The 48,133-nt window shown below is 34.6% G+C and carries 60 protein-coding genes, 3 tRNA genes and 4 pseudogenes; 24 read left to right on the top strand and 43 right to left on the bottom strand.

The annotated features are described in order from the left end of the window. The 8 genes and pseudogenes from H1X92_RS03685 to H1X92_RS03650 form a co-directional block, all read right to left on the bottom strand. The coding region (locus tag H1X92_RS03685; RefSeq protein WP_180558907.1) for a phage tail length tape measure family protein at window positions 1-1,109 on the bottom strand (1,109 nt) is incomplete at its 3' end. Window positions 1,110-1,253: 144 nt separating this feature from the next. After that, window positions 1,254-1,544 carry a type II toxin-antitoxin system HicA family toxin gene (locus tag H1X92_RS03680; protein ID WP_180558906.1) on the bottom strand — a complete coding sequence of 97 codons (291 nt, stop codon included), beginning with the start codon at window positions 1,542-1,544 and terminating at the stop codon, window positions 1,254-1,256. A gap of 22 nt (window positions 1,545-1,566) precedes the next feature. Beyond that, entirely contained in the window at window positions 1,567-1,872 is a 306-nt protein-coding gene (locus H1X92_RS03675) for a DUF1902 domain-containing protein (RefSeq protein ID WP_180558905.1), read from the bottom strand. A 308-nt stretch (window positions 1,873-2,180) separates the two neighbouring features. Then, window positions 2,181-2,345 (bottom strand): hypothetical protein, encoded by a 165-nt coding sequence (locus H1X92_RS03670; RefSeq protein ID WP_180558904.1) that lies wholly within the window; start codon window positions 2,343-2,345, stop codon window positions 2,181-2,183. A 428-nt stretch (window positions 2,346-2,773) separates the two neighbouring features. After that, on the bottom strand, window positions 2,774-3,040 hold the full coding sequence (locus H1X92_RS03665) for a DUF1799 domain-containing protein (protein ID WP_370520648.1): 267 nt from the start codon (window positions 3,038-3,040) through the stop codon (window positions 2,774-2,776). A 35-nt stretch (window positions 3,041-3,075) separates the two neighbouring features. Next, window positions 3,076-3,357, bottom strand: a complete 282-nt coding sequence (locus H1X92_RS03660) for a phage tail assembly chaperone (protein WP_225507350.1) — start codon at window positions 3,355-3,357, stop codon at window positions 3,076-3,078. Next, window positions 3,330-3,701 (bottom strand): annotated as a pseudogene (locus H1X92_RS03655) (terminase); the annotation flags it as partial. The pseudogene H1X92_RS03655 and the gene H1X92_RS03660, both read right to left, overlap by 28 nt. Then, on the bottom strand, window positions 3,698-4,264 hold the full coding sequence (locus H1X92_RS03650; RefSeq protein WP_180558902.1) for a terminase small subunit: 567 nt from the start codon (window positions 4,262-4,264) through the stop codon (window positions 3,698-3,700). The gene H1X92_RS03650 and the pseudogene H1X92_RS03655, both read right to left, overlap by 4 nt. Before the next feature lie 171 nt (window positions 4,265-4,435). On the opposite strand from H1X92_RS03650, the gene H1X92_RS03645 reads away from it, so the two are divergent. From H1X92_RS03645 to H1X92_RS03635, 3 genes are all read left to right on the top strand, one after another. Then, entirely contained in the window at window positions 4,436-4,684 is a 249-nt protein-coding gene (locus H1X92_RS03645) for a hypothetical protein (protein ID WP_180558901.1), read from the top strand. 358 nt (window positions 4,685-5,042) lie between these two features. Beyond that, on the top strand, window positions 5,043-5,258 hold the full coding sequence (locus tag H1X92_RS03640) for a hypothetical protein (protein ID WP_180558900.1): 216 nt from the start codon (window positions 5,043-5,045) through the stop codon (window positions 5,256-5,258). A 401-nt stretch (window positions 5,259-5,659) separates the two neighbouring features. After that, window positions 5,660-5,881: a hypothetical protein gene (locus H1X92_RS03635; protein ID WP_180558899.1), complete on the top strand. Its 222-nt coding sequence runs from the start codon at window positions 5,660-5,662 to the stop codon at window positions 5,879-5,881. Window positions 5,882-5,968: 87 nt separating this feature from the next. On the opposite strand, the gene H1X92_RS03630 is transcribed toward H1X92_RS03635, so the two are convergent. Genes H1X92_RS03630 through H1X92_RS03620 form a run of 3 tightly spaced genes read right to left on the bottom strand, consistent with a single transcriptional unit; the run spans window position 5,969 to window position 7,078 of the window. Next, the gene (locus tag H1X92_RS03630; RefSeq protein ID WP_180558898.1) at window positions 5,969-6,427 is read right to left on the bottom strand and encodes a lysis system i-spanin subunit Rz; all 459 of its coding nucleotides are present in this window, start codon (window positions 6,425-6,427) and stop codon (window positions 5,969-5,971) included. Beyond that, window positions 6,424-6,894 carry a lysozyme gene (locus H1X92_RS03625; protein WP_180558897.1) on the bottom strand — a complete coding sequence of 157 codons (471 nt, stop codon included), beginning with the start codon at window positions 6,892-6,894 and terminating at the stop codon, window positions 6,424-6,426. Before H1X92_RS03625 ends, H1X92_RS03630 begins: the two co-directional genes overlap by 4 nt. Next, window positions 6,881-7,078, bottom strand: coding sequence for a phage holin family protein (locus H1X92_RS03620; RefSeq protein ID WP_180558896.1), 198 nt, complete (start codon window positions 7,076-7,078; stop codon window positions 6,881-6,883). Before H1X92_RS03620 ends, H1X92_RS03625 begins: the two co-directional genes overlap by 14 nt. A gap of 186 nt (window positions 7,079-7,264) precedes the next feature. Between H1X92_RS03620 and H1X92_RS03615 the strand changes: the two genes are divergently transcribed. Then, window positions 7,265-7,804: a DUF2441 domain-containing protein gene (locus H1X92_RS03615; RefSeq protein WP_180558895.1), complete on the top strand. Its 540-nt coding sequence runs from the start codon at window positions 7,265-7,267 to the stop codon at window positions 7,802-7,804. A 2-nt stretch (window positions 7,805-7,806) separates the two neighbouring features. Here H1X92_RS03615 and H1X92_RS03610 read toward each other — a convergent pair. The 12 genes and pseudogenes from H1X92_RS03610 to H1X92_RS03560 form a co-directional block, all read right to left on the bottom strand. Beyond that, window positions 7,807-8,848, bottom strand: a pseudogene (locus H1X92_RS03610) (DNA-methyltransferase). A 138-nt stretch (window positions 8,849-8,986) separates the two neighbouring features. Next, a complete protein-coding gene (locus H1X92_RS03605; RefSeq protein WP_180558894.1) occupies window positions 8,987-9,184 on the bottom strand; it encodes a hypothetical protein in 198 nt (65 codons plus the stop codon). 154 nt (window positions 9,185-9,338) lie between these two features. Further along, complete coding sequence (locus H1X92_RS03600) at window positions 9,339-9,872, bottom strand: antiterminator Q family protein (protein ID WP_180558893.1); 534 nt, start codon at window positions 9,870-9,872, stop codon at window positions 9,339-9,341. Continuing rightward, window positions 9,860-10,171, bottom strand: coding sequence for a Ref family recombination enhancement nuclease (locus H1X92_RS03595; RefSeq protein ID WP_180558892.1), 312 nt, complete (start codon window positions 10,169-10,171; stop codon window positions 9,860-9,862). The genes H1X92_RS03600 and H1X92_RS03595 overlap by 13 nt, the downstream gene beginning before the upstream one ends. Window positions 10,172-10,184: 13 nt before the next feature. Beyond that, on the bottom strand, window positions 10,185-10,778 hold the full coding sequence (locus H1X92_RS03590; RefSeq protein WP_180558891.1) for a DUF1367 family protein: 594 nt from the start codon (window positions 10,776-10,778) through the stop codon (window positions 10,185-10,187). Between the two features lie 227 nt (window positions 10,779-11,005). Then, a complete protein-coding gene (locus H1X92_RS03585) occupies window positions 11,006-12,226 on the bottom strand; it encodes a PIN-like domain-containing protein (protein ID WP_180558890.1) in 1,221 nt (406 codons plus the stop codon). A 128-nt stretch (window positions 12,227-12,354) separates the two neighbouring features. Next, entirely contained in the window at window positions 12,355-13,047 is a 693-nt protein-coding gene (locus H1X92_RS15770) for a DnaB helicase C-terminal domain-containing protein (protein ID WP_233458122.1), read from the bottom strand. A gap of 35 nt (window positions 13,048-13,082) precedes the next feature. Beyond that, a complete protein-coding gene (locus H1X92_RS15765; RefSeq protein WP_225507345.1) occupies window positions 13,083-13,784 on the bottom strand; it encodes a replicative DNA helicase in 702 nt (233 codons plus the stop codon). A 34-nt stretch (window positions 13,785-13,818) separates the two neighbouring features. Beyond that, entirely contained in the window at window positions 13,819-14,712 is an 894-nt protein-coding gene (locus tag H1X92_RS03575) for a hypothetical protein (RefSeq protein WP_180558889.1), read from the bottom strand. Between the two features lies 1 nt (window position 14,713). Next, entirely contained in the window at window positions 14,714-14,938 is a 225-nt protein-coding gene (locus tag H1X92_RS03570) for a hypothetical protein (RefSeq protein ID WP_180558888.1), read from the bottom strand. Between the two features lie 31 nt (window positions 14,939-14,969). Beyond that, window positions 14,970-15,413, bottom strand: coding sequence for a toxin YdaT family protein (locus tag H1X92_RS03565; RefSeq protein WP_180558887.1), 444 nt, complete (start codon window positions 15,411-15,413; stop codon window positions 14,970-14,972). A gap of 59 nt (window positions 15,414-15,472) precedes the next feature. Beyond that, window positions 15,473-15,700 carry a transcriptional regulator gene (locus H1X92_RS03560; RefSeq protein ID WP_180558886.1) on the bottom strand — a complete coding sequence of 76 codons (228 nt, stop codon included), beginning with the start codon at window positions 15,698-15,700 and terminating at the stop codon, window positions 15,473-15,475. A gap of 141 nt (window positions 15,701-15,841) precedes the next feature. Between H1X92_RS03560 and H1X92_RS03555 the strand changes: the two genes are divergently transcribed. From H1X92_RS03555 to H1X92_RS03510, 11 genes are all read left to right on the top strand, one after another. Beyond that, entirely contained in the window at window positions 15,842-16,210 is a 369-nt protein-coding gene (locus tag H1X92_RS03555) for a hypothetical protein (RefSeq protein ID WP_180558885.1), read from the top strand. Window positions 16,211-16,972: 762 nt separating this feature from the next. Further along, on the top strand, window positions 16,973-17,122 hold the full coding sequence (locus tag H1X92_RS03550; RefSeq protein WP_180558884.1) for a hypothetical protein: 150 nt from the start codon (window positions 16,973-16,975) through the stop codon (window positions 17,120-17,122). A gap of 18 nt (window positions 17,123-17,140) precedes the next feature. Further along, entirely contained in the window at window positions 17,141-18,307 is a 1,167-nt protein-coding gene (locus H1X92_RS15760) for a hypothetical protein (RefSeq protein WP_225507339.1), read from the top strand. Continuing rightward, the gene (locus H1X92_RS15755) at window positions 18,253-19,047 is read left to right on the top strand and encodes a hypothetical protein (RefSeq protein WP_225507337.1); all 795 of its coding nucleotides are present in this window, start codon (window positions 18,253-18,255) and stop codon (window positions 19,045-19,047) included. The genes H1X92_RS15760 and H1X92_RS15755 overlap by 55 nt, the downstream gene beginning before the upstream one ends. Beyond that, window positions 19,044-19,544 (top strand): siphovirus Gp157 family protein, encoded by a 501-nt coding sequence (locus H1X92_RS03540; RefSeq protein ID WP_180558883.1) that lies wholly within the window; start codon window positions 19,044-19,046, stop codon window positions 19,542-19,544. Before H1X92_RS15755 ends, H1X92_RS03540 begins: the two co-directional genes overlap by 4 nt. 45 nt (window positions 19,545-19,589) lie before the next feature. Continuing rightward, window positions 19,590-19,769 (top strand): hypothetical protein, encoded by a 180-nt coding sequence (locus H1X92_RS03535; protein ID WP_180558882.1) that lies wholly within the window; start codon window positions 19,590-19,592, stop codon window positions 19,767-19,769. A 59-nt stretch (window positions 19,770-19,828) separates the two neighbouring features. Then, entirely contained in the window at window positions 19,829-19,999 is a 171-nt protein-coding gene (locus H1X92_RS03530; protein ID WP_180558881.1) for a hypothetical protein, read from the top strand. Then, window positions 19,999-20,172, top strand: coding sequence for a DUF1482 family protein (locus tag H1X92_RS03525; RefSeq protein WP_180558880.1), 174 nt, complete (start codon window positions 19,999-20,001; stop codon window positions 20,170-20,172). The genes H1X92_RS03530 and H1X92_RS03525 overlap by 1 nt, the downstream gene beginning before the upstream one ends. A 69-nt stretch (window positions 20,173-20,241) precedes the next feature. Further along, on the top strand, window positions 20,242-20,427 hold the full coding sequence (locus tag H1X92_RS03520; RefSeq protein ID WP_180558879.1) for a hypothetical protein: 186 nt from the start codon (window positions 20,242-20,244) through the stop codon (window positions 20,425-20,427). Continuing rightward, window positions 20,411-20,629, top strand: a complete 219-nt coding sequence (locus H1X92_RS03515; RefSeq protein ID WP_180558878.1) for a DUF4224 domain-containing protein — start codon at window positions 20,411-20,413, stop codon at window positions 20,627-20,629. Before H1X92_RS03520 ends, H1X92_RS03515 begins: the two co-directional genes overlap by 17 nt. A gap of 2 nt (window positions 20,630-20,631) precedes the next feature. After that, on the top strand, window positions 20,632-21,765 hold the full coding sequence (locus tag H1X92_RS03510) for a tyrosine-type recombinase/integrase (RefSeq protein ID WP_225507335.1): 1,134 nt from the start codon (window positions 20,632-20,634) through the stop codon (window positions 21,763-21,765). A gap of 20 nt (window positions 21,766-21,785) precedes the next feature. On the opposite strand, the gene H1X92_RS03505 is transcribed toward H1X92_RS03510, so the two are convergent. The 12 genes and pseudogenes from H1X92_RS03505 to H1X92_RS03450 form a co-directional block, all read right to left on the bottom strand. Continuing rightward, window positions 21,786-21,872, bottom strand: a tRNA-Leu gene (locus H1X92_RS03505). 7 nt (window positions 21,873-21,879) lie between these two features. Next, window positions 21,880-21,953 (bottom strand) — tRNA-Cys (locus H1X92_RS03500). A 33-nt stretch (window positions 21,954-21,986) separates the two neighbouring features. Then, a tRNA-Gly gene (locus tag H1X92_RS03495) sits at window positions 21,987-22,062 on the bottom strand. A 131-nt stretch (window positions 22,063-22,193) separates the two neighbouring features. Further along, window positions 22,194-22,742, bottom strand: coding sequence for a CDP-diacylglycerol--glycerol-3-phosphate 3-phosphatidyltransferase (gene pgsA / locus H1X92_RS03490; protein ID WP_180558908.1), 549 nt, complete (start codon window positions 22,740-22,742; stop codon window positions 22,194-22,196). Between the two features lie 53 nt (window positions 22,743-22,795). Then, complete coding sequence (gene uvrC / locus H1X92_RS03485) at window positions 22,796-24,628, bottom strand: excinuclease ABC subunit UvrC (RefSeq protein WP_180558877.1); 1,833 nt, start codon at window positions 24,626-24,628, stop codon at window positions 22,796-22,798. Continuing rightward, entirely contained in the window at window positions 24,621-25,277 is a 657-nt protein-coding gene (locus tag H1X92_RS03480; RefSeq protein WP_180558876.1) for a LuxR C-terminal-related transcriptional regulator, read from the bottom strand. Before H1X92_RS03480 ends, uvrC begins: the two co-directional genes overlap by 8 nt. Window positions 25,278-25,462: 185 nt before the next feature. Then, on the bottom strand, window positions 25,463-25,867 hold the full coding sequence (locus H1X92_RS03475) for a phosphate-starvation-inducible PsiE family protein (RefSeq protein WP_180558875.1): 405 nt from the start codon (window positions 25,865-25,867) through the stop codon (window positions 25,463-25,465). Window positions 25,868-25,957: 90 nt separating this feature from the next. Further along, window positions 25,958-26,356, bottom strand: a complete 399-nt coding sequence (locus tag H1X92_RS03470; protein ID WP_180558874.1) for a GFA family protein — start codon at window positions 26,354-26,356, stop codon at window positions 25,958-25,960. Window positions 26,357-26,661: 305 nt separating this feature from the next. After that, a pseudogene (gene dtpA, locus H1X92_RS03465) lies at window positions 26,662-28,124 on the bottom strand (dipeptide/tripeptide permease DtpA). A gap of 1,085 nt (window positions 28,125-29,209) precedes the next feature. Beyond that, window positions 29,210-29,413, bottom strand: a complete 204-nt coding sequence (locus H1X92_RS03460; RefSeq protein ID WP_180558873.1) for a hypothetical protein — start codon at window positions 29,411-29,413, stop codon at window positions 29,210-29,212. Between the two features lie 339 nt (window positions 29,414-29,752). Continuing rightward, complete coding sequence (locus H1X92_RS03455; protein WP_180558872.1) at window positions 29,753-30,079, bottom strand: hypothetical protein; 327 nt, start codon at window positions 30,077-30,079, stop codon at window positions 29,753-29,755. 499 nt (window positions 30,080-30,578) lie between these two features. After that, the gene (locus H1X92_RS03450) at window positions 30,579-30,788 is read right to left on the bottom strand and encodes a cold-shock protein (protein ID WP_180558871.1); all 210 of its coding nucleotides are present in this window, start codon (window positions 30,786-30,788) and stop codon (window positions 30,579-30,581) included. Between the two features lie 508 nt (window positions 30,789-31,296). Here H1X92_RS03450 and pagP point away from each other — a divergent pair. Continuing rightward, window positions 31,297-31,902: a lipid IV(A) palmitoyltransferase PagP gene (pagP, locus tag H1X92_RS03445; RefSeq protein ID WP_180558870.1), complete on the top strand. Its 606-nt coding sequence runs from the start codon at window positions 31,297-31,299 to the stop codon at window positions 31,900-31,902. A gap of 56 nt (window positions 31,903-31,958) precedes the next feature. Here pagP and H1X92_RS03440 read toward each other — a convergent pair whose 3' ends face one another. Together H1X92_RS03440 and mgrB are read right to left on the bottom strand one after the other, a co-directional pair. Next, a complete protein-coding gene (locus H1X92_RS03440) occupies window positions 31,959-33,323 on the bottom strand; it encodes an amino acid permease (RefSeq protein WP_180558869.1) in 1,365 nt (454 codons plus the stop codon). Between the two features lie 152 nt (window positions 33,324-33,475). Continuing rightward, window positions 33,476-33,628, bottom strand: coding sequence for a PhoP/PhoQ regulator MgrB (gene mgrB / locus H1X92_RS03435; RefSeq protein WP_180558868.1), 153 nt, complete (start codon window positions 33,626-33,628; stop codon window positions 33,476-33,478). Window positions 33,629-33,979: 351 nt separating this feature from the next. On the opposite strand from mgrB, the gene H1X92_RS03430 reads away from it, so the two are divergent. Next, window positions 33,980-34,372: a helix-turn-helix domain-containing protein gene (locus tag H1X92_RS03430; protein WP_180558867.1), complete on the top strand. Its 393-nt coding sequence runs from the start codon at window positions 33,980-33,982 to the stop codon at window positions 34,370-34,372. A gap of 586 nt (window positions 34,373-34,958) precedes the next feature. Beyond that, the gene (locus H1X92_RS03425; protein WP_180558866.1) at window positions 34,959-35,618 is read left to right on the top strand and encodes a lytic polysaccharide monooxygenase auxiliary activity family 9 protein; all 660 of its coding nucleotides are present in this window, start codon (window positions 34,959-34,961) and stop codon (window positions 35,616-35,618) included. Between the two features lie 218 nt (window positions 35,619-35,836). On the opposite strand, the gene H1X92_RS03420 is transcribed toward H1X92_RS03425, so the two are convergent. Then, on the bottom strand, window positions 35,837-37,297 hold the full coding sequence (locus H1X92_RS03420) for an alanine/glycine:cation symporter family protein (RefSeq protein ID WP_180558865.1): 1,461 nt from the start codon (window positions 37,295-37,297) through the stop codon (window positions 35,837-35,839). Window positions 37,298-38,415: 1,118 nt separating this feature from the next. Between H1X92_RS03420 and mgtS the strand changes: the two genes are divergently transcribed. After that, entirely contained in the window at window positions 38,416-38,547 is a 132-nt protein-coding gene (mgtS, locus tag H1X92_RS16185) for a protein MgtS (protein ID WP_180558864.1), read from the top strand. 214 nt (window positions 38,548-38,761) lie between these two features. Here the strand turns inward: mgtS and H1X92_RS03410 are convergent, their stop codons facing one another. Then, entirely contained in the window at window positions 38,762-39,148 is a 387-nt protein-coding gene (locus H1X92_RS03410) for a pyrimidine dimer DNA glycosylase/endonuclease V (protein WP_180558863.1), read from the bottom strand. 402 nt (window positions 39,149-39,550) lie between these two features. On the opposite strand from H1X92_RS03410, the gene H1X92_RS03405 reads away from it, so the two are divergent. The 4 genes from H1X92_RS03405 (at window position 39,551) to H1X92_RS03390 (ending at window position 41,930) form a co-directional block, all read left to right on the top strand. Then, entirely contained in the window at window positions 39,551-39,760 is a 210-nt protein-coding gene (locus H1X92_RS03405; protein ID WP_180558862.1) for a hypothetical protein, read from the top strand. Window positions 39,761-39,973: 213 nt separating this feature from the next. Beyond that, on the top strand, window positions 39,974-40,189 hold the full coding sequence (locus tag H1X92_RS03400; RefSeq protein WP_180558861.1) for a hypothetical protein: 216 nt from the start codon (window positions 39,974-39,976) through the stop codon (window positions 40,187-40,189). Then, window positions 40,190-40,936: a hypothetical protein gene (locus H1X92_RS03395; protein ID WP_180558860.1), complete on the top strand. Its 747-nt coding sequence runs from the start codon at window positions 40,190-40,192 to the stop codon at window positions 40,934-40,936. 514 nt (window positions 40,937-41,450) lie between these two features. Beyond that, complete coding sequence (locus tag H1X92_RS03390; RefSeq protein ID WP_180558859.1) at window positions 41,451-41,930, top strand: hypothetical protein; 480 nt, start codon at window positions 41,451-41,453, stop codon at window positions 41,928-41,930. Window positions 41,931-42,537: 607 nt separating this feature from the next. On the opposite strand, the gene H1X92_RS03385 is transcribed toward H1X92_RS03390, so the two are convergent. The 4 genes and pseudogenes from H1X92_RS03385 to H1X92_RS03370 all read right to left on the bottom strand — a co-directional run. After that, window positions 42,538-43,302, bottom strand: coding sequence for an N-acetylmuramoyl-L-alanine amidase (locus H1X92_RS03385; protein ID WP_180558858.1), 765 nt, complete (start codon window positions 43,300-43,302; stop codon window positions 42,538-42,540). Between the two features lie 141 nt (window positions 43,303-43,443). Beyond that, entirely contained in the window at window positions 43,444-43,899 is a 456-nt protein-coding gene (locus H1X92_RS03380; RefSeq protein WP_180558857.1) for a lysis system i-spanin subunit Rz, read from the bottom strand. A 342-nt stretch (window positions 43,900-44,241) separates the two neighbouring features. Further along, the gene (locus H1X92_RS03375) at window positions 44,242-46,077 is read right to left on the bottom strand and encodes a hypothetical protein (protein WP_180558856.1); all 1,836 of its coding nucleotides are present in this window, start codon (window positions 46,075-46,077) and stop codon (window positions 44,242-44,244) included. Between the two features lie 745 nt (window positions 46,078-46,822). Next, window positions 46,823-46,990, bottom strand: a pseudogene (locus H1X92_RS03370) (isocitrate/isopropylmalate family dehydrogenase); the annotation flags it as partial. Between the two features lie 409 nt (window positions 46,991-47,399). Between H1X92_RS03370 and H1X92_RS03365 the strand changes: the two are divergent. Continuing rightward, on the top strand, window positions 47,400-48,133 hold a 734-nt coding region (locus H1X92_RS03365; RefSeq protein WP_180558854.1), incomplete at its 3' end, for a BRO-N domain-containing protein.

Genomic DNA, 48,133 nt, shown 5'->3' with positions numbered 1-48,133 from the left:
TTAAGTTTTTCAAACTCCTTAATGGTTTCATCAACTTCTTTGCCTACCGCATACTTCATTTTTGCTGCAGCGCTAGCAACTATTTCCAGTTCATTGCCTTTAAATGTTCCGCTACCAACTACCTTGGCCAAAGAATCAGCCATAGCATGTTGCGTAATACCGTTTGCTGATAATCTTTTGGCTAAATCCTGTAACTGGCCTGCCGTTTTTCCGGCGTAGCCGCCCGTGAGCGAAAGCTGTTTATTAAACTGATCAAATTCATTCGCTCCCTGATAGGCGGCAATAGCAGCGGCCACTGTAGAGCCAGCCAATCCACCCATTAACAAACGGGTTGGCGTTAATATTGAACCCATCGCTTTTAAGGCATTACTTACACCACCAAACGAGTCTTTAATCTGTCCACCCTGTTGCACCAATACCATCCAGGCTGGCATACCTGAAGCCAAGGAGGTCACCACATCGGTCATCTGCATAGGTAACATGCGCATGGCGTAGCGATACTGCCCCACTGTCAGAGCACCGCTCATAAACGCTTTTTCTTGTTGTTTTAACCTGGCAATCATCGGCGCTGCCTGTTGCGAAACGCCCATTTGGGCCGCTTGCAGTTCCAGCATTTCCGTTCGGGTTTTACCTACCGTCTCTGACTGCTGTTTCAGTGATACCAGAAAACTATCCGCCGCGACCTTTGCCCGCTTTGATGTCGCTTCTTGAGCCAGTAACGCTTGACCTTCCGCCGTTAACGCCATACTTATTTTGGTTAATTTATCTCTCGATTGCTCCAATATAGTGTTGTAATCGATATACTGGTCAAGTGACAGTAAGCCTTTTTTATGGGAAGCGGCCAATTTACTGCTGATCTTATCCAGTTCAGCAAAGGCTTTATTGGTAGGATTAATTTTATTCAGTAGGTCATTAAGTTCATTTTTTTGCGCTTTAAAGGTTTGCCCATTTCTCAGTGACGCCAGACTGACTTTTTGTAATCCGCTGCCCAGATTTGACGACGCCCTATCAACGTTTTCTGCCGTTTGCTGAAAAGACTTTAATTTCTGTTGACCTCTTTCCAGATCAGCGGTGTTCACTTTTAATGAAATGGTCGCGATATCAGTCATTGCGCTTTCCTTTGGGCAGAAAAAACCCGCCTAAGCAACGGGTTATTTATAATTTTATTTTAATCAGTTTAAAATACAAAAAGCCACGCTGGGTGGCTTAGTAGTTAACTTTTAATGATAATTGATTTCAAATTAAATTTTCTCTTATTCGCTAGACAAATCATCATTAAGAACATCTTTATGTTCAATGTTTCCCTTGCATAATGAATGAAATTTTCTAGGTTTCATCCCAGCCTGCTTTGCCATCGATTTTATTAAATCTTTTGAAAATGGCGCATGATGCTTATCAACTGTAACAACCCATTTATATTCCGTTTCTTTCTTTATCCATTGCTCATGTGATGTTGCCTTTTTGGGTTTTAACTCAAAACCTAAAATTTTTAAAGCTGTTACAACTTCTTTATATTTCAGTGGTGTTAATTTATAAAAAACCATATTTAGCCATTCTATTTTATAATTATGCTGGCTTACTTTCCGCCTTAAATATAATAAAACTATCACCTTTTCCTGTAATAATCCGATTAAATATACACTTCATATAAATACTTATATATCTTAACCACATAGATAATGATGCTTTTCTTTTTAGTAGTTCTTCGGTATATTCAAGCTCAGAATGCGCTTCTAAAAGATAACTATCAATTTGTTCTTCAAGTTTTTTTCTTGCTTCATCCAGAGAATCAGCCTGTGCTGCTAACGACAAATCAAGGCAAGCAGCCACATATACATTACCTTGAGGATAAATCATACAATGTAATCTCATTTTTAGCCTCCTATCCTATACGTACCTTTATTAGCTAAAAACTCATTTTATTCATACAAAAATAGTAAATCTTTTAAACCAAAATCACAACACCAATTGTGCCATTATTTTTTATAAAACAATAATTTTTAGTATGTGAATATTTAATTTTCTTCCAATCGATGACAGTAAGCCTTCCTGGCTTACTGTATCTGTTACTTACCAGTCATTAGCTATAGAAAAAAGTATAAATAAGCCCCCAGATGGGGCTTATCAATAAAATTTAGGTTATCGATTAATTGTAGATCCTATGGTAAAATACAACGCATTTAATACACTCTTTCGTAATCACCACTAATATCAAATCTATCGGCTAGATCATCTAAAATTATTTTTCCCAATTTAAGAAGTTGTTTATTCCTTTCTATATCATCAACCTCTCTATCACCATGTTTACCACTATGAAATAAATTATTTCTTAACGTTCTTAACATAGCTACAACTTTACATAAATCATTATTGCAGTGAGCGATTCCTGTTGGTTTCCAAGCAAACTCATCACCACGAGAAACAACTTGTTTTTTAGGATGTAAATTAATTAATTTATTAGCCTCATCAGTAATATGATATTTATCCTTATATTTATTTACAAATTTATCCCAATCTGGCTCAGCTATATCACCAATTTTTTCACTTTTAAGTAATCTCTGAGCTTTGATAAGATATTCAAACCTGGAAAACCAGTAAAAAAAATCAAAAGAAACTTTTTTTTACTCTTCAGTGATTTGAGCATAATGCATTAATATTACCTCTGATTGTATATTTACAAAACAGAATTCTAAACACTAAAAACATAAGCATATGTGATCACTTTCCCAAAAGTATAATCTTTCAAAAACGATTATATTTTGAAATTACAACCTCACCGATACATCATCACTAAAGCCCTCGCCTCCATCACCCGTATATCATTAAACAAAGTCGTTTTATCGCTAGTCAGGTTTAATAAATCAATAACCTGTGACAGAACGCCATAATCTAAACCTGTTGGGCCATTGATGCCTGTTCGCCATTGGGTACGCATGGCATTAAAGGTGAGATAGGCAGGCCAGACATCTGGCCAAACTTCAATATCACAACTTTCCGGGGTAAAGCCGAATGCGGTTTCAAAATTGCAGATTTCGGTCACGGTCATGCCACCATACATGGCCTCAACGACCGCGATTAGTTTTTTTCCCGTTGTCCTAATAATTCCTGATAATAGGTGGTCGTGATCGCACTGGCCGCCGCGGGATAATTATCAAACAGTAATTTTAGATTGTCGGCGTTATAGGGCTGTTCTATCGCCCAGTCAGCAATAATCTGGCAATAAAACTCTTCAATCGGCATCTCGCGCATTGCTTCCAGTTCACTCATCGCTTTATGATTAAAAGTGAAAGTTACAATTTCAGCCGCTTTTTGACCTGCTACGGGAATAAGGGGAATTCTTGCCCATGGTAATCCCAATAGTCATCGGCTTCTTTGCCAAAGCGAAAAAGTAACTCCTCACCTGTTGGCCATACCCATCTTAATTCTGAAGCTGAGGCCAGAAACCGTGCACCATCTTTAAACAGGCGATAGATACGCTTTGACTGAGTAATGATATCGGCCAGGTTTTTGTATTCAGTATCGAATATAATACCTCGCCAGAATGTACCGTAACCGATACCAACATTACGCCTGAATCGCGCTAACTGGGCAGCGGTTTTACCTGGGCCGCGAGTGCCTTCATACAGTATTTCATTGCAAGGACAACTTAGCGATAACGATTGAGAGCCCGGCAAAGGTTTCCACACTACCTTGTAATTCATCCACTTAGTGCCTCACTTTGTTGTTGCTGAGCGACTTTTTCCCAATCATCGACACTGTCACAGGCAGGAACTGGCATAATGTTACAGGTCGCTTCTATTTTTTGCGTAATCTGCTCTTTAAATGCCATGACTGAGATATGCTTACCAAGTAACTCAAGGTTTTTAATTTTGTCTGGCCACTTAATTTTCTTTAGTAGCGCCTCAGTTGTATCTTCCGCCGATGAAATGGCCATAATATCTAAACCATTTAAGCTAGTGCGCCAGACTTTTGGCCACGCTTTGACAGGTTTTAAATCACCTTCATCCGTCAAAATATCGAGAATGTCCATTTGATCAATACTAACAAGACGTTTCAGAACATAGTCCGCATCAACATCCAGACGTTCATTGCGGCTATTTATTAATTGCTGAATTCGATTTTGAATGTTGGGTTTTGCTAGGTTCTCAGCGGCAATATCTTTGGCTGTTTTTTCACTGTAACCAGCTCTGATAGCAGCTTGTGTGCCATTAAGATCGATGAGGTACTCGCGACAAAATGCGGCTTGTTTGTCTGTGAGTGCCATATTTTTACCTTATTTGTTTTAATTTATTGATTGTGCGTGCATTGCGCAACGAAATTGAACGACATCGGTATTCCGCTATCGGAAATACTCATTAATTTATTTTTTGTTGCAAAATTGTTAAATGTGACTAACTTTTAATAGCTTTTGTTTTATCAATAATAAGGAGAACTTATGAAAAACTACTTTAAAATATTACCTATTGCATTTTTATTTGGTTTTAGTATTACTGCTATTTCTTATGCAAAACAGACTGATTTTATGGGAGGAGAATTAGATACCACGTCTGACTTTGACGATGCAGGATGCCCTAAGGTATGCTGGAACGTTCCCAATGGAGACAGATTTTGCAAACAGCAAGATTTGAATGGTTGCAAGATTGTTCCAGATAGGGATTCAGTGCCTAACAGATCTAACCAATAGATTTCTATCTTTTGATTTATTTGTAAAAAATTATTCTTAAGAAATTTATGTCTTTTACTATTTTTACTTATAAATCTCTTTAACCCTTTCCCAAAGCCCCAAATACTGCGCTTGTAAGGTTTCGAGCTGACGTCTGAGACGGAGATAATTTCGCTCAGCGTCAGGTGCAATTAGGTCTTACATCATCCACATTGATATTTATTGATAACGTATAAGTCCAATTAGTGTAAAAACTTATATAAAAAATTAAAAAAATTTTATTTGTGAGATTTTGTTGCATTTACATTAATGTTGTTGAGTTGTTAATAATAAGCATGAATACTGATAATGATTATTATTTATTTCCGGAGGATTAATTATGACATTATTATTCAAAATATTAACACTTGTATCGCTTTTGGGATTTAGTTACTTCTCATTGGCTAATGACAACCCAATTAATAGTCAGTGGAAATTGCTTTGCGGGACGGATCAATTTGGGAAAGATGTTTGCTTAAATCAAAATGGACAGTTTGTTCCAGTTCCAAAATCTATGCCAAAATCAATTCCAGAATCCATACAAAAATCACAATAACAAGTAGAAAACAAAAGAAACCAAATTTCATACCTCTTCTTAATCTGAAGAGGTTAATCTCAAAATGACTTCTGACTTTACTTCACTTAGACAATTACTTGCTCTGTTGCTTATAAATCTCACTCACTCTCTCCCTCAAACCCAAATACTGCGCCTCTAAGGTTTCGAGTTGACGTCGGAGACGGAGATAATTTCGCCGAGCGTCAGGTGCAATTAGGTCTTACATCATCCACATTGATATTTATTGATAACGTATAAGTCCAATTAGTGTAAAAACTTATATAAAAAATTAAAAAAATTTTATTTGTGAGATTTTGTTGCATTTACATTAATGTTGTTGAGTTGTTAATAATAAGCATGAATACTGATAATGATTATTATTTATTTCAAGAGGATCAATTATGAAATCATTATTCAAAACATTAACAATTGTATCGCTTTTGGGGTTTAGTTACTTGTCATTGGCTAATGACAACCCAATTAACAATCAGTTCAAATCGTTTTGCGGGGTCGATGAATTTGGGAGAGATGTTTGCTTAAATCAAGACGGAGAGCTTATTCTAGTTTCAAAACCTCTCAAAATATTAACTCCAGAATTAAACAAAGATTACAATAACAAGTAGAATACAAAAGAAACCAAATTTCATACCTCTTCTTAATTTGAAGAGGTTAATCTCAAAATGACTTCTGCCTTTACTCCACTTAGACAATTACTTGCTCTGTTGCTTATAAATCTCACTGACTCTCTCCCTTAATCCCAAATACTGTGCTTCTAAGGTTTCGAGCTGACGTCTAAGACGGAGATAATTTCGCCGAGCGTCAGGCGCCAATTGGGCGGGTCTTGCATCATCCAGGCCGGAGGAGGCGGTAATATTGTCGGACTTTGCACACACCGCTTTGACATACAACCGCTTAGTGCCATTATGCAGATCGTCAGTAAGCCTGGTAATTTCAGCTTTAGCATGATTAAGTTCCTGTGTCCGTTTGGTATCCAGTTGATACAGTAATTTAGCTTCTTTTAAATATGTGTTTTTGAGTTCTGTCTCTTTGTCTAATTCAGCCACCAGCTGATTATATTGATACTTAAGTTGGGCATAATAGTTATATAAAATTACAAGCGATGTAGAAGCCAATATGGCGATAAAAAATGGCAAGCTATTTAATTTCATATATTGCCTGCACATATGGCTGACTCAATTTCACGACGCGTCATCAGTCCCTGCCATTTTTCCTTACCGACATAAACCCACTGTTTCATCGCTTCACAGGCGCCATTTTGATCACCGGCATTGAGCTTCTTGAGCAGTGTGGAACGCTGGAAATTGCCAATGCCAACGTTATAAACAAAAGAGTAAATAGCGGCCTGGGTCAGCGTATTGATTTTGATCTGTATTAACGGGTCGACCTGTTTCTTAACCGTCTGCAGATCATTGTTAAGCCACTGTTCACATTCTGCTTTGGTGTACGTTTGCTTACGCTCAATATCCTTTCCCGTATGACCATAGCATACTGAAAGCACTCCACCGCCATCAAAATAAGGCGCTAACTCTAGCCCTTCAAAATGCATTATCATGGTGGAAGCAAGTAACATCACTCCACCACCCGCCGCCACTACAATCTTTTTAGGTATCTTCATAATAATGATATTCCTTCAATTTATATTCCTTACGCTTGTAGTACCAATTAACCAAAAAAGTGCCTATCGTGCAGACAATACCGACAATAGCCACCCACTGCTCTAAAGTGAAAAAACTTAAAATAGTGATCAAGATGCCCCACAGATAGGCTATAGGACTGGAGTATTTTTCAGGCATGCGCATATCCACCCCTAAGGAGTGTATCCATAAATTTGTGTGATTAATTAAAAAGAATTTGCATTAAGCTAATAATAAATATGAAGATTGCTCACATTAATGCATTATTGTTTTGATATAAATATGGCGTGATGTTTATCCTTCTTTGATATTATCTTATTGTCAAATATCACAATTTAAAAAGAAGGAACAATGGTGAGTACTTTTTTTACTCTTGATCGAGCAAACAGTTTATCCAGTGAGTTAACAATTAATTTAACATCTATTATACCTAACACTCCAGAATTAACATATTTATCTGATTTATATGAATTAGGGATATCCCGACATGGTTGTAATTATCTTCTTGATCCGAAGCTTAATCTTTGGCAATCAGATAGAAACATGAGTGCTATTATCGAAATAATGTTAGAGGAACGAAGAAAATCAAAATATCCTGAAAAACCATCTCGCTTTCAATCGGTGTTTGCTTGTGAAACCAAAGAAGATGCCTTATGGCTCTGTGGCAAATTTCAATATCCAACTAATTCACCCATTTATAAAATTGATACAGATAGTTTTCATCGCGGTGATATGAATCTACTTAGCCTAAATTGTACACCTCTCGAACTGTCACATCGACTTGATCTCTATTGGCAAGAAGAAACCGAAATGTTATATGATGGTTACTTTCCATTCTGGGAAATAACAATCCCTCTCCCTGTTCAAATAGGCGATAGGATATCAATATGATTTTATAATTGGGTTATTTCATATTTCGTCTGCTCAAATCGCTCTTTTTCCAATTCAACCCCTAGTGCCCTACGATTAAGTTTTAATGCAGCTTTGATGGTGGCACCTGATCCCATAAAAAAATCTGCAACCAAATCGCCTTCGCGACTACTGCTTTTGATTATGTGCTCCATCATTGCCGCCGGTTTTTCACAAGGATGTTTACCCGGGTAATACTGTACCGGCGGATAGTGCCATACATCTGTATATTTTACATTGACGGTGACCAGAAAATAACGACGTAACAGTTGATGTTGTTCTGCCTGTTTGTGATATTGTTTTTTTAATTCGTCTTGTTCAGTTAACAATGAGCAATATTTTCTTGCTAATGGATTATCAAGTTGTTTTTTTCTCGCTACCACTTCAAATAAAAGCTGCAGCTTTTGATAATCCTGTTCAGTCGGTAATTGCCACTGACTATAACCAAACCAATGGTTAGTCATTTTCTTACCGGTTACCTGATTAATCTCCATTGCCGCTATATTTAATATTACCTTCGCTTGTCTGAAATAGTCTATTAAGGGTTTAAATACGTTAATTTTTAATTCACGGCATTGCTTAAGATATTCATTAGTTTTACCTTCAAATGGCCCATGGTAATGTTCAGCAAAAAATTATTCGCTCAGTCTCAGGAAAGTAGCTGCGCAAGCTTTCTTTATTCTGCCTGCGCCAAATACCTGACGGCTTTGCCCAGACGATATGATTAAGTACATTAAATCGGTCGCGCACTAATAATTCAGTATCCGCCGCCAACTTTGAACTACAAAATATATATAAACTCCCATTGGGTTTTAGTACCCGTTTGAATTCAACTAGCATCGCATCAAGCCATAGCAAATATGCCGTTACATTTTCCCACTGGTTATCCCAGGCACAGTTTTTAACCTGAAAATAAGGTGGATCAGTAGCAATTAAATCAATGTAATTATCAGGCAGTGTTTTGATATAGCTAAGTGAGTCATCGTTAATTAAATTAACGCTATTTAAATTCACTGTTTTTTTCATAGATCAAGAAAACCTTTTTTGCTAGGCTTAACTTGCTTTGTGCACACAAGCAGTGGGCCTTGGTTTGTCCGTGATCTTTTTAACGGGCAAATGGTTGGTAAGGTGCTACCAACACCCACCAGCCGCCCATTTCACAGCTTAAAGTCGTTTAAATAATGTGTAGTTATCCCGGCCTGTTATCAGGCCGGCCAGACTGAATTGCGTTAATAGCAATTGACAGCGGGGTTCAGGTAACCCCGTTATTTCTGCGATTACCGGTACGGTTAACCATTTATTGACTGGCAATGCCGCTAAAACGCATGCGGCCTGTGCAGTCATATCAGTTTGTTTTAACATGCTATTTTAAACCTTTAGTCAGTTATTGTGCGTATACACACATGTAACTCTGTCCAAAGTGAATAGCAAGTTCTGTAGAAACAAAAAACCCAGCGCGGCGGCTGGGTCAGTTGGTCACTGTTATAAAAACGGCAACTTATATTAGAATAGTGGCTCATTGGATCAACGATGTCAACAAGTTCTTGTCATTTTTTCTTGTTTTCGACTCATTTTCACGCTTTTTAAACGCATTTTTAAGTATTGGATAAATAAGATATTCTGCCGCACTGAGAATTTCATTAACTTCCCGACGACAAGTTGACATTGAAGGTTTGCGGTATTCCTGAGTTCGATTACGCCGTATCATTACACGAGGTTTTACCAGGCTATGATAATAGCGTGCAATCGCCCGATCAGAACGATTAAACACATAACGACAGAGTAATAACGAAAAAGCGATCCGATCCAGCTGATATATATTATCAACCACTTTTGCTATAAATAGTCCGTCATCGTCACTACACATTTCGCGCCATGGTTCATCCCGTCGCTCCACTGTCAACATTAATTGAGCGATAATGCTACTTTGTCTTTTCTCTAACCGCCCGCTATATACCCAGGCACCAAATTTTGATAGCCAATGTTGTAGCCAAAGATCCTGATCCTGCGTAAGACACAAGCTATCAGAAACAGGTTTCATACTCGCCATGCGCGCAGCTCCATCACTTCTCGCTCAGTCTGCTTTAATAACTCGGTTTCGGTACCGTGAATCCGTTGCCAGCTTTTCGGTGCCGCATGAAAACCAGTAGGATAACTGGCTCGATGGTGAGGTGGACATAAACCTAACACTTCCTTGTGGCTAGCCCGTTGCCCCATTCCCTGTCCTGTACGAACATGATGAATTTCCGCTAAGCTTGCACCACAGCCCATATTACGACAACAAATACAGCCTAACTGGGCGACATCTGCCAGCCACTGCTGTTCATCTTTGTTTTTTGCTTTAGTCATTGGTCTTGCCTCTTTAAGTAAAATTTAACAATTGGGCAGCGGCATTTTCAGCCGCTTGTTGGTTTGGAAAATTGCGGTGTAAGATAAAGTTCCATAGCACATCGAGGGTAGATTTATACAGTTCGCCAAATTCAAGTTCGTCCATTTTGGCAAAGCTGATTGATTTAGCGACCCGTCTTAAGCTTCCGTCAGGCATTTGATAAGTTTGATAATGGCCGGCTTGTTCAACAACCCAATAGCGAAAGGCATCAAAGGATTTAGTGATAGAAATATTACCAGCGCGCTTATGCGCTATTTCGGCAAGATAGACATCTGCTGCAGACTGCAGTGCATCAGCATGCTCGGTGTAATAAGCAAGAAACTTTACATAACCATTAATAAGCTGTTTTTCCGTCGGCGATATAGTCCCGCCCGTCGGTTGCCAATAGTGATAACCCAGATTGAGGAGGGCAAAGTATTTACGGTGGAAGCGTGGATTGCGTGCCTTTTTAACATCAGCATAAAGCACATCACCACATTTGATTTTGTAATGGAGGTAATCTTTAGTCGCCGGATCTGCTGCGACCAGAGTGTCGTTTGAAATTTTGATAAAGTTATGCTGTGTCATACTTTTCTCTTAGTTGACACAGCAAGTGTTTAGGTTATTGGGTGTTCAGGCCAATTGAGTATATTATACATATGCTATAGATTAAGATATACCTTATTCAAGCAATTTTTCCAATTGTTTTAATTCATTAATTTTATGTTCTAATTTAATTATTAAATCTTCAATTTGGCAATCATTCTCACTTATATTACTATCACGTAATTCTTTAATTTTCTTATGTATTATATTTATTTCTGTCCTAAGAATTTTAATCTATAACGCGAACTAACATTATAATAATTTAAATTTTTAACTTTAGTAGACTCATCTAGACAATAAGATGAATCATTATTAATGAATTCAAGAATTGCTTTCCAATCAGAATTATTATTTTTACTAATAAAAGATCTTTTGAAATGATCACGTTCAAATATATAGCTAAGTAAACTAGGATTAGCTTCTAAAAATTCTGTGAATGGATATTCACATTCATCTAATTGATCATATATTGATTTTACTAATGATGTATAATCGTTTGTATTATCATTTAAATATTCAAATTCTGTAATAGACGAATCACTAATTTCAGCGTCTTTTATAAAATTCTTCGCGGCAAGAAGGAATGATGACTGGGTATACATTTTAAATGTATCAGCCCCATTGCTAGTTATTTCTGTTTTTAATATTTCTAAAGAACCTAAAGGTTCTATTATTTTTTCAAGCTTATACCACCAATCATCTTTTGCATCATTCGTTATGAAAATTACATTTTTAATCTTTTTATTAGATACTTTTTTTAATAACTCCTTCCATAAATACAAATCACCAAACTTACCTTTATAATAAATTCCGTTAAAACAATGCTCTTTTTCTTTTTTCTCATCTCCCCATCCAGGACCTATTTTATTTTTATAACGTTTTTCACCTTCAGTGTTTATTTCATCTACTTCTTTCTGCGTTAATTGTTCGCCTATTTTATCTTTGGAAATTTCATCAATCCAATTCCTAATTTCATCAGTATTAAATATATAGTCATTTTCACTTATTCTTGGTTCGATATTTTTAGTGATAAAATCTTCTAAATCATTTTTTACACCATTGCGTAACTTACATAATTCACCATGTAAATTCTGATATTTTTTCTTAATATTTCCTTTATCACTACATAATTTATTCAACTGGTCTACAATATTTCTAAAATCAGCGTCTATACTTTTTAACTCATTTAACGAACTTTGGATCGTTGATAGTCTATTTCTTTGATATTCTAAACATACTTGAAAGGGAAACCATAATCGATCTTCGATTTTTTCCAAAACATTAATAAAAACTTGTCTGCTATCTTCTTCACACCTATATAGATTGAAAAAGCAATTAGTATCGAATACTAAAATTGTATCTTTACTATTAAATATTGCTTTTTCTTCTTTAGTGGTCAGATCATAAAATCCTTTAAAACGACTACGCATCACAATCCTCAATCAATAAAAATTGATTATTAATCATATGGATAAATTTATTAAGTGCAATTTCTGATAACAAAAATGATAGAAATATCACATTAAAATTAATTTTTAGACAAAGCAACTTACTACACTCAAAACCCTTGCGTTTCTCGCTGATAATGATTTGCCCTTTTACGCGCATAATGTTCACTCTGACTTTTCCCTTTCTGCAGTAACCACTTGGCTTCATTGTTATCGATATTTTTAATATAGGAATTGACCAGCTGCGCATAAGCGGTACCTGTTTTACCATCACGATTTAGTCGCAAAATTATTTCCATTAATGACGCATCGCTATTTTGGTTATATACCACATCCCGATATAACCCGATCCAGACGTCACAATCCTGCTCGATTTGGCCTGTATCGCGACTATCGGCTGGATAAGGTCTTTTATCCGCTCGCTCTTCTAATTTGCGATTCAGTTGCGTCAGCAGCAAAACGACGCAATCCATCTCTTTGGCTAAATTTTTTAATTCAGTAGTGATATCACCATAAGCAATATCTCGCCGTTCGGCTTTACCTGCTTTGATTAGCGTCAAATAATCAACCCCAATGAGGCCAATTTGTCCTTTTGCTCGTTTTATTTTTCGACACTCTGCAATGATATGGTGAATATCAACCCCGGGCGTGCTATCAATATACATATTGGATTCAGCAATCTCTTGCGCTCTGGCTAGTGCCCTACTCATATCACTATCATCATAAGCGCCGGTGTAAAAAATATCTGCCGACACATTGCCTTCCTGCGCAACCATTCGCTCGATAATGCCTCTGTCGGTCATTTCCAGACTAAATAACAAAGTTGGCAATTGATGATTTAAGGAAAATGGCTGGCAACACGGTTGAAAAAAGCAGTTTTCCCCATTTTAGGCCGGGCGCCGATAACCACTAATGAGCCACGTAATGCCTGTTTAGGCGCCATAATTTCATCTAATGATCCAATGCCTAATGTGAACCCGGCGGCATTTTGTGGATCAGCAAAACGCCTTTCTACCTCATTCAGCCAATCGCCAATAACCTCTTTGGCCGGCCTTAAACCTTTACTTTTACCTGTTCTGGCATGCTCTATCAGCTGGCTGATCATTTGTTGCATATGGGATAATTTTATATTTGTCTCAATCCCATCATTGGCCATCATCATTTCAATACAGGAATTTAAATTATCGATTGCGTAGCGTTGGATGGATTTATCTCTGACGATTTTTGCGTAACTGACAATATTTGCCGTGGTCGGTAATTGGCACAACTCGGCAATATAGGCAAAACCACCCACATTGGTTAATTCGCCGTTTTCCTTCAATGAATCACTAACGGTGATAATATCCGTCGGCTTATTGGATTTTATTAGTTTAACAATCTCGGCATAAATACGCTGATGTGACCCTTGATAAAACGATCCGGCTTTAATTAGCGAAGTAACCAAATAGCGTTTCTCGTCATCGGTGCTTAACATCAAACCGCCAAGCACTGCCTGTTCAGCACTAAGATTATGAGGTGGCTGCATGAAGTTATTTGTCATTTGCCCGCTCCTCCTTGACGGCAACATAACAACGCTAAGTGATCAAATAATCTAAATTTTTTCTTCGCCACAATCCGCCACGGCCATTTTCCCGATCTTGTTGCATCCAACGGCAATGGTCAGCGATATAAGTTAAATAATTTTCCCATCGCTGCTGATTGAATTTAAATTTCTGCCAGAAATTTTTAAGCATGCGCTTTCGGGCATCGGTCAAAACCCGGATTTCTGGCATATCAGGCAAGAGGTTATGGTAGGCTGCAATAATTTGTTGATAGTTTAATTTATTTGCTTCTGTAATCGGTGTGTCAGCGCCGTCTGATACACCATCAGTAATATCTTTATTAATCTTGTTATAATCTTTTGTATTTGTCTGCCGAATTTTCGGGGGAGCTATCGCATTTTTTTGTGATAGGTCTGCCGAATTTTCGCAGGAGCTATCCCGTTTATTGGTGATAGGGTCTAAAGATGAATGACTGGCATCACTTGAAAAATTATCTTGCTGGCCTGGATGAGTAATTTTTTCTATTTTAGCGACCACCGGCTCGATAAATAATACGTTATTCGCCACACCCTTAGCGGTATTGATGGTCCTAAATTCAATAGTGATTAAGCCTTGCGCTGATAATCGCTTAATCGCATCGGTGACTTCCCGTTTAGTAAAGCCATAGCGATCAGCAAATGACTGATAACTACGCTGTAACTTGTCACCACTAAAACGTTTGCGAAACCCCTTAAATTCTCCGCTGTATTCGTCCCTCACCTCCATCGGCCGATACCAATAAACAATTTCAGACAACAGCATAATAGCTTTACAATCTGGTTTACCTGACGGCATTTTTACATTCTTCCACCAGGTTGCCGGTATTATATTGCCTGATATGTTAATTTTTGCCATGCTTGCCACAGTCGCGGTCATATAATTTTGCATATTACACTCCCAGCGCGCGAGCAATATCACGGCATGCGTTTTGATACTCGGTTGAATTAAGATTAAGCTGACGCAGTTTCGCTTTTTGCTGTTCGTATTGGTGCCAAATGGAGAGTGCAGCTGCATAGCGACCATCATAAATAGGTTGGATCTGGTCAATCGTGGCAGGTTTACCGTTTAAGCGAAAGCCATCACGATAAGTGATCATATCGATAGTCCTTAACATTTAGTCTTACCCCAAGTCTGTTATACGCTGGTCAGGCGCGGTATTGGATAGCGTTTAAAGCGGTTACTGCATTAGTAATTTGTCGTGATATGTCATGTCCTCCTAACAATGTCTCAGACATTGCCGCTGCGAATTGTTTGATGGCAATTGAAGCTAAATAATTGATGCGATTACCGTCAATTTTTGCCTTCTGTTCAGCAGGTAAAACCGCCATAATGGCTGGTATCAAATCACAAAACTTTTGTTTTGCCGCCTTGGAGTCACCCCGTAACCAACGGAAAATCTGTTGCCGGTTATTGTTAATGGCTTTCCAATCTGCTTGTCCTGCTTTATCTTCGATCTGGCTTAACCTAGGTTTGCCACCTGAATTAAGCTGAAAATACATGCGGCTTACTTCAATCGCTACACGCTCCTGTCCGCTGGCCATTGCCCAAATTTCTATTTCATCTTTGAGCGCTTGGATATCAATTTCCATGTTGATTTGCGTCTCCTGTCGCAAAATTGATTAGTATTAATCAGTTTATGTTTATTTTTTTAGTTAATATTCATTTCTGGCCAGATTTTTTGCAAATCGTGTGGTCGAAGTTCAGGCCTTGTCACTCTGCCATTAGTCGCATTTTCTATGGCAAAACACCTTGTTGGCGGAACCGGAGCATAGCCATGTGCCATTTGTGATAAATAGGAACTAGAAACGCCCAGTTTTTGAGCTAAAAGTTTAGCTTCACCATGCTTTAAACTAGCTATGTATTCATTTAGTTTCATAAACACCTCTTCATTTGAAATAAAATCAGTTTAATGAACGCTAAACCTTTGTTAAGTATTTGCTTGTTTAGTGAATACTAATCAGAATTCAGATATAAGAAGTAGAAATCCAGACATATAATCATTATGAATAAAATAAGTATGAAGAATATTAGACAAAAAAAATTGAAAGAATGGTTTTCCAACAAAACACTGCCTGAAAAGGAAAAAAGCTATTTATCACAGCTTTTGAATGGTAAGGCATCCTTTGGTGAAAGAGCAGCTAGGCGATTAGAAAAAGATTACCATATGCCTGAAGGCTATTTAGATGATGCTCTCAATGCCACTTGTTCAGAAAATCATTACCAGATAAAGCTAACGCCAAGACAAAAAGTATTATTAGAGCTATTTGATGCGCTACCTGATTGCGAAGCTGATGCTTTGATAAAAAATCTTGAAGAGAAAAAACAGCACTATGATAAATTACTAGCTGAATTATTACACAAAAAACAACAGAAAAAAGCGCAATGAATCACAATATTTTCTTATAAAACAAACTAATCAATATTAATATTTGTTTTATGCAGTTTATAGTATTTCCTACTGTAGCTCCCTCTCTATCTATCCTAGATAATTATTTGATTAACTAATTATTTTTATATCAACAAATTGATAATTTATATATTTTTTAGTGAATTTCTTTCGCTATATATCAAAATAATTTTCTAATAATCAATATATTAAACAATATATGAGTTAAGACAAAATAAATTTCAGTTATTTTGTTTATTTTTTAATTTACTTTGGTTTATTGTTTACTAAACTACGATAAAAAGCAAACAGGCAGGACGCCCGCGAAGTAGCCGCCAGTGGCATATGAATAACTGGATGATTTGCTCATATAAAACAACACAGCAAGTGTTTAGGTAAGTGTTCAGACTAATTTGATTCACTGTCGTTTGTTGGAGGAGAACCGCTGCACTCATCACGACCGGCCATGATTACCACGATAAACGACAGTTTTTTGTTAACACCAGGGAACTATATTATTCGCCGACCAAAGTTCGACAAGGCAAGACACTATCGAGCAATTAACGATAGAAACTAGGAAAGACCTGACAGTCCGGAAAGACGGACACCCAATGACAGACGTAAAAAAACCCACTGCAGTGGGCTCTTTTACCTGGCTGACCGACCAAAGTCAGCCAGAATTCTCAGCGGAGACCAATCCGCTAAAGAGGCAAGACCAATGATAACTATCATCGATCAGTCTTTATTTTAACAGGAGTTGCTATGAAAGCACAACCTAAAATTCTTTTCTTCAGCAAGCCAAGTAGATCAGAACTGGCTCACACAAAAACAAAACATCAACACAAGAAACAAAGCAATAATTTGCTTTGTCTAGCAAATAAACCACTTTACCCAACTACACAAAATCCCTGACCAACAGAGGCTAGACCAATGAAGACCTATATTTGTGTATTCGAGCCTACCATAAGTGCTCGGGCAGATGGTGCTTTACCGCTATCAATTGCGTTAACCGCGGCGAATGAAAAATTAGCGGTTGCCAGTGCCATGATCAGGTTATCAGAAAGCTATCCTGATGATATTGATAAATTCAACACCGATGAACCCATAATCTGTCTCGATCAGGTAGGTTCACCCCGCCCGGCTGTCGGTCAATTTGATGAACAGTTTGCGCTTGAAAATGAGTTTAATGGTAAAAGTTGGCAACCCGCTAAACCAGTGGAGTTCAAAAAAATAGCGGTTATAGTTCGTATTGCCGCTATTTTACTCTTTGCTAAAACTTCATTTTTCAAATCAGATATCAACAAAGCCATTTACTTCGTCCATCAAAGTAAAGCGCAACCCAAAATCCGAAATATTGCCGCAGGCTTAGCGAAAATAACCCAAGTAGCGGTGATGGATGCAGAACAAACCAATGAAATTGCGCAAGCAGTGTTTGACTATGCCGATGAGAATGTCAATATCGAGCAGGCACAGAAGCTAGCCGAAAGCTGGCTAGCGGATACACCATCTACTGCTGCACCCATCAATGAGCCAGTAGTAGCACGTAATTACGCAACGCTTGATACCGAAATTGCATTAGCCTTACTGGATGATTTTAATCATGAAAACATTTTAAGCAGTCATGTAAGACAAGCGAAAACATTAATTAATGAAAAAAATGAAGTATGGCAGCGCTGGTCGATGGAGCTACGTACCTACCCTGGTATTTTAGCCGTGCCGAGAGAGCAGGTTTTTGCGCTAATCACGGAAAGTAAACAGTATCCCCAACTAGTAAATGATGCTAATGGCAGAAAGTCATTTATAGAGGAGAAATTATCAGGCTCTAACAATCAACAAACCGCAATAGAACAGCCCGCTAACGAAAAATCCAAACGTGGACGTAAAACAAAAGAAATAAAAGTCAAAGAAAAGAACAGTTCAGTAATTGAAACGCTTCAACCTGAGATGGATAAGCCAGCAATACAAACAACTGAAGATTTTCAACAGCAGCGGCAGTTATTGAAGATACCATCAAACAACAAGATGCATCTTCACAAAATAACTTGCGCATTTGGAAACAGGTTCAAAGAACGGATCCCCGCTTTACCAAGCCATTAGATGGCGTTGGTTTTACTGGAACAAGTATTAATAGTACCTATATGTTTATGCGGGCGACAGAAATATTTGGCGCATTAGGCAAAGGCTGGGGCTACCAGGTTTTAGAAGAGAAATTAGTTAATGGTATCCCATTACTAGAACCTATTGTTGATAACCACTATAAGCAAATTGGCAGCCGCTTTTTACGGGATGCTGATGGTTCACTGATTTATGAACAAAACCACTCAATTAAAATTCTGTTTTGGTATGTCATTGATGGTGAACGAGCAGAAATAGAAAGTTATGGAGCAACACCCTATCGCTATAAAACCAAACACGGCATTAAAACCGATGGTGAAGCAATTAAAAAATCTTTTACCGATGCGATAAAAAAAGCCTTATCCATGATGGGATTCTCAGCGGACGTATTTATGGGCATGCATGATAATCCTGAATATCTGTTTGATAACAAAATTGAATTTGATATTAAAGCGGCCAGTGATAAAGCCGAAGATCTGGCCCGCTTACGCAAAGAGCTGGATGAAAAGTTCACCCGCAATACAGCAACGATGCGAACCGCCGTTACCAAAAATGAATTACGCGGCATCGCTTCCACCATCACCCGAGAAATGTCGGTTCATCTTAAGCATGCAAAAGATCGTAACGATGAAGAATATGAAAAATACCTCTCTGACCGTTTACGTCGACTGAATCAAATTGAACATGAGTGTCTGGTAAAACTGGAAGGAGCAACCCAATGAGCCAAACCACCGCAATCGCACTAGCCGCTGACTACGAAAAATTGCAACAATTAGTCGAAAAGGGCGAGTTTACTAGCGAAGAAATTGCCGACACCTTAGAGGGCATTGAAGGCCAACTCGGTGACAAACTGGACGCAATTATGATCCATGTACGTAACATCGAAGGTCAGGTAAAAACACTGGATGATGAAGCAAAGCGACTAAAAGAGCGCAGTAAATCATTTGAAATCCAAGCAAAACAGCTAAAACATTATGCCCTGGATTGTCTGTTAAAAGCCGGTCTGGAAAAACTTAAAACTATCAAAAATACCTTCTCAGCACGTTGTGGCGTGGTGAAAGTGATTATTGATGATGAGTCACTACTTCCCGATGAACTGGTTGATGTACAGACAATCACGGCACCGGACAAAAAAGCCATTAAAGAAGCGATTGAAAAAGGCAGCGTTGTCCCAGGTGCACATCTGGAAATTGGTGAACGGTCACTGATGGTACGTTAATCATTTATGTGCCCAGGCTTGGGCACTTTCTCAGGAGATACATTTATGGCGACAAAATTAGTCATTATCATTCAGCATGATAACAGCAGCAATCAATGCCGGATTGAATGGTCAACGGCAGCGACTAAGGATGTTACCTCTAAGGAGCAACAAATGTTAACTCAGATGCAAAAAGCGTTGCTTGTCCAGTTCGATTATCCGGTTAATCCCGCCGCTCTTCATTAACGCTAATCAGTACGGAGTATTCATTATGCAAATGACCCAATTAAACAGAGGCAAGACCAATGCTAAGACACCAACATTATAAAGATCAACCTGTCAAAATTACGTTACCCGATGGTACTGCCGGCTTTATCTCTACCGATCGACGATGCAATATTTGTTATGATTTTCCAGCGCATATCAAAATCGAACCAATGCCGATTATCGCTGCTCACTCACGGAGTAAACAATAATGTTTGCTTTATTTCTGTTGATATGTAGCTCACTCAATTGTCAGTTCCAACTTTCAGGTTATCGCTATCAGAACGAACAGAGCTGTTTAATTGATCAGGCATTGTTAAGCAGAAAAAGACAATTGGCCGAATGTTATCCTATCGAGGAGTTTATACGACCAAAAATTGATTAGGCATAATCAGTTTTATTTTTTAACGGCCATTAGCATGGCGATTTCTCTAACTTTGATGAGTGATCAGCCATGCAATTACTATCCTGGCAACCCGGACAATCGTTATTAACGGAATTTGATATCAAGTTAGGTCGGCTCACAGCCAGTATACAACATCAACCTTGTTCACCGACAGAGATTAAAATCGCCTGTGATACCGCCGACCTGATTATTTTATTAATGATAAGGCAAGACCAAGATGAGAAACAAGCATGACATTATCACACCAGAGGAAATGGTAGAACTGACTGGCTATCAGTTTCCATCTAAACAATGTGAAGTGTTACAACGGGCTGGCATCTTTTTTATTAAACGTCCAGATGGGCGGCCAAAAACCACCTGGGGACATTTTAATCATCCGCTAGCGGTAAGCGCTAAAATAGCAGAGCAAGAGGAGCCAGATTTTGGAGCGATGTGATTATGGTTCGAATTAGAAGAAGAAAAAATGCTGAAGATAATTGGATGCCTCCTCGAGTACGAAGAGGGAAATCTGCTTTTGAATTTCAAGCACCTGGGGGAAAAACGATTAGACTATGTAACCTAACACTCACACAAGCTGAAGTTTGGATTGCTTATGAAAAATTTATTAATGACCAAAAAAATGAAGAAACGCTTAATGCTTTGGTCGATAAATTCTTTTTCTCTGCTGACTTCACAAACTTATCTCCAACATCACAGGGCGACTATAGAAAATACACAAAAAAACTATTACCAGTATTTGGCAAAATGTTACCTGACAATATAAAACCTGAACATATTCGAAAATACATGGATAAACGAGGGCTGAAAAGCCAAACTCAGGCCAACAGAGAGAAAGCTTTTTTATCTCGCCTTTTCAGCTGGGCATACGAGCGCGGAATGGTAAAAGGTAATCCATGCAAAGGCGTGCGTCAATTTAAGGAAATTGCGCGCGATAGATACATCACTGATGATGAATATAATGCGCTCTACTCTGTTTCAGCTGATGTGGTAAAAGTGGCAATGGAGATTGCTTATTTATGTAGTGCCAGGCAAGCGGATGTTTTAACGCTTACTTATTCGCAGTTATCTGATAACGGAATCTTCATTAAACAAGGTAAAACAGGTAAAAAACAAATTAAAGCTTGGACGGATCGATTGAAAGCTGCAATTAAATTAAGTAAAGCATTACCAATTAATTCTGGTATCAGTAGTCTTTATGTCATTCATCAACCTAAAGGCGCAAAATATACCCGTGATGGATTTAATAGTCGCTGGCAAAAGGCCAAACAAGAAGCCGCAAAAAAATTTCCATATTTAGATTTTAATTTTACATTTCATGATTTGAAGGCCAAGGGAATTTCTGACTTAGAAGGAACCTTGAACGAGAAACAAAGTATTTCTGGCCATAAAACACCATCACAGACCGCAAGATATGATCGTAAAGTTGCTATTGTCCCAACTGTTGGAGGACAAAAGCGGGAACAAATTGGTAAGTTAGTAGCGAAAATTAATAGCGCAATAATAGTGAAACGTGATCCCACCCACAAAAAAAGCAACCCTAAAGGTTGCTCTTTTTTCTGCTTAACTCGCTGATACTCAACGAATTTTTAGTATGGTGCCCAGGGCGGGACTTGAACCCGCACAGCCTTAAGGCCGAGGGATTTTAAATCCCTTGTGTCTACCGATTTCACCACCTGGGCTAAATTTTGGAGGCGCGTCCCGGAGTCGAACCGAGGTAGACGGATTTGCAATCCGCTGCATGGCCACTCTGCCAACGCGCCCTACTCAATCTAGCTTATTTGTAGGGCTGATATTGGAGCGGGAAACGAGACTCGAACTCGCGACCCCGACCTTGGCAAGGTCGTGCTCTACCAACTGAGCTATTCCCGCATTTTCACTATGCTTAGTTAGTTTGTTAAACCTAGCATCGTTTGATGCGCTGCATTCTACTTGTTTCCTGTATTGAGTCAATACTATTATTTATTAATTCGGTTCGTTCGCTGGTTTTTCAATCATTTCGATCAAGCTTCATGCAAATTTTTCCAAGCTGCAGATAAATATTGAAACATAGACCAAAACGTTAAAGCTGCAGCAAAATAAAGTAATATGATAGCAATGATCTCAATTTGAATATTAGGATGCCACAGCAATCCAACTAATGAGCCCATCTGGGCAGCTGTTTTAAATTTTCCAATCCAAGAAACAGCTACACAACTGCGTTTACCGACTTCAGCCATCCATTCCCGTAATGAGGAAATAATGATTTCACGCGCAATCATCGTCACTGTGGGTAATGTAACCCACCAAGTATGATAATATTCGGTTACCAATACTAATGCTGTTACTACCATAATCTTATCAGCAACCGGATCTAAAAATGCACCAAATTTAGTTGTTTGCTGCCAGAGTCTGGCCAGAAAACCATCAAACCAGTCGGTTAACGCAGCAATAACAAAAAGAAACGCACAAACTAAAGGCGCCCAATGAAAAGGAAGATAAAAAAATAACACAAAAAACGGAATCAATATGATACGAAAAAGTGTTAACCAAGTTGGGATATTTAATTGCATCATGCTCTATAATTGTCTGGCCAAAATAAAATATATATACAATTCCACTAAGCTTATTGCTTCAACGCATTATGAATTTTTTCTGCTAGAGCATATGAAATCGTTGGCACTTTTGCGATTTCATCAATACTGGCATTACGCAGAGCTTGTAAGCCCCCCATATATTTAAGTAGCAGTTGCCGGCGTTTAGGACCGACACCTTCAATAGACTCTAAGGTGCTGGTATTTCTAACTTTCGCCCTACGCTGACGATGTCCGGTAATCGCGTGATTATGTGATTCATCACGAATATTTTGTATTAAGTGTAGTGCGGGTGAATCAGGCGGTAACGCAAGGCCTTCACCATCAGGTTTAAAAAACAATGTTTCTAAGCCGGCTTTGCGATCATGTCCTTTAGCTACCCCTATCAATTTGGGTCGCGTAATATCCCAATCGACATTTAATGCCTGGAATACACCAATTGCTTGGGCCAATTGTCCCTTACCGCCATCAATAAAAATCACGTCTGGCACTTTACTTTCATCTACATGTTTACCATAACGTCTCGTTAAAACTTGATACATAGCAGCATAGTCATCACCAGGCGTAATATCAATTATATTATAACGACGATATTCAGAACGTAAGGGCCCATTACTATCAAAAACAACACAAGATGCTACAGTTTGTTGTCCTGAAGTATGACTAATATCAATACATTCCATTCGATAAATTTTTTCTAATCCTAGCAAGTCAGCTAATGCCTCCATTCTTTGATGAATGGTAGATTGTTGTGCAACTTTTGCTGCCAATGCTGTCGCTGCATTAGTACGAGCTAGTTTTAAATATTTAGCTTTTATCCCTCGCGGTTGCACTTGAATGTTAATTTTACGTCCCGCTATTTTAGTCAATAAATTAGCAAATAGCGCTTTTTCCGGTAATAAAAAATCCAATAATATTTCCGCAGGTAAAGAACGAATTTCACTACCTTGCAAATAAAATTGACCTAAAAATGTTTGCACCACTTCACTTAATTGAGTGTTTGCTGGGATCTTTGGATAATAGCTACGGCTACCAAGGACTTTTCCTTGTCGAATAAAAAGTACCTGAACACATGCAATACCTAGGTGATAAGCAACGCTAATTACATCTAGATCTTGCGTATTACCAGAAACAAATTGTTGCTCTGTAACCGCCCTAACAGCTTGTATTTGATCACGATAACGTGCTGCACTTTCAAATTTAAGCGTTTGACTGGCCTGCTCCATATTTTGGATTAATTGATTAAGAACTTGCTGATCCTTACCTGATAAGAATAAACGAACATATTCTACTTGTTGATGATATTCTTCATCAGTAACCAGCCCTCTAACACACGGACCAAGACAGCGATTAATTTGATATTGAAGACATGGTCTGGATCGGTTTCGATAGACACTATCTTCACACTGACGCAGTGGAAAAAGCTTTTGTAATAAAGCCAGCGTTTCTCTAACGGCATGAACACTTGGAAATGGGCCAAAATAGTCGCCCTTTGCTTTCATAGCACCACGATGCATCGCCAAACGTGGATGTTTATCTGCACTTAAAAAAATATAAGGATAGGATTTATCATCCCTTAGTAAAACATTATAACGAGGCTGATAAAGTTTAATATAGTTATGTTCAAGTAATAAAGCCTCTGTTTCTGTATGTGTTACGGTAATATCAATCTGAGCAATATTTTTAACCAGTTGTTCCGTTTTACGGCTTGTTACTTGTTTTCTAAAATAACTCACTAAACGTTTTTTTAAATCCTTCGCTTTACCGACATAAATAACTATCCCAGATGTATCATACATACGATATACACCCGGTTGATTAGTAACTGTTTGCAAAAATACTTTTGGATCAAATAGTTCAGACACTATAATAAAAACTCTCTGTTTGAATCAATCCATTCGTTATAGCTATATGAGTTAATTCTACATCACTACGAACTTTTAGTTTACTAAACATTCTATATCTGTAGCTATTTATTGTTTTTGTATTTAAGTTGAGCTGTTTTGCTATCTCACCAACCGGTATACCACGCGTTACCATAAGCATAATTTGTAATTCACGATTAGATAGAAGGTTTAATGGGTTGCTCATTTCTGTATCTAATTGATGTAGTACAAGCCATTGGGCAATATCAGGCGACAAATATTTTTGCTTTAACTTGACGACGCGAATGGCATGCAGTAAATCGCTCTCTTTTGCTTTCACACTTAGTATACCTCGCGTTCCTGCTTCTAGCGCCTTCATTAAATAGATATTTTTCTTTTCAGTAGAATACATAATTATGCCTATATCAGGGATCATCCTAATTAAACTTTGTAATTTTTTAATTAACTCATAGTCACTTGTTCTCCCATTTAATAAAATAATTTCCGCCGTATATTTTCGGCACCATTGGATAGCTTGATTCAAAGAGACAACATGCCCAGCTATTTTCATACCTTTTGTTTTATCAAAAATAGACTGCATTCCCAATCGAATAAACTCATTATCTTCGACTAATAAAACACTGATCAAAGAAATCTCCCTCTTCTGATAAGTAATAAAAATATCATTATCTTTAATATATAAATTTATTTATGCTAGATGACCACTCTATTTTATAACTTAAAATAGAAATTTAATAAAATAAAAGTATTATTGATTATGCTAGATACTATTTATAATAAATATAAAACCATTTGAAATATAATTTTCTATCATTATTTGTGTTTTATTTTTTCTGTATTGGTAAAATATAAAGCTGAAACCAATAATAAAATCGTTCCACCATAAATAATAGCATTGATAGCATATTTGTGAACAATAATAATCAAACACATACAAGTTGTAGTGCCAATATAAATAAAATAACATAAAGGAAAATGATTATTTGATTGAAAATATTTAATGACTAATGCAATAAATTCAAAAGAAAGAATATAAGTAAAAATAGCTTCAAGTAAATAGTAATATGGTTTCGCTAAATTAATACTAAATAATAATATTGACAGGTAAGTTTTACTTGCTAAAAAGAATACCAGTAATATTGCTAAAATTACCAAGCTAAAATTCAAAAGAAACAGTAACAACCTTGATATATTGATATTATATTTAGTTATTTTCATTGAATCTCCTCAATACTATCAACCAAAATTTTACCAAGATACTCATGATTATAGAATTATAAATCTAACAAAAACTAGTTTATTTTATTTTTAAGTATTAAGGATATGTTGTTGTGCAAACAATGACTTTTGTTCAATAAGGTTATAATACATATATTTACAACCAATATAAAACTGAGTAACTAGAAACCCAATTTGATTCTGTTCAAATAAAGCGGCATTAATACCATGACTTTCAGGCTCATATATCTTAAAAAAAAGATGTGTAGTGCATTTATTATAAAATGTTCGTATTAGCCATGCAGAAGAGCGACTATGACTTACAGTAGATTTATCTTTGATTGATAAACCATTTTCAATAATAAAACTCATTAACTGTTCACCATTGCATTTTTGACACATCTTACAATGGCAGGCTGTGATTGCATACCAAGGTTGCTCTGTTTTTAATATAACGTGTCCATGTAAACATTGACCTTCATACTGCATAAACATGCCCTTTTTATTATTGAATAACTAAATAAAAACATAGCAATTTTTTAAAATCAATAACTATTTTTTAACCAAAAGGTTTGAATAATATATATGTGATCAGGCTCGTTATTATGTTGATAAATCATCTCAAAAAAGTTAATTTTTTAACAATAAATTGCTCAAACAAACCAATGCTGACTTTCTAAAAATTTCTGCTAAATTGATACGATAATACAAAAGCCAGAAATTATCTGAAATGAAAATAATAAAAAAGCTATTGAACATAAGTTCAATAGCTTCTTGGATATAAAATATCTAATTTATACTTGTGTCATGCGATTAAGTAACGGCGCCGTAAGTAACATAATTAATGCAATAACCGCTGTTACCATACCTATCTTCATGAAAACATCACTATATATGCCTAAAGATATTAAAGGGCTTAATGACTCCCCTTGAGGTGTTGCTGTCATAGAAGCAATAAAACCTGCAATAAAAGCAGCAGCTGAGCTGGTTAAAAACCATGAACCCATAATAAAGCCCATCAAGCGTTGAGGTACTAGCTGTGCTACCATTGCTAATCCCAAACCAGAAATCATCAATTCACCAATACTTTGTAAACCATAGGAAAGTACTAACCATTTAACAGAAACAATGCCTGCGTCATTAGCAAACTTAGCACCTAGTGGTAAGACAAGAAATGCAGTCGAACAAAGTACCATTCCAATTGCAAATTTATGGGGCATAGGTAAATTATCACCCATCTTATTATATATAGATGCAAGAATCGGACTGGCAAGCATGATCCAAAGTGGGTTCAAAGCTTGGTATTGCGCAGGCTCAATACTAATACCCAAGATATTATGTTCTACATTATGTATCGCAAAGAAATTTAATGATGTTGGCATCTGACTATAGAGTACAAAAAATACAACTGCCTCTATCATTAAAATAAATGCGACAATCATTTTTCGGCGAGCTGCACCTTTTAATGTAATGGTTTCCTTAACAAAAACAATTACAATAAAACATGAAATGATTGCCAGGGCGGCTCTTGCAACAGCCATATTATGCAATAACCAATTAGAAAGTATAATGAGTGCCACTATACCAATAATAGTAAATAAATATTTAGACAATTCTATCGATTGAAAATCAGGTTTAGAACCATAGTCTTTGACCCACTTTTTACATAATAAGAAATTAACTAAAGTAATAATCAGACCAATCACACTTAATGAAAATGCAATATCCCAACCATAATGCTTTGCTAACCAGGGTGTGGCCAACATAGAAAAGAATGATCCGATGTTAACAGCCATGTAGTACATGGTAAACGCACCGTCGAGACGCTGGTCATTTTTATCATAACAAGTGGAAAGTAACGAAGACGGATTTGCTTTAAATAAACCATTACCAACTGCAATGGTTGCTAACCCTAGATAGACCAATAAAACATCGTGACTAGAATAAGCAATAAAAGCATAACCGAGAATAAGTACGATAGCACCTAATATAATAACCCTTTTAGTACCTAATACCTTATCACCTAACCATCCACCAATTGCAACAAAACCATATACTAAGGCAGTAAAAGCAGAAAATAATATAAAAGATTGAGCTTCGGACATTCCTAACATTTGAGTTAAATAAATTGTCAAAATCCCCTGTAAGCCACTGAAGCCAAATCTTTCCCATAGTTCAATTGAAAAATGAGATAAAAAGAACGTGGTCGTTTGAAAGCATTCAAACTGATATTCTTGCTATTATTCATTGTGGACACAAGTTACCTCTATACAGCCAATACGTTATATACACATGCATGAAACATCACCGTGTACTTTGTAGTTATAAATTAAAATATCAAATTAAAGCTAAATAATCCCAACAAGTGATCACGGTTAGTTTGTCAAGTATGACATAAAAATGCGCTCACCATTATTTATAACATGCTGTTTTCATGCTTTTAACAGCGCGGGATGAAAACTAATATAGCAAATATATTCAATAAGTTAAGACTTTTGAATATGCTTCATATTCTGCTTTTAACATCTAACTTTTACATAAGTAAACAAAGCATATACAGCAATATACGCCATTTATGCATAAAAAATAAAGAATTAATTAGTATCAAAGTATAATAATAGGCAAATTTTAGCAGAAATATGACTATCAACTAATATTTTAGTTTCCATTTGAAATTAAACTCAATGTTAAAAAATTTAAATTATATAATAATAAACTTATTTTTTGTAAGAAATTTATTTTGTCGAAGACAGCGCATTAATTAATTGGAATATAACAATATAAAAAGTTAACATGATTATTTTTTAAATAATTATAAAATAATAATGCAATTGTTAAAAAATTATAATAAAGATTTGATTATAATAGTGAACTGAAAATATTTCATTTAAAAAAACAAATCTATATAAGTTGAATGTGATATTACTTAAAATAAAACCCAAAATAATAGTTAAACATTATTTTATGCATTAAACAGTGCTACGCCTAAATACTCTCACATAGTTTTTTAATATTTTATAATAATTAATTATAAAATAGCGGTACTAACTAAGTGCTAAATCAATCGTAAATAATAGCGCTAATATTGATAACCATATATTTTATAGAGAAAAATGAAATTTCATATTAGATAAAATACATTACCAATATATTATCTAAAGTTAAATTATCAGTTTATTTTTAATAACAAAAATTATAATCATAATAAGTAAAATAAAGTACTATTAATACTATAATTTTTAATCGATTAACATTTCGTATTAAAACAATTTTATAATAAAGAAATTATTAAACAAATTTATAATATAAATATCATTTTATATAAAAATAATCAATTAATTATTATTGCAAAACTTTATTACTTTTATGCTTTATACTTTCTTGCTGAAATTTAATTATTTCTATACACATTGGCAATATTCCAGCCAATTCTGCTAATAAGTCATTAGAATTCCACGAATAAGATGATTTAGAAACTATTTGGATAGCAAGATCATAAGCCATTGACTCTAATGTATATTTTAGACTTTCATTACGCTTCATCATAAATGGTTATCCATTTTAGTTAATCTATTAATTATAAGCATAAGCTATAAATTTAGATTTTAAAAATTTTATTTTAAAAAAATACAGATATACTTTTTTTTAAATAAACATTAACAAAACAAAAACAATTCATTTGATATGAAACGTTAATTTAAATCAGTCTGAAATAATAATTTTGCTAATTCGTATTTGCAAAACACTTTAAAACTACCCGATTAAAATAAAGTTAATTTCCAATAATAATTAGCGTTAACTTAATGTCATCAATTTTTATATTTAACTTAATTTTTAAAAAGCGCCGATTAATCAGAATAACAATAACAGCGCTAAGATAGAAAATTAATGAGTGTTTTTCTTTAATTCTGCCAGGCAAGATTCAACAATGCTCACCATATTCTGCTCAACTTCTGGCGGAGTATAACCATTATCCTTTAATTGTTTATCTAATTGTATAAATTTATTCATACCATAATTTTTAACTATTTTATCAAACGCGCAATTACATACATCAGTGATAGTACTTATATTACCTTCAGTTCCTTTTGCAGAACTTATACAATACTTAACAAAATTATTCTTGTATGCTTCAATTTTAGACTTCTCATCAGAGCACGCTGAGACGAATAAAGCTTGAATCATAATTAAAACTACTAAAAATTTTTTCATAAAATAGTTAAAACTCCAATTTTATTTTAATGCCAGTACTATTTTTACAGATAATTAACAAATATTATTTTTTATTTTGCTTAAGTACATTTTAATCGCATGCTTTATAGTCAATACTTGATATTACATTAAGATTATCTTATATATGATAACTATTTTTTATCTTATTTACTACTAATTATAGCCTTAATTTTTCTTTTTAATAACATGATTTCATGAAGGATTCTAAGATAAGGATAAAATTCTGAATCCATGTCAATTTGTATTAAATAACAAATGAGCATTAAATCGTTTTTTATTTAAATATAGCTAATGTTTTTATTAAAATTACATTATACCAATTAACAACTATATAATATAAAACATAATAAAAATTGAACTTATTATTATCTATAAAACTCATCCTGTTATATGCAGGATGAGTCAAAATATTGATATAGCCAATCAAATAAATTATCTTACAATTAAGTAATTCATAACTTATCATTTTTAATAATAATCAAATAATCGTTACATTATTAGCCGCAGAACCCTTACTGCCTTCTTGAATATCAAATTCAACCCTCTGACCTACTGTCAATGTTTTAAAACCATTAACATCAATAGCAGTATAATGAACAAACACATCTTTACCACCACTTTCAGGTGTAATAAAACCAAAACCTTTTGTTTCATTAAACCACTTTACTGTACCAGTGATCTTTGTCATTTTTTTTCCTTTAATACCATAAATTGATTTTTAAATAACACAACAGATATTAAACAATATATTATTACTGCTTATATATGTGCTATTACATACTTTATTTACAATAGCAAATTATTTTATATCTTAGAGCTATGAGTCACTTTAAATAACTTAACAGTGGAAAATCTTTTTCTCTATTTTCTATCAAGAAAATAAAAGAAATACAATAAAAAATACGCATGTAGTCTTATCTATTTCAATTAGCAATTCAATAATTTTAATTATTTATACATTATGCATTCTAAAATTGAAATGTTTAAGTTGCATTCATAAACTTGTTATATAAGCCTATAATAATTAATTCTATTGTTAATATTAAGCAAATTACTTTACTATTTTCATTTTTCTTTTATTATTAGTTATAATACTAAATGCAAAACTTTAATTATATTAAACCAATTCTACATTTCTAACTATATTGGAGGGATATGAATATTTGTCACATAATAACTGAATTTTGGACTCTAGAATGAATCTAAAACGATTTATTAATATTGTTTCAGTTGGTATATTAGTTTCCTGCTGCATATTTCCAACTTACACAATAGCGACATTTAATTCATCTAACCCTATTGATACAAGAAATAATTATGCTTTCTCATTAGTACAAAGATTTACTTATAATATTAATAAGACATGGAATTCTCATCATTATGAAATTTATTTACCTTTTTTAATTTGGCATAATCGGTTAACTTATGATAATAAAAAAATTTCCGACTATAATGAAACTCCTTGGGGATTAGGTATAGGTAAATACCGCTTTGATCAAAATGGTAATTGGCATTCTATTTATGCTATGGCTTTTGCTGATTCTCATAATAATGTGCAGCCCATAGTTGGATATGGATTTCAAAAAGTTTGGCGACCAATTAATATTGATGAATTTCTTATTGGAGCAGGTTTTACGCTAAGTATAACCGCCAGAAATGAACTGTGGTATCTCCCCCTGCCATTACCACTTCCAATTGCTTCTATTGAATATAAGCAATTATCAATCCAAGCAACATATGTCCCTGGTACATACAATAACGGTAATGTGCTTTTTGCTTGGGTACGTTGGCAATGGAATTAAACTCTTTAATTTTTATACTAATACCCTGGTATAATCCAGGGCTGTCGGTTACTATTTTACCAATTAGATTTATTTTTTTTTCTTATTTTTGTGAATAAAAATCCTATCCATAAAAACATAATCCAAAATGGCATAAGAATGACTGAAATACGAATTCCATCCGTCATTAAAATGATAATTAAAATAAGAAATAAAAAAACTAAACAGAGATAATTACCAAATGGATACCATAATGCTTTAAATTTAGGTTCAACACCTTCTTTTATTTTTACCGCTCTAAATTTTAAATTAGAAATACAAATCATAACCCAGTTAATTACTAAGGTTGTCACAACTAACGACATTAGTAATTCTAGCGCTTTACCATCTAATAAATAGTTGATTAAAATACCACCCGAGGTTGCTAACGCTGAAATAGCAATCGATACTATAGGAACACCACGCTTAGTTACTGTATTTAAAAAATGTGGAGCGTTACCTTGCTTTGCTAAACCATAAAGCATACGACTATTACTATATACTCCACTGTTATAAACGGATAATGCCGCGATTAAAACAACAATATTCAACGAATTAGAAACAAATTTATCGCCAATATCATGAAAAATAAGTACAAACGGGCTTTCGCCACTAACAACATTTATCCAAGGATACAGTGAGAGCAATATAAATAAAGAACCAATATAAAAGATTAAAATACGATAAACAACTTGATTAGTCGCTTTAGGAATACTATGTGTCGGATTTTCCGCCTCCGCAGCTGTTATGCCAACCAGCTCTAATCCACCAAAAGAAAACATAATAACTGCCATCGCCATTACCAATCCAGTAACGCCATTCGGAAAGAATCCCCCATATTGCCAAAGATTTGCTACCGATGCTTGTGGGCCACCTTTTCCACTAATTAGCAGATAGCAACCGAAAATAATCATTGCAATAATTGCTAATACCTTAATTATTGCAAACCAAAATTCTGTTTCACCATATAAACGTACATTCGTAAGATTGATTAGATTGATCACAACAAAAAAGAATGCAGCTGAAATCCAGGTTGGTATATCCCACCAATATTGAACATAAATACCTGCGGCAGTCAGTTCAGCCATACCAACCAAAATAAACATTGCCCAATAGTTCCAGCCAGATAAAAAACCAGCAAAAGAGCCCCAATATTTATAAGCAAAGTGACTAAAAGAACCAGCAACAGGTTCTTCAACAATCATCTCTCCTAATTGACGCATAATCAGGAAAGCAATAAATCCACCTATTGCATAACCTAATAAAACAGATGGCCCTGCCATATTTATGGTTTGTGCAATTCCTAAAAAAAGTCCTGTTCCAACAGCACCACCTAGTGCTATCAATTGAATATGTCTATTTTTCAACCCGCGCTTAAGCGTTTGCCCAACTTGTTCCGCCATAATTAAACCTTCATTTTATTCTAATTTCCTAATATTTTTATCAATGCAAACCTTAACTAAAAGCGCATGTCAAAACTATTAATTAAAACATTAATTTCTATTTAAGCCTATATTAAATTAATTAAATCAGATTAAAACCCTATTAATTTTAGTTAAAATGGCAAATAACCGGTTACTTTACAGATGCCAATAGTAAAATTTCCACCATTCTGATCTTGGTCACAATAACTGTCTAATGCAACTAAATATAAAAATAAGCAGAGTAAAACGATGATTATCGCAATTACTATTTTTTTTATTTTCAATATCTAACCCTTTTCATATTTTTAATAACACATGGGATAAAAATAATTAATATGTTACTAGATATAAAAAATCAAGTCATTTACTGAAATAACCATAGTACCATTGCTTAAATCAATAAAGTCTTTTTATTAATTTATTGTCCATACTGTTTATCAGTAAACTACCCTTGTTGAAAATAATCATTATAGATAAAAAATGGTTTAAACACTCATTTATAGAGAGATATACTGATCTTTTTGAAGAGAAACATGAATTATCTATAAATTATTTAAACATCCAGCTATCGAACTTTGTCATCCCTAAAAAAAGTTGTGTATACTTCTTTAACCTATAACTAGTATGATATCACAATGCTACAAGATACCCACTTAGCACTTGTTTGCGAATTAAGTAAATGGATCGAAGAACACATAGGGAGAATAATCTACCTGGAAGAGCTTGCCGCCTACTCAGGTTATTCTCTTTGGCATATGCAAAAAATTTTTAAAGAGATCACAGGAATTTCACTTGGTAAATATATTCGGCAACGTCGACTAGCTAAAGCGGTTAATCTTCTGAGAAATAGTTCTAAAGCCATTTTTGATATTGCGTTAGATTTTGGCTTTGGCTCACAATCACATTTCACCTATATGTTTCGTAAAGAATTTGGTATTACACCTTACGATTTTCGGCAAAATCCCAATATCAAATTAGAAATCAAGGAGCCGCTACATTTCATTTACCAACATTCATCAAATATTTAACCGCAAGGAAATGATATGTTAATCAAACTAGTGATAACTAACTAACACTGTGATCAATAATCCATTAAAAATTAATGGTTATTATAGATGCTAAGATAAGATGACATAAATCTACAGCGACTTTATTTTAATTTAGCATCTTTTATTAATATTCAATATGATCTTACTGTTAAGTGAAAATAATTACTATACTCTTAAAATCATATGATATAAATAATATACATTTTACCCAACAAAAATGAATATTTCTTTGAATAACTAAAATTAGTAATTAACTAAAATAAAATCAAAATAAGTCAGCACAAAATATTTTCTTACTAAAGACAATACTATTATATTTAAACTAATTAATAATATATAAAAGAAATTTAACAATGTAATATTTAATTATTGCTTCTCAATTAAAGAAAATAAAAAAATTATAACAAATTATAATTAAATATAAATTTTATTCATTTTAATTATCACAATTTAAATAATTTTATCTATTCAGTCTAAACAGAAAACTATATTTTATCCAATGTGTTGATATATCTAGTTTTAGAAGTGAGCACACTTAACCATTCAATAAACTTCAGGAGACAATATGCCTAATAATTTTATCCAGAATAATGGGGAAACATTAGATAATATTCAGCCTGCTCATGGTAGGATTATAACACCCGCTTCACGCGGACACTTTGCTTCGATAAATGGCTGGTGGGGATTAGGCTGGGAAACTAATGAGTTAGAAGGAGGAAAAAATTTTCCACAAACTAAAAGTGGACCTTGTATACGTGAGCCATCAGACGTCGCGAGTAGTACACCACCAAAAGATGGATTAATCGTCAGTGGTGGAAGAACAGGAGAAAGAGCTTACTTAAATTCCACAGATAATGAATTAATTGCAGAAGGAAAGATAGCTTGGCCTAAGCATCTAGTTCCTAAAAACGGTTTACAGCACTTTACATGGGAATATACACAACAACATAAAACACGTGGTTATGTAGCCTACATTACTAAGAATGGCTGGGACACTACCACACGATTAACTCGTAACCATTTTGAAATGACACCTTTTTTCGAAGATATTTCCCCTGATGTCCCATTCTGGTCATATGACTTACCAGTAAAATACGAACATGATATTCAATTACCCGTAGATAGAAAAAAAGGCCATCATGTTGTTGTACTACTATGGATTATTGCTGATACTGGTATGGCGTTTTATCAAACCTTTGATTTTGATTTCGATAAAAAAATCTAACTAACATTATAAAAAATAACTAAAATACAAAGCTAAATTATCTAACTTTTGATAGATAATAGTTTATAAAAAATACGCTCTTTTATTTTATTAAATTACAGTAAAATATTATTCCATTATAATTTTGTTACAAATATATGTACTAATAACAAATAAATAAAAATTTAGATGAATATAGTAATAAAAACCTTCTTATACGAAGGTTTTTATTATATTAGCTAACTATTAGCCCCTCGTTCATTCCATTGTTTTAAATTGTTCTTTTCCCAAATACCATCCTCTACCTGCTTTTTTATATCAGGATAAGCATCTATATCAAAGGTAGGTAATTTGCCCGCTTTACGTTGTTGGTTGTAATCTTTGGTAAGTTTAAACGCGATACCAGAAAGCATTAATATTGCAATTAGATTTGTTAACGCCATCAAGCCCATCGAAACATCAGCTAATTTCCAAACTAAGGGCATTTCTGCTATTGAGCCAAAAATAACCATTCCTAAAGTAGCAAGTCTAAGAATATATAATCCGGCCGTATGGTTATTTTCTAAAAAAACCATATTACTTTCTGCATAAGCATAATTTGCAATAATTGAAGTAAAAGCAAAGAAAAAAATAGCTATGGCAATGAAAATTGCGCCCCAATCACCAACAGCTGAAGAAAGAGCTCGCTGGGTTAATTCAATTCCACTAATAGTGGCCTCAGCATTATCTAATGCCCCCGAAGAAATAATGATAATTGCCGTTGCGCTACAAATCACTAAAGTATCCATAAAAACACCTAGCATCTGTACATATCCTTGCGATGCCGGATGTGGCGGGTATGGTGAAGCTGCTGCCGCAGCATTTGGCGCTGACCCCATGCCTGCCTCATTGGAAAATAGTCCACGCTGTATTCCTTGCGTCATAGCCTGAGCAACACCATAACCTACTACGCCGCCAACAGCCTCTTGCAAACCAAAAGCATGTTTGATAATCAACAGAAAAACATCTGGCAAACGTTCAATATTATTGCTCATCACCCAAAATGCCAATATCAAATAAGCGATTGCCATTATAGGAACAACGAGTTCTGCCACCCGAGCAATTGAACGTAGTCCACCAAAAATAATAATGCCACAAATTATTGCAAGCGCAATTCCTACGTAAAGAGGATTAAAGCCAAAGGCGACGGCTGTTGCTTGAGCAATTGAATTAGCTTGAACAGAATTGAATACTAAACCAAAAGCGATGATAAGAAAGATAGAAAAAAGGACTCCCATCCAACGCATTTTAAGGCCTTTTTCCATATAGTAAGCGGGGCCACCACGATAATTTCCTTGATCATCTTTTGTTTTGTATAATTGTGCCAATGTACTTTCGGCAAAAGAGGTAGCCATACCAATTAGAGCAACAAGCCACATCCAAAAAATGGCACCAGGCCCTCCTGCAGTTAATGCAATGGCAACACCCGTAAGATTTCCAGTTCCAACTCTAGCTGCTAGACTTGTGCACAAAGCTTGAAAAGAAGATATACCTGAACTATCTGATTTATTACTATTTTTCAGTATAGTAAACATATGCCCAAAATGGCGGAATTGAATAAGACCAGTGCCTAACGTAAAATAGATACCTACTCCAAGTAATAAATAGATTAATACACCACTCCAGAGAATATTATTAAAATTGTCTATCAGTTCCGTCAAAACATTTCCCCTTATCTGTACTAATAAAAACTGTCCAAAAAATCAAATACACTAATAAATAATACTAAACCTTTATTAAAAATGACCCTTTTATTTGTATAAATTTCACTCTTTTATTGAAAAGTAATAACATTACTAAGCAGTAAAACTGCCTTAAAATGTAACATAAACATCCTCTTTAGGTAACCTTTTTATTTTAAAAGTGAGAATTATGATTAGCTACAAACCGACAATATAACCAAAGGTAAACAAAGATATTTGTCAATTTGCAGAGTTTAAATGTATATAATCAATTATATCATTATCAGGTAAATCATAGCGATATTAGACATCAATAAGCAAATTGTCTTCATATTTTTATAGATAGTAGTAGATATATTTAATATTAATTCTATAACTGTAGTAATTATTCATATTAAATTTCACCAAATAAAAATAACATACAATAATCAACTAATTAATTATAATTACTAATGTAATTTAATATATCAGCCAAACTAAATATAATATTTAACTATAACCTAAATCTCATTTTTCGCAACTTATTCATTAAGTTTATTTTGATACTTTTATTTGCTGGTATTATTTTTATATTTAGCGGTAATGAAATCAACAATTACTTATTTTATATTTTAAAATTTATTATAATAACTTTATTTAATTACACTATTAATACGTTTTTTTAATATAAAAGCAGTTGCCTGTTTATTATTTCATTAATCAATTATTTAATATATTATTTATCTAACATTAATTTATTACTAGTAATAAATTCCCTAAAATATCAAAAAAACATGCCATTCTTTTGATAAATTTTTTATAAAATATTTTTAACTACAATAATTAAAATGTTTTGCAAGAATTTAATTTAGTAACACCACCGCAACTTGATCTTACTTTAATAATAGTTACAAGCCGCATTTCATTACTAAAACAGCCAGTTAATCAAACTAAAAGTGTGCCCATGCTCCTTAAGGCTGCCAATTTTTGGCTAAAACGAAAAACATTAAATGAAAGTTCAACAAAATGAAATAACCTACCTTTTATGTAAAATACCACTTTTTATCTTGTCGCTATCTGACTAAAATTATTGAGCCAAATAATGGCATTTAACTTTCATGTTAGCGAGGTATTTCTATCGAAATGCATTAACCAAAAATAAGGAGAATATTATGTTTTTGTTAATTCTCGGCCTGATTTGCGCATCTGGTATTTTCGCCGCAATGATGAGCCCAAAATGGGATGATTAAATGAATACTGAAGAGTATCCACCGAGTAAAACGCCCCTTTATTAGATTATAATCTGAAAAGGGGCGTTATTTTTATATCTAAAAATCAAATTTAAAATATTTTATAAAATCCTCAATCCGTAAAAACCTAATTTTATCTAAATTAAATTCTACTTATTTCAATATTCATAACGAAAAATCAACAGCAAATCGAAAGCAAATTTTGCTAATAATATTATTTTTTATGAGGCGTAAATCGAGGTTTTAATGGCATTCTTTCAGCTATCCTGGCCTTATTAATCATGATATCTACCTCAGTAACTTGATAATTGTTCCATAACTGAGAATAGTTTTTTACTTCGGCTGGCCATTTATTAGTAACAGCAAATCCTCGATCAAGACACTCCTGATGTAGTGATGTATATCGCAAATATAAAAATAACAATTTATCTCTAAAAAATAGAACATGTCCTTTGCCCAAGGTATAAGCAGTTAACGTCGACAACGCAACATGCCCTTCTTTTTTAACAATATAGTTTGGTATCCGAGTTAATTCTCTATGTTCTGCCAAAAAGTGTTGATCGCATAATTCATTAGGCGGGATTACATTTATTCTCGTCATAATTAGCTAATAACCAAATTTTTATGTTAAAAGTCTTATTATATCTCTATTTGCTATATTAAAATAATTTTATCCATTACTGAATTTATATTAAAAACAACTTTATCCTATATTGTTATTGCTAATCCATTTTATGGATTAACTAAAACCACTATGGTCAATTATCTTACACTAGTTACAATAAAATTAGCGTAATTTTTTATAAACCAACAACATTATCATATTTTAATCATTGCATACTTATAATCCGGTTTAAATTAGCTATATGTTAAGTATTTTGACAATGATATAGAGTAAAAAACAATACAAAACTCTAATAAAAAACCTTAGAAATAACTTGGTAAGTATTTTACAAAAAACATTGAAATATCTGCTTGTTGAATTAAGATTGCCGCTTTATATATGCTAACACTAACGATGAAAATTTTATTTAACACCTTGTCTATTATATCTGTTTTAACAGCTTACTTTGTTAATATTTGCCATGCCTTTACTTCACCAACTGCTATCTATGCTTGTGAGAAAATCGTCGTGTCAGTCGAAGATGAGAGACGTCATTGTTTAACCCATGATGTTAATGGCAAAGCTTACAACATTATATTAAAGGATTAACTTAACTACTAAAGAACTATCAATTTGCTCTTTTTTTGCTGCCATCCATTGGCAGCTATACTTTATTAATTATAATTAGTCATGGCAGAAAAAATAAGCATCTCCATTTCAATGATGTGAAGCGGATTAAATTTATAAAACCGATCAAACGTTAAATTAATGTTAAAAATAAACTATACTTGATAATGATTATTATTTTCGAGGGTATAAACCATGCAGTCATTATCAAAAATATCTACTATTATCACAATACTGATCGGACTTAATTCTACGATTACCATGGCTAAAGATAAGTCACAAAATAATCCAGAACCACACACCAATGAGGATATTGTAAACTCAGTTCTGCAAAGCGGTTCAAATATCGCCAACAAAACAGTAAGAACAACTTATAATACAGTTGAAAAAGCAAATACTGCTGCCAATTAGTTGAGTCAATCCGTCGTCAATAATAGCACCCAGCTTATCGACAATATTGCTAACTCTGGTTTAAATGCCAATCAACAAACGACCAATAGCGCTTTGAGTTTAGCCAACGACACTATACAAAAAGGGTTAGAAATGGCAGCCGATCTCACCAATAGAACACTTGACATGGTAGAGGCTACTTCCAATAATAGTTTTAAATCTGTCGACGATATTTTTCATCAAGTAACATCATACTCTACAAAAATTTCAAAAGGAAAACCTGGAAATGCCCCTAATCCTGAAAATTTAGATTTGGCCATCAAAGCGATTGACATGGGGATGAATACTGCCGATAAAGCGATAGATAAGACGCTAGCACTAGTGGGTAAAACTGCTAATGATAGCTTCGATATAACTCACCTTATTCTCGACACAAGCTTTAACGCAGCGGAAACAGCGCTTAATGAGACTTTTGATTCAAACAAGGCTATTTCTCAAATAACAATAGAGGCAGTTAAAGATACCGCTAACAATGGCTTAAATATGGCTGCTAACACCGCGCATGCCAGTTCAGAGCTTGTTAATTCAACGACTAATCAAGGTCTTAATCTGGCAAATTCTACTACTAACCGCTCTCTTACGATTGCAGATCCAACCAATGATAATAAAGCTCTTAATAACAATAGGGTAGGTACAGCCAACGCCGCTGATAATAGTAATATTGATAATATCACAGAAGATGAAATTGCCACTACATACCAAGGATAGTCGTTGTTAGTAACCACTATTTATCACTTCATGAAAAATGCATATCCTATCTCTCTTTTATTTAGCTGATGAAAGAGAGAGATATTAATAATATAACTATTTTAAATTACAATTCAATTAGTTAGTTAACTAATTTTATGATAAATAACCGCTTTTTATTAACCATAAAAAGTATTAGCCAACATATCTTACAAAGTTATCTTTTCTGTCCATTAATTACATTATTTCAACCACTGCCATGATTAAACAGCCAGGCTGACATTTGAATAACACCTTAAAATGTTAAATAATTGTTATAATCGGCTATACTTAATAACAATTAATATATTAGGAGATAAGCTATGAAATTATTATATAAAGTATCCATTGTTATTATCTTATCTATCTGTCATTTTGTGCCAGCAATAGCTGACAAAATACAGCCCCCTTTCCCGACTAGAATTACAGATATTCCAAAGCACAACAAAAGACATTACCATAGGTGTGAAGATATAAAAGCGATGACGCAAGAAATTTGGCTCAAGCTAGAATCATGCTACAGGAAAATCTCAACTATACTAAAGTTGTAGCTACCGAAAATTTAAATTTCGCTGATTCTACTATCGATAAAGCTTTTAATTTTGCATATACTGCTATTCATAACAATACAGTAAAAAATGATTTAGAGTCGCTAAAATCCAGCCTGGAACTTTCTAATACTATAACCAATAAAGCCTTAGAAACGGTAATGACTAACATTGATAAAAGTTCAACTATTGCACAAACTGGCATCACAGAGTCTTTTAAGGCAACCAATGTAGCAACCAGAAAAAGTCTTGATACTTATGTCTCAACAACTTTCCATAATGGCGTAAATTACATGGATCAAACTGGTAGACGTAACACTAGCATTAAACCCAACAGCCATAACTCAGGCAGTTCTGTTCATAATAGTAATAGCAATATAGAAAATCATGAAGAAGAACTCGCTAATTTAAATAGAGATTATCCTTAATATAAAGTGATGATCGTGCCAGTTTGGTAGCAAAAAGTAATAATTCAAAAAACCAGCCGATATGGCTGGTTAGCAAAATAAGGTAAAAACCTAATAATTAAATATAAAATCATACGGTTATCGCGAATGATTAACATAGCGTAAATTTTACCGAGTATTGTATGGAAGAATAATAATTTACTGGCGAATACAGTATAGTAAACTGTATTTTTTAAATAAAATCTTAACATTAAGTTTCAAATAAAAATATTAACATCCTCTGTGTATTAAAAACTCAAATTAAAAAAAAACACTACTTTATCACCTCATTTTAATATTCTAAAACCATTAATATCCATAAAAAATGTTTTTTCAAACAGATAGATTAATGTGACAAAATACCGACTAAGACTAAAAAGTAATAAAAGGATATAATGACTTCTTCTTATTGCTGTTAACTAAACTACCAATAAGCATTGGTTTAACCAATATTTTTTAAACTCGCAAAATTAAGATAATATTTGCTGCAGTAAGCATTTCACTACCAGTTACTTTGGGTTGTCATACTTAAAGATAAAAACCATCAAAATTGCATGATAGTTTTTATAAAGTAAATATTAATAAATTATTAAGGAAAATATTTTGCTACTAATGCATAAAGAATAGCCACAGTTTCAACGTCTACTTTACCATCATAATTTGATTGGCGAAAATGTAACTGAAAAGCTCTGATCAATTTTGTATAGTCATTATTATTGGCAACTCGAGATACATCATAGCCATAGCGCTTTAATTTGGTGACAATCTCCATTTTTTCTGGCATTTTATTTTTAAATTGCGCCATATACTGCTGCTTTATTTCATCTTCATACCAGGCTCCAATCCCGGCGTCATAAAGTTTTTTCCATGGAAAAACAGCGCCCGGATCACTTTTACGTCCAGGGGCAATATCTGAATGTGCAACAATATTGGTTGGTGACATATCCGGATAACGTTGAATAATATTTAATGCTAATTCTTTTACTGCATCGATTTGTTTGTCATTAAACGGCGGAAAAATCATTTTTCCATTAGCATAACCCGCTTCATTAACGATTTCGATCCCTATCGCGGTATCATTTAAATTTGAGCGTCCAGCCCATAAGCTGACACCCGCATGCCATGCACGTTCATTTTCATCCACCAAATTAAAAATTCTAACATCTTTAAAACCAGCAGCCTGATATGTTTTGTCAGTTGGATCAGGCACTAAATAATGCGCACTAACACTATTACCGGTTAATGCCGTAATTGAAGCTTGAAAGTTTAAAGCAGTATAATGCATAACAAGAAAACGAGTCCTACGGTTAAAACTTTTGACTGAACGATATGAATTATAATCGATTAAGTACATGTTTTTTTCCTCTTGGCCGCTTAATTATTATCGACAATAAATGAAACGATTATTTAACTCCTTATTTAAAATGTAACAATTAATTTCAAGGCAATATTAATCACCAACAATAAAATTATTATTTAAAAAAGAATAACAAATTTATTTTTGTTTATAAATTTCCTGCACTCTAGCCCGCAATCCCAAAAATTGGGCTTCTAATGTTTCCAATTGACGTCTGAGACGAAGATAATTTCGTCCAGCGTCTGGCGCCAATTCAGTGGGTCTGATAGCATCCAAGCCGGTGGTGGGGGTGGCAATTCCATGGTTTTCGGGACATACGGCTTTGACGAGCAAGCGCTTATGGTTATCACGCAAATCACTACTAAGCTGACGTATTGCCATTTTCGCATTATTAAGTTCCTGAGTTCGTTTAATATCAATTTGTTGCAACGATTTTATTTCGTATAAATAATTGTCTTTAAGTTCTGTTTGTTGTTGTAATTCATCTTTGAGTTGTTGGTATTGGTACTTTAGGTGATTGTAATCGTTATAAATGACGGCAAATATTGCGGATATTAATGTTACAATAATTATTATGATAGAATTTAATTTCATAATAAAAAACGCTTCTTCAAACGTTTCCTCATATATTAATTCTCCTATTCCTTAACAATAAAAGCGGTTTCTATTATTGAACTTATCAATTAATAAACCGTTTACCATTAATGAAAATACGAATTTAGATTATGTTTAAAAGCAATCTAACTGTCGCTAATTTGTAATAAAAAATCAAAATAAAAAAGATAACAATTGATTATTTTTCTTTTTACAAAATTAAATTTAATTAAAATTAATAATATTTAATTTATTTTTTATAACATTGAATATGTTTAATATAATGGCCGTTGCTTAATACAGATAAAACTTCCCGCTTGTTTGCAATATTAAATACTGTTATTACATAAAATTATTTTGCCATATCACATAGTCACTACTGGCAGGTTTGGCAATAATTTCACTATTTTGCAAACGGTTATAAACAAATACTAATGAAGAGTTGGCACTAAAATCACTAAAATCAATTCCACCACCATGTTGAGTCAACAAGGTAATATCCCAATGTTTTTCACTATCGCCAGACAGTTGCAGATAAATTGACTCTAACACACAAGCACGTAACGAAAATCGATTCGCCGCTACTTTTAATAGTGCAGTATTTGCCATACCATTGAATTGACAACGCTCAAAACTTAATGGCGCACTACTAGCAAAACTATGCTCATTAAGACCATCAAACACGCTATCTATGATATTTACGGCACTCTTAACGCTAGATTGCACAATTGGTAGCGTTTCATTTTGCCAGCTAAAATGACAACCATTAATTAGGTTACGACGGACGGATCGCACCGAAGCCTGTGTTATGCGCAATTCACGATCAACTTTGCAGCCACGCATTTGTAAGCCATCTGCATTTACCCATAACATACCAGAACTAGGAATAGCCGCATCTGCGATAACAATAACATCTTCTAGTGTCAAATCACTGATCTTATATCGAGCCACAAACCAGGGACAAACATGTTGCCGGACATTAATCCGCTTAGCACAACCACCCCACTGGGCACCAGAGTTGGCAAATGTCATCAGCCCAGAGTTACCTGTATATGTAAGATCATGTTCATACTGACCATGTGTAACAAATGGGCCTTTTTCTGCACTTTGCCCCGTGGCATGACAATTTTCCACCATACAATAAGCGGAAGCAGTAAAATCATTTAAATGTCTAGCATTTGCAACATAGCAATCACTAACATGCCCATATAGACAGTAGATTTGTTGGGTTAAATAACCCGCTCCACCATAAGCCGTGTTGACAGGATTTTGCAACGAACATTGTTTTGTTATGTAATGGGTATTCCATCGACGCATTATTACTGGCCAAAAGCTACCAATAGCATGCACAGCAAAAACATTGCTATAAATTGCATATTCGAAAGCTATCGGATGACTACCGGTTTTTGCATCAATACCAGCACCGGTAAAATGAAAGTTACTAATGGTCACGTCTCGCACTGGTATGACTTTACGCCAACTGATAACACGCCCAGTATCAAGTTGCCAACCATTGGAATAATTGATTTGAATATGTTCATCATCAATAATCGCGATTACCTGTACCAATTTTTGCAATTCGCGCTCATCACTACCGGCTAAATGATTAACTTGCAGTGCGTACCAATCCTCAATCTTAAATTGTGTGGCATCAGCAACTGGAAAAATATCAGTCTGCTCATTCAATGTTTCAGTCAAGGTAAATTGTCTTTCTGCAGTGCTAATTTCTCCCTGAAAGAAGAATACTGCGGCAAAAGGATCATCTGCACCAACAATAGGAGCGATGCCTTGCGTCGAAATATGGTAATGATTAAAATTCAAACTAATACTTGAACGATTAAAATGATGACGGCGTTGAAATAATAGATTACTACCTGCTTCAATACGCATAATAGACAAATCATTGACCATAGCGTCGAGTGCATCATCAGCGGGTTTGCTATCATCCAGAATACCAAAGTGGTAAAAATGAGCCTGTCCTTTATGTTTTAATAACCAACGACCATCAGCACTAACGTTAGAAGCAATAACAGTACCACCATTGTCATCTCTTGCGCTAGCACTATCCCAAATATAATAACCGCCGCCACCATCGCCAGATTGGAAATAACCACAAACATATACCGTGCCGGTATATTCACTATTTTTTAATATTGCTATTGAATCAAAATGTTGCATATTAACCTCACTCCATAAGATTAAAATTATCCACAATTAAAATTAAATAGTTACAAATCCGTTACCTTGCATAATATTTTTGCCATAGTACTAACTGAGATAACTGGTATCTATTTCAGTTATCAATAATCAAAATTGCAGCGAAAGATAATCAGTAGAAGTTGCTAATAAAAGTAGAGCACAATTTATAATATGTGACGATGAAAAAATTTTGCTTTAGATGAAATTAATCTTAAAAAAGAAGAAAAATTCATCCATCGATAAATCATTTTTTTGTATAGATATATACCAATTTGAAAATTAATTAATTTATAAGAATATTATTTAAATTTCTCAATAATAAAGTCCCTCATATCCAACCACAATCAAAACAAATGACACAAACAATCAGAAATTACCATGTATTTATAACTAGCATAAATTAGTTGCCTGCTAACAAAAGCCTATCAATAATTAGAATCAAAAACTTTGCAAAAACAATTAAAATAATGAAACAGTAATCACTAAAGGAGCAGGATAGTCAACAAAAGATAAGCTGAGATTAAACGAAATCAAATAATCTCAGCGATAGATCCCGAAAAATGACTGAAACATACCACAACAATTATGAAGAAAATGGCAAACTATGGCCATTTAAGGGTTCAGTTTTGGAGAAGCGTTTTGCTAAAGTTTTGTAGAGAAAAAATAGCGCATAAATTAAACGGGAACCGTTAAGCTCCCGTTATCAATCAAGTAAAACAGACAATTACATATGGCTGATGATCGCATCGCCAAACTCACTGCATTTCAATAGCTTAGAACCAGGCATTAAGCGCTCAAAATCATAAGTCACGGTTTTGGCGGCAATCGCCCCTTGCATGCCTTTAATGATTAAGTCGGCCGCTTCTGTCCAGCCCATGTGGCGTAACAGTAGATAGGTAAAAACTCAATAAAATATTGATTTATATTATTATTTTATAATTTCTTATAGCCTAAGATGGCTAAAATAGATGACATATAACTAATTGAATATATACATTTATTTTATTTAGTTTTGATAACCACAAAATACCCATTGACGAAAGAAGAAATCATGAGCTATAGTTTGTGTGCATCTGCAAAATCAGATGTCGGGATTGACCTCTCGCTGTGATTATCGCGACATGCACACGCCGCGAGCGTGTTTTTTAATGTCGTAATCTAGCCACAATTCAATGGTGGGCTGGATAGGGCAGCTGAAAAGCTGGCCGTCTGATAATCGCGGTAAGGTCAACCCTGTTCAGTTCACCACCCAAGATTGACCTCAACGGTGGTGGTAAATTCAGATTATCAACGGAGGTCATATGACACTTCCAACATTAGCTATTACTCCATTTTATTTTGAAAACCATCAAGTACGTACAATTATTATCAATGGTGAACTTTGGTTCGTTGCTCAAGATGTCTGTACAACTCTACAAATTCAAAATGTCACTCAAGCGATTGAAAAATTAGATGATGATGAGAGGTCTATGTTCAACATAGGGCTTCGCCATAGAGAAATGTTTGATAATCGCGTACAAGAAATTAATATTATTTCCGAATCAGGCATGTACACTTTAGTACTCCGTTGCCGTGATGCAGTCAAACAAGGAACACTCCCTCATCGTTTCCGCAAATGGGTAACAAATGAAGTCCTTCCATCAATCCGCAAAACGGGTAAATATGAGCACCCAAAATACCAACCTGAAGCTCACGAAAAGTTCAGCAGCAAAGACACTCAAAATCTTGCTCGTATCATTGCCCTAATGACGCAGAACTTTCGTTTCAAACAAGCATGGAATAATGCTATCTGGTATGCATTGAGAGAAGTCACCGGCATTCCCTCACCCTATCCAATGGAAGTACTACTAGTCCCTTCTATCGCTACAGAGTGTGAGCGTATCTGGCACGTAACGGAAGAGCTTCAGGATAAAATAGCCGATGCAGAAAAAACAGCGATTAAACGCATTATTCGCAAACGTGAAAATGCCGACAAAGTTATTGCTGAGATAGAAACTTTGTTATCTCAGACTACACAGGATAACCAGCTAATGCT

The organism is Arsenophonus endosymbiont of Apis mellifera (genome assembly GCF_903968575.1).
Classification (GTDB): domain Bacteria; phylum Pseudomonadota; class Gammaproteobacteria; order Enterobacterales; family Enterobacteriaceae; genus Arsenophonus; species Arsenophonus apicola.
The sequence above is the reverse complement of the archived record's forward strand: the minus strand, read 5'-3'. Positions and strand labels throughout refer to the sequence as shown.

Bases quoted from the DNA above. Each gene is read 5' to 3' on its own strand.
- H1X92_RS03555 (WP_180558885.1), top strand. From the start codon at position 15,842: ATGAAGAATATTAGACAAAAAAAATTGAAAGAATGGTTTTCCAACAAA.
- pagP (WP_180558870.1), top strand. From the start codon at position 31,297: ATGAATCTAAAACGATTTATTAATATTGTTTCAGTTGGTATATTAGTT.
- H1X92_RS03680 (WP_180558906.1), bottom strand. From the start codon at position 1,544: ATGGTTTTTTATAAATTAACACCACTGAAATATAAAGAAGTTGTAACA.
- H1X92_RS03650 (WP_180558902.1), bottom strand. From the start codon at position 4,264: ATGGCACTCACAGACAAACAAGCCGCATTTTGTCGCGAGTACCTCATC.
- H1X92_RS03600 (WP_180558893.1), bottom strand. From the start codon at position 9,872: ATGGCGAGTATGAAACCTGTTTCTGATAGCTTGTGTCTTACGCAGGAT.
- H1X92_RS03575 (WP_180558889.1), bottom strand. From the start codon at position 14,712: ATGCAAAATTATATGACCGCGACTGTGGCAAGCATGGCAAAAATTAAC.
- H1X92_RS03450 (WP_180558871.1), bottom strand. From the start codon at position 30,788: ATGACAAAGATCACTGGTACAGTAAAGTGGTTTAATGAAACAAAAGGT.
- H1X92_RS03455 (WP_180558872.1), bottom strand. From the start codon at position 30,079: ATGAAAAAATTTTTAGTAGTTTTAATTATGATTCAAGCTTTATTCGTC.
- H1X92_RS03405 (WP_180558862.1), top strand. From the start codon at position 39,551: ATGCTAACACTAACGATGAAAATTTTATTTAACACCTTGTCTATTATA.
- H1X92_RS03400 (WP_180558861.1), top strand. From the start codon at position 39,974: ATGCAGTCATTATCAAAAATATCTACTATTATCACAATACTGATCGGA.
- H1X92_RS03535 (WP_180558882.1), top strand. From the start codon at position 19,590: ATGGCGACAAAATTAGTCATTATCATTCAGCATGATAACAGCAGCAAT.
- H1X92_RS03550 (WP_180558884.1), top strand. From the start codon at position 16,973: ATGAAAGCACAACCTAAAATTCTTTTCTTCAGCAAGCCAAGTAGATCA.
- H1X92_RS03430 (WP_180558867.1), top strand. From the start codon at position 33,980: ATGCTACAAGATACCCACTTAGCACTTGTTTGCGAATTAAGTAAATGG.
- H1X92_RS03570 (WP_180558888.1), bottom strand. From the start codon at position 14,938: ATGTTAAGGACTATCGATATGATCACTTATCGTGATGGCTTTCGCTTA.
- H1X92_RS03540 (WP_180558883.1), top strand. From the start codon at position 19,044: ATGAGCCAAACCACCGCAATCGCACTAGCCGCTGACTACGAAAAATTG.
- H1X92_RS03565 (WP_180558887.1), bottom strand. From the start codon at position 15,413: ATGGAAATTGATATCCAAGCGCTCAAAGATGAAATAGAAATTTGGGCA.
- H1X92_RS03380 (WP_180558857.1), bottom strand. From the start codon at position 43,899: ATGAAATTAAATTCTATCATAATAATTATTGTAACATTAATATCCGCA.
- H1X92_RS03475 (WP_180558875.1), bottom strand. From the start codon at position 25,867: ATGAAAATAACTAAATATAATATCAATATATCAAGGTTGTTACTGTTT.
- H1X92_RS03410 (WP_180558863.1), bottom strand. From the start codon at position 39,148: ATGACGAGAATAAATGTAATCCCGCCTAATGAATTATGCGATCAACAC.
- H1X92_RS03440 (WP_180558869.1), bottom strand. From the start codon at position 33,323: ATGGCGGAACAAGTTGGGCAAACGCTTAAGCGCGGGTTGAAAAATAGA.
- H1X92_RS03425 (WP_180558866.1), top strand. From the start codon at position 34,959: ATGCCTAATAATTTTATCCAGAATAATGGGGAAACATTAGATAATATT.
- H1X92_RS03640 (WP_180558900.1), top strand. From the start codon at position 5,043: ATGACATTATTATTCAAAATATTAACACTTGTATCGCTTTTGGGATTT.
- H1X92_RS15760 (WP_225507339.1), top strand. From the start codon at position 17,141: ATGAAGACCTATATTTGTGTATTCGAGCCTACCATAAGTGCTCGGGCA.
- H1X92_RS03520 (WP_180558879.1), top strand. From the start codon at position 20,242: ATGCAATTACTATCCTGGCAACCCGGACAATCGTTATTAACGGAATTT.
- H1X92_RS03530 (WP_180558881.1), top strand. From the start codon at position 19,829: ATGCTAAGACACCAACATTATAAAGATCAACCTGTCAAAATTACGTTA.
- H1X92_RS03375 (WP_180558856.1), bottom strand. From the start codon at position 46,077: ATGCAACATTTTGATTCAATAGCAATATTAAAAAATAGTGAATATACC.
- H1X92_RS03605 (WP_180558894.1), bottom strand. From the start codon at position 9,184: ATGTTAAAACAAACTGATATGACTGCACAGGCCGCATGCGTTTTAGCG.
- H1X92_RS15770 (WP_233458122.1), bottom strand. From the start codon at position 13,047: ATGACCGACAGAGGCATTATCGAGCGAATGGTTGCGCAGGAAGGCAAT.
- H1X92_RS03515 (WP_180558878.1), top strand. From the start codon at position 20,411: ATGAGAAACAAGCATGACATTATCACACCAGAGGAAATGGTAGAACTG.
- H1X92_RS03385 (WP_180558858.1), bottom strand. From the start codon at position 43,302: ATGTACTTAATCGATTATAATTCATATCGTTCAGTCAAAAGTTTTAAC.
- H1X92_RS03585 (WP_180558890.1), bottom strand. From the start codon at position 12,226: ATGCGTAGTCGTTTTAAAGGATTTTATGATCTGACCACTAAAGAAGAA.
- H1X92_RS03460 (WP_180558873.1), bottom strand. From the start codon at position 29,413: ATGATGAAGCGTAATGAAAGTCTAAAATATACATTAGAGTCAATGGCT.
- pgsA (WP_180558908.1), bottom strand. From the start codon at position 22,742: ATGCAATTAAATATCCCAACTTGGTTAACACTTTTTCGTATCATATTG.
- H1X92_RS03525 (WP_180558880.1), top strand. From the start codon at position 19,999: ATGTTTGCTTTATTTCTGTTGATATGTAGCTCACTCAATTGTCAGTTC.
- H1X92_RS15765 (WP_225507345.1), bottom strand. From the start codon at position 13,784: ATGACAAATAACTTCATGCAGCCACCTCATAATCTTAGTGCTGAACAG.
- H1X92_RS03635 (WP_180558899.1), top strand. From the start codon at position 5,660: ATGAAATCATTATTCAAAACATTAACAATTGTATCGCTTTTGGGGTTT.
- mgtS (WP_180558864.1), top strand. From the start codon at position 38,416: ATGTTAGCGAGGTATTTCTATCGAAATGCATTAACCAAAAATAAGGAG.
- H1X92_RS03625 (WP_180558897.1), bottom strand. From the start codon at position 6,894: ATGAAGATACCTAAAAAGATTGTAGTGGCGGCGGGTGGTGGAGTGATG.
- H1X92_RS03590 (WP_180558891.1), bottom strand. From the start codon at position 10,778: ATGACACAGCATAACTTTATCAAAATTTCAAACGACACTCTGGTCGCA.
- H1X92_RS03675 (WP_180558905.1), bottom strand. From the start codon at position 1,872: ATGAGATTACATTGTATGATTTATCCTCAAGGTAATGTATATGTGGCT.
- H1X92_RS03670 (WP_180558904.1), bottom strand. From the start codon at position 2,345: ATGTTAAGAACGTTAAGAAATAATTTATTTCATAGTGGTAAACATGGT.
- H1X92_RS03560 (WP_180558886.1), bottom strand. From the start codon at position 15,700: ATGAAACTAAATGAATACATAGCTAGTTTAAAGCATGGTGAAGCTAAA.
- H1X92_RS03630 (WP_180558898.1), bottom strand. From the start codon at position 6,427: ATGAAATTAAATAGCTTGCCATTTTTTATCGCCATATTGGCTTCTACA.
- H1X92_RS03615 (WP_180558895.1), top strand. From the start codon at position 7,265: ATGGTGAGTACTTTTTTTACTCTTGATCGAGCAAACAGTTTATCCAGT.
- H1X92_RS03510 (WP_225507335.1), top strand. From the start codon at position 20,632: ATGGTTCGAATTAGAAGAAGAAAAAATGCTGAAGATAATTGGATGCCT.
- H1X92_RS03595 (WP_180558892.1), bottom strand. From the start codon at position 10,171: ATGACTAAAGCAAAAAACAAAGATGAACAGCAGTGGCTGGCAGATGTC.
- H1X92_RS03470 (WP_180558874.1), bottom strand. From the start codon at position 26,356: ATGCAGTATGAAGGTCAATGTTTACATGGACACGTTATATTAAAAACA.
- H1X92_RS03645 (WP_180558901.1), top strand. From the start codon at position 4,436: ATGAAAAACTACTTTAAAATATTACCTATTGCATTTTTATTTGGTTTT.
- H1X92_RS03620 (WP_180558896.1), bottom strand. From the start codon at position 7,078: ATGCGCATGCCTGAAAAATACTCCAGTCCTATAGCCTATCTGTGGGGC.